Annotated in this window: 42 protein-coding genes; 38 read left to right on the forward strand and 4 right to left on the reverse strand. The window is 46.0% G+C overall.

Annotated features, from left to right (window positions below):
• The 11 genes from H065_RS28400 to hpf all read left to right on the forward strand — a co-directional run.
• On the forward strand, positions 1–198 hold a 198-nt coding region (locus H065_RS28400; RefSeq protein WP_036630656.1), incomplete at its 5' end, for a hypothetical protein.
• Between the two features lie 17 nt (positions 199–215).
• Complete coding sequence (locus tag H065_RS0123025; protein WP_017815462.1) at positions 216–2,105, forward strand: tetratricopeptide repeat-containing glycosyltransferase family 2 protein; 1,890 nt, start codon at positions 216–218, stop codon at positions 2,103–2,105.
• 17 nt (positions 2,106–2,122) lie between these two features.
• Positions 2,123–4,051: a glycosyltransferase gene (locus H065_RS0123030; protein WP_017815463.1), complete on the forward strand. Its 1,929-nt coding sequence runs from the start codon at positions 2,123–2,125 to the stop codon at positions 4,049–4,051.
• A 98-nt stretch (positions 4,052–4,149) separates the two neighbouring features.
• On the forward strand, positions 4,150–5,601 hold the full coding sequence (locus H065_RS27240; RefSeq protein ID WP_152425976.1) for an SGNH/GDSL hydrolase family protein: 1,452 nt from the start codon (positions 4,150–4,152) through the stop codon (positions 5,599–5,601).
• Positions 5,602–5,636: 35 nt separating this feature from the next.
• Complete coding sequence (locus H065_RS0123040; protein WP_017815465.1) at positions 5,637–6,419, forward strand: FkbM family methyltransferase; 783 nt, start codon at positions 5,637–5,639, stop codon at positions 6,417–6,419.
• 109 nt (positions 6,420–6,528) lie between these two features.
• Positions 6,529–6,918 carry a flagellar protein FlaG gene (locus tag H065_RS0123045; RefSeq protein WP_017815466.1) on the forward strand — a complete coding sequence of 130 codons (390 nt, stop codon included), beginning with the start codon at positions 6,529–6,531 and terminating at the stop codon, positions 6,916–6,918.
• Between the two features lie 90 nt (positions 6,919–7,008).
• Entirely contained in the window at positions 7,009–8,586 is a 1,578-nt protein-coding gene (gene fliD / locus H065_RS0123050) for a flagellar filament capping protein FliD (protein ID WP_017815467.1), read from the forward strand.
• A gap of 28 nt (positions 8,587–8,614) precedes the next feature.
• On the forward strand, positions 8,615–9,007 hold the full coding sequence (gene fliS, locus H065_RS0123055) for a flagellar export chaperone FliS (RefSeq protein WP_017815468.1): 393 nt from the start codon (positions 8,615–8,617) through the stop codon (positions 9,005–9,007).
• On the forward strand, positions 9,000–9,335 hold the full coding sequence (fliT, locus tag H065_RS0123060; RefSeq protein WP_017815469.1) for a flagellar protein FliT: 336 nt from the start codon (positions 9,000–9,002) through the stop codon (positions 9,333–9,335). The genes fliS and fliT overlap by 8 nt, the downstream gene beginning before the upstream one ends.
• 256 nt (positions 9,336–9,591) lie before the next feature.
• The gene (locus tag H065_RS0123065; RefSeq protein ID WP_017815470.1) at positions 9,592–9,789 is read left to right on the forward strand and encodes a cold-shock protein; all 198 of its coding nucleotides are present in this window, start codon (positions 9,592–9,594) and stop codon (positions 9,787–9,789) included.
• A gap of 454 nt (positions 9,790–10,243) precedes the next feature.
• A complete protein-coding gene (gene hpf, locus H065_RS0123070) occupies positions 10,244–10,816 on the forward strand; it encodes a ribosome hibernation-promoting factor, HPF/YfiA family (RefSeq protein ID WP_017815471.1) in 573 nt (190 codons plus the stop codon).
• Positions 10,817–11,181: 365 nt separating this feature from the next.
• Here the strand turns inward: hpf and H065_RS27750 are convergent, their stop codons facing one another.
• On the reverse strand, positions 11,182–11,454 hold the full coding sequence (locus tag H065_RS27750; protein ID WP_152425977.1) for a hypothetical protein: 273 nt from the start codon (positions 11,452–11,454) through the stop codon (positions 11,182–11,184).
• Positions 11,455–11,489: 35 nt separating this feature from the next.
• Here H065_RS27750 and secA point away from each other — a divergent pair, with 35 nt between their 5' ends.
• The 3 genes from secA (at position 11,490) to H065_RS0123085 (ending at position 16,435) form a co-directional block, all read left to right on the forward strand.
• The gene (gene secA, locus H065_RS0123075) at positions 11,490–13,943 is read left to right on the forward strand and encodes a preprotein translocase subunit SecA (RefSeq protein ID WP_017815472.1); all 2,454 of its coding nucleotides are present in this window, start codon (positions 11,490–11,492) and stop codon (positions 13,941–13,943) included.
• 108 nt (positions 13,944–14,051) lie between these two features.
• Positions 14,052–15,168 (forward strand): peptide chain release factor 2 gene (prfB, locus tag H065_RS0123080; RefSeq protein ID WP_152425978.1). Its coding sequence is split into 2 segments (ribosomal slippage): positions 14,052–14,123 and positions 14,125–15,168, totalling 1,116 coding nucleotides; the frame shifts between segments, so codons are not numbered across the junction.
• Between the two features lie 367 nt (positions 15,169–15,535).
• On the forward strand, positions 15,536–16,435 hold the full coding sequence (locus tag H065_RS0123085) for a YitT family protein (RefSeq protein WP_017815474.1): 900 nt from the start codon (positions 15,536–15,538) through the stop codon (positions 16,433–16,435).
• Between the two features lie 351 nt (positions 16,436–16,786).
• Here H065_RS0123085 and H065_RS0123095 read toward each other — a convergent pair whose 3' ends face one another.
• A complete protein-coding gene (locus H065_RS0123095) occupies positions 16,787–17,257 on the reverse strand; it encodes a DUF6386 family protein (RefSeq protein WP_017815476.1) in 471 nt (156 codons plus the stop codon).
• A 358-nt stretch (positions 17,258–17,615) separates the two neighbouring features.
• Between H065_RS0123095 and argC the strand changes: the two genes are divergently transcribed.
• The 18 genes from argC (at position 17,616) to H065_RS26645 (ending at position 42,233) form a co-directional block, all read left to right on the forward strand.
• Positions 17,616–18,674 (forward strand): N-acetyl-gamma-glutamyl-phosphate reductase, encoded by a 1,059-nt coding sequence (gene argC / locus H065_RS0123100; RefSeq protein WP_036630660.1) that lies wholly within the window; start codon positions 17,616–17,618, stop codon positions 18,672–18,674.
• 104 nt (positions 18,675–18,778) lie between these two features.
• Complete coding sequence (argJ, locus tag H065_RS0123105; RefSeq protein ID WP_017815478.1) at positions 18,779–20,005, forward strand: bifunctional glutamate N-acetyltransferase/amino-acid acetyltransferase ArgJ; 1,227 nt, start codon at positions 18,779–18,781, stop codon at positions 20,003–20,005.
• A gap of 21 nt (positions 20,006–20,026) precedes the next feature.
• Complete coding sequence (gene argB, locus H065_RS0123110; RefSeq protein ID WP_017815479.1) at positions 20,027–20,830, forward strand: acetylglutamate kinase; 804 nt, start codon at positions 20,027–20,029, stop codon at positions 20,828–20,830.
• 76 nt (positions 20,831–20,906) lie between these two features.
• The gene (argD, locus tag H065_RS0123115; RefSeq protein ID WP_017815480.1) at positions 20,907–22,148 is read left to right on the forward strand and encodes an acetylornithine transaminase; all 1,242 of its coding nucleotides are present in this window, start codon (positions 20,907–20,909) and stop codon (positions 22,146–22,148) included.
• A 43-nt stretch (positions 22,149–22,191) separates the two neighbouring features.
• Entirely contained in the window at positions 22,192–23,157 is a 966-nt protein-coding gene (gene argF, locus H065_RS0123120; protein ID WP_017815481.1) for an ornithine carbamoyltransferase, read from the forward strand.
• Between the two features lie 56 nt (positions 23,158–23,213).
• On the forward strand, positions 23,214–24,467 hold the full coding sequence (locus H065_RS0123125) for an argininosuccinate synthase (protein ID WP_017815482.1): 1,254 nt from the start codon (positions 23,214–23,216) through the stop codon (positions 24,465–24,467).
• Positions 24,468–24,475: 8 nt separating this feature from the next.
• Complete coding sequence (gene argH, locus H065_RS0123130; protein WP_017815483.1) at positions 24,476–25,879, forward strand: argininosuccinate lyase; 1,404 nt, start codon at positions 24,476–24,478, stop codon at positions 25,877–25,879.
• A 696-nt stretch (positions 25,880–26,575) separates the two neighbouring features.
• Entirely contained in the window at positions 26,576–28,003 is a 1,428-nt protein-coding gene (gene uxaC, locus H065_RS0123135) for a glucuronate isomerase (protein WP_017815484.1), read from the forward strand.
• 123 nt (positions 28,004–28,126) lie between these two features.
• Positions 28,127–29,518: a glycoside-pentoside-hexuronide (GPH):cation symporter gene (locus H065_RS0123140; RefSeq protein ID WP_017815485.1), complete on the forward strand. Its 1,392-nt coding sequence runs from the start codon at positions 28,127–28,129 to the stop codon at positions 29,516–29,518.
• Positions 29,519–29,712: 194 nt separating this feature from the next.
• On the forward strand, positions 29,713–30,720 hold the full coding sequence (locus tag H065_RS0123145) for a LacI family DNA-binding transcriptional regulator (RefSeq protein ID WP_017815486.1): 1,008 nt from the start codon (positions 29,713–29,715) through the stop codon (positions 30,718–30,720).
• A 302-nt stretch (positions 30,721–31,022) separates the two neighbouring features.
• Positions 31,023–32,492, forward strand: a complete 1,470-nt coding sequence (locus H065_RS0123150; protein WP_017815487.1) for a tagaturonate reductase — start codon at positions 31,023–31,025, stop codon at positions 32,490–32,492.
• A 32-nt stretch (positions 32,493–32,524) separates the two neighbouring features.
• On the forward strand, positions 32,525–34,015 hold the full coding sequence (locus tag H065_RS0123155) for a UxaA family hydrolase (RefSeq protein ID WP_017815488.1): 1,491 nt from the start codon (positions 32,525–32,527) through the stop codon (positions 34,013–34,015).
• 293 nt (positions 34,016–34,308) lie between these two features.
• Positions 34,309–35,859: an MDR family MFS transporter gene (locus H065_RS0123160; RefSeq protein ID WP_017815489.1), complete on the forward strand. Its 1,551-nt coding sequence runs from the start codon at positions 34,309–34,311 to the stop codon at positions 35,857–35,859.
• 249 nt (positions 35,860–36,108) lie between these two features.
• Positions 36,109–36,795, forward strand: coding sequence for a cell division ATP-binding protein FtsE (gene ftsE / locus H065_RS0123165; RefSeq protein WP_017815490.1), 687 nt, complete (start codon positions 36,109–36,111; stop codon positions 36,793–36,795).
• Positions 36,785–37,705, forward strand: coding sequence for a permease-like cell division protein FtsX (gene ftsX, locus H065_RS0123170; protein WP_017815491.1), 921 nt, complete (start codon positions 36,785–36,787; stop codon positions 37,703–37,705). The genes ftsE and ftsX overlap by 11 nt, the downstream gene beginning before the upstream one ends.
• 137 nt (positions 37,706–37,842) lie before the next feature.
• A complete protein-coding gene (locus tag H065_RS0123175) occupies positions 37,843–39,126 on the forward strand; it encodes a murein hydrolase activator EnvC family protein (protein WP_017815492.1) in 1,284 nt (427 codons plus the stop codon).
• A gap of 43 nt (positions 39,127–39,169) precedes the next feature.
• Complete coding sequence (locus H065_RS0123180; protein WP_017815493.1) at positions 39,170–40,627, forward strand: S41 family peptidase; 1,458 nt, start codon at positions 39,170–39,172, stop codon at positions 40,625–40,627.
• Positions 40,628–40,796: 169 nt separating this feature from the next.
• Entirely contained in the window at positions 40,797–42,233 is a 1,437-nt protein-coding gene (locus H065_RS26645) for a PDZ domain-containing protein (RefSeq protein WP_017815494.1), read from the forward strand.
• Positions 42,234–42,349: 116 nt separating this feature from the next.
• Here the strand turns inward: H065_RS26645 and H065_RS0123190 are convergent, their stop codons facing one another.
• Complete coding sequence (locus H065_RS0123190; RefSeq protein ID WP_017815495.1) at positions 42,350–43,156, reverse strand: OmpA/MotB family protein; 807 nt, start codon at positions 43,154–43,156, stop codon at positions 42,350–42,352.
• Positions 43,157–43,158: 2 nt separating this feature from the next.
• Positions 43,159–43,944, reverse strand: a complete 786-nt coding sequence (locus tag H065_RS0123195; RefSeq protein ID WP_017815496.1) for a flagellar motor protein — start codon at positions 43,942–43,944, stop codon at positions 43,159–43,161.
• Positions 43,945–44,316: 372 nt separating this feature from the next.
• Between H065_RS0123195 and uvrB the strand changes: the two genes are divergently transcribed.
• The 6 genes from uvrB to H065_RS0123225 form a co-directional block, all read left to right on the forward strand.
• Positions 44,317–46,317, forward strand: coding sequence for an excinuclease ABC subunit UvrB (gene uvrB / locus H065_RS0123200; RefSeq protein ID WP_017815497.1), 2,001 nt, complete (start codon positions 44,317–44,319; stop codon positions 46,315–46,317).
• Between the two features lie 221 nt (positions 46,318–46,538).
• On the forward strand, positions 46,539–49,400 hold the full coding sequence (gene uvrA / locus H065_RS0123205; protein ID WP_017815498.1) for an excinuclease ABC subunit UvrA: 2,862 nt from the start codon (positions 46,539–46,541) through the stop codon (positions 49,398–49,400).
• A gap of 219 nt (positions 49,401–49,619) precedes the next feature.
• Positions 49,620–50,774, forward strand: coding sequence for a S1C family serine protease (locus H065_RS0123210; RefSeq protein ID WP_017815499.1), 1,155 nt, complete (start codon positions 49,620–49,622; stop codon positions 50,772–50,774).
• Positions 50,775–50,828: 54 nt separating this feature from the next.
• Positions 50,829–52,766 (forward strand): stalk domain-containing protein, encoded by a 1,938-nt coding sequence (locus tag H065_RS0123215; RefSeq protein WP_017815500.1) that lies wholly within the window; start codon positions 50,829–50,831, stop codon positions 52,764–52,766.
• 351 nt (positions 52,767–53,117) lie between these two features.
• A complete protein-coding gene (locus H065_RS0123220) occupies positions 53,118–55,628 on the forward strand; it encodes a U32 family peptidase (RefSeq protein ID WP_017815501.1) in 2,511 nt (836 codons plus the stop codon).
• Between the two features lie 595 nt (positions 55,629–56,223).
• A partial coding sequence (locus tag H065_RS0123225) for a sugar phosphate nucleotidyltransferase (protein ID WP_017815502.1) occupies positions 56,224–56,552 on the forward strand: 329 nt, incomplete at its 3' end.

Below are 56,552 nucleotides of genomic sequence, written 5' to 3' on the forward strand. Positions count from 1 at the left end.
CCAAGCAGCACAAGCGATGTTGTCCCAAGCAAACCAGCAGCCACAAGGCGTACTGCAATTGCTTCGTTAATAGAAAAAAAAGCCGAGTCCTATATAGGGCTCGGCTTTTTTTTTCAACTGTATCCCCTAACAATAAATGTAATTATATCCGATAAAGATATCATAAGAGCTTATTGTTATGAAGCTAAATCTCTATAAGAATCAGGGGGCGAATTATGAAGTTGTCTGTAGCATTATGCATGATAGTAAAAAATGAAGAAGATGTATTGGACCGCTGCCTAAATAGTGTGCGTGGCTGTGTAGATGAAATAATTATTGTTGATACAGGATCAACAGATAGTACATTAGCGATTGCACAAAAGTATACTTCTAAAATATATAACTATGTATGGAATAATGATTTTGCATCTGCTCGTAACTATTCATTGGAGCAGACTCAAGCAGATTATATTTTAATGTTGGATGCTGATGAGTATCTGGAAGAAAACACTGATCTACAATCTGAACTAAAAGGGCAAAAAGACTTTTATTTAAGCAAAATTAGAAACTTTATGAGCGATGGCAGAACATTCAGCCATTCAGCTATACGTTTATTCAAAAATGAATCCAGATTACGCTATAAGAATCGATTGCATGAGCATTTGGATATTGATCATATAGAGGCTCAATTAACTCGTGGTGAGACCAAATTCATTATCCAACATACTGGTTATACAAATGAAGCTATGATTGGAAAAAATAAGGATAATCGTAATTTGCCTATTATGCTGGCCGAAGTAAAGGAAAATCCGACAAGTTATAACTTGTATAACCTTGCTAAACTTTATATGAATTTTGGAGAATTTGAAAAGGCAGTAAAGTATTTTCAACAAGCGTATCCTGGCAGTAAAGATAAGATGTATCAGTCAGAGCTGTTAAGAAAATTAGCAGAGAGTCTATTGCAATTAGAACGTCCAGAAGAAGCATTAACTATTATGTATGATACTGTAAAAGTATATGCTGAGGATGCTACACTGATGCATATTTTAGGCAGAGCATACAAAGCATCTGGTTATTTAAAAGATGCTGAGTCAGCATGGCTTAAATGCCTCGAAATGAACGATGAAGGTGCTTTTTCCAATGAAGGTATAACGAGTTACGTATCACAATATCATCTTGCAGAGCTCTATCAGGAGCAGGGTGAACTTGAAAAGGCATATGAATATATTTTGAAAGCCCTACAGATAAAAAAAGACTTCGCTCCTATACTAAACAAGTATTTCGAAATAGCCTATCTTATAAATAAATCCAATGATGAAGTTAAAGCAGAATTAAGTTATATGTATAAAATAACTCAAACAAGTGAATTGCAGCTGTTGATGGATGTACTGTATACCATAAGCCATCCGCTATTACAAGATTATCTGACGCTGTACAAAATTGATGTGGGATTACAGATACAAGCAGTAGCACATCAAGCGTTTGGAGAATACGAATTGGCTCGAGATAAATGGAATCTATATTCAGGATCCAAGGCAGAAAATACGAATGATATTATTACATTATCATTTTTGCTGAAAGATGAAAGTCTGTTAGCAGATCTCAAAGATATTATTAATTTAGCAGAGAAAGAATATAAATTATTAAGAAAACTCCTAACAGAGAATTCGATCAGTATTCGTAATACTTCATCTCAATTCCAGCAACTCATAATCTCTATCTTTGACAAGTTTATTTATCTGAAAGAGTTTGATACTTTTCAAACTATACTCAATAAGTTAGAGAATCAGGAACTGCCATTCAAGACCCAACTAGGTAAATTGTTGTTCTATCATGGATACAATGAAGCAGCTATTGATCTTTTAGTACCTTTGTATTCACAAAAAAAGAGAGACGTAGACGTTAATCGTTTATTAGGCGATATCTGCTTAAATTCTGGATACATGGAAGATGGACAATTGTTTTACTTTAATCTCCTAGAAATAGCTCCAGTATATTCTTCTTATGAACGCGTTATTACATTGCTGCGAAGTACAGAAGATACAACCAAAGAGAAAGCTATCGTAGAAGAAGCTCAAAAGAAATTTCCTTTATCCGACTGGCTGATGAGCGAAGTAGACAAATAATATACGAGGTGAATAGAATGCACAAACCTAAAATATTGATTGGTAGTCCTATCAAACAAAAAAGTCATATACTCAAAGAGTTTTTGAAATCATTATCTGAAATAGATAAAGAAGAATTGGAAGTAAGCTATTTATTTGTAGATGATAATGATGAAGTGAAATCAAGTCAAATGCTGAATACATTCTCATTGGAGAATAAAAATGTAATCATTTATAAGAATGAAGAAGAACTTGAGCAAAACTACTTCAGAGATGATAATACTCATTACTGGAATGATCAATTAATTTGGAAAGTCGCAAAATTGAAGAACATGATGATTCAAATTACCAAAGAGTTTAATTATGATTATCTATTTTTAATTGATTCGGATATTGTTCTTAACCCGGTTACTATCAAACATCTGGTTAGTTTAAATAAAGAAGTTGTTTCTGAAGTGTTTTGGACAAAGTGGAAGCCTGGTTTTCCAGAACTGCCACAGGTATGGTTAGTGGATGAGTACGGTATGTTTTATAAAAATCGGAATGAGCAATTAACACATGAAGAAGCGGTTAGAAGAGAAAATGAGTTTGTAAACAAAATGAGAATTCCTGGTGTCTATGAAGTAGGAGGGCTCGGAGCTTGTACTTTAATTAGTAAGTCTGCGATCGAAAAAGGAGTAAGCTTCGATAAAATCAAAAACTTGAGTTTTTGGGGAGAAGATAGACACTTCTGTGTACGAGCAGCAGCAATCGGAATAGATCTGTTTGTGGATACTCATTATCCTGCTTATCATATTTACAGAGATGAAGATCTTGGCGGTATAGTGAAATTTAAACAACAAGCCTGCAAAGCAGATATTGCAAATGTACAGATTCAGGCAAAAGAAGTTGTACGTCTGGGTATGAAAGCTTTAGGTACTTATCATTATGATAGAGGGTATTCTTTACCTTGGGAGAATTATTTTTCAATTGATATGCGTAAACAACTGAATATAGAGATCGAATCGCAACAAGCACTGCATGCTACAGCTCATACCAAAGTAAATGCATTTGTAGAAAACTTGGAATACGCATCTTATGATGAAAAAACAAATAAGCACTATATTAAATTTACTTTGCATAATTATATACTTCAAAAAGGTGAACGTAGTGAATCTCATCTAACCTGTTATTGTGAAGTAATGGAGGAAGCTAAAAACTATAAAATCATGTCTTTTGAAGTGGTAGGAGAATATAAGGTTGCTGCTAGTTATAATGAGCATAAAAAGCCGGAAAAATTAACCTTATCCATGATTATAAAAAACGAAGCTGGACGTTTTCTGGAAGAAGTTCTTCAAGAACATTCGAATTATATTGATAGTGCAGTAATCATAGATGATGGTAGTACAGATCAAAGTATCGAAATATGCAAAAAAGTTTTATCCAATGGGAAATTAGTAATCATAGAAAATCCCATTTCCAAATTTAGTAATGAAGTTACACTTAGAAAACAGCAATGGCAGGCTACTCTTGAAGAGGAACCAGATTGGATTTTAAACTTAGATGCCGATGAGATTTTTGAAAAGAAATTCAGCAAGGAAATCCACTTTTTAATTCATCAAAAAGATTTTTCTACAATTAGTTTTCCACTTTATGATATGTGGGATAAGGAACACTATCGTGATGATGAATATTGGTTTGCTCATAAAACTCAAAGACCATTTTTAATTAAGTATGATGGCAATTATGATTATGAATGGTTAGAAGCTAAGCAGCATTGTGGTCGTTTCCCTAAAAATATTCTTGATATAGGTTCTAATGCGGTTTCGTCACTTAGACTCAAGCACTTGGGGTGGAGTAGACATGAAGAAAGAATTGACAAGTATAATCGTTATCAAATGTTAGATACAGAAAAAAATGATTTTACAACTAAACATTATGCATCAATATTGGATGAAAAACCCAATTTGTTACTTTGGCAAGAATAAAAGAGTAAAGATATCAAACAAGCATAGGAACGCTGATGAAATTCATCAACTGTTTCTATGCTTTGATCTTGATCAAATATATAAATAAGGAGCATAAAATGAAAAATGATTATAAAAGTTTATACAATATTGAACGACTAGTAGTTGATCTTAAGATCGTAATAGAAGATGTGCAAAAAAGCAAAGGTCTAATTAATGAAAATGAAAAATTAATAAATACTACCAATTTGGTAGTAGACGGGGTTGTTTTATTAAATAAGCTTATTGAAAAAGAGCTGATTAATAGTCACGATGATAAAATTATAAGTCTTATTAATGATATAGCTTACAACTTAGAAGAAATGATAGTCAATTATAATAATGATGTAGAAATTGAGGCTATCTTCAATACTTATGAGAAAGTTTTAAATCCATTGTTCGAAGAATTTAAGAATGCATTTTATGAATACAGTACTCAAATAACTAAAAAGAAAAATCTAGTCATTAGTGGAATAAACTATCTATCAGTTAATATCCATAAACTTATTAATACTGATAAATATAGAGTTGTTGCTTATTTGACGAATGATAATAACTATGTAGGACAAACGATAGAAGATATGCCAATACTAATAGAAGAAAATTTAAGTGCGTTACCATATCACTATATTATAAATACTGATAATTTGCATGTTACCACTAACCATCCTACTTTTGATTTGATAGCGTATATAAATTCCAATTATGATTATGAAATATATAAAGCATATGCAGAGTTAAAGGAATTAAAAGAAGAACTGGATGGATTCATTACAGGTCTTTCTTATGCTGAAGTAGCTTTCAACACTCAGGAATTGCAACCATTAAAAGTAGCAAATGTTGCTGTGTCTAGCCAGGATATTCGTCAAGATTATAATTGGGCAAAATTAATTACTGAAAATTATGCTTCTAATAAACTGAAATTTGCGATAATTGGTCTTAGTTACTATAGCTTCGAATACGACTTATCTAAAAGCAAAAGTAAAAAACATCGATTGCCAATGTATTCTTCTTTGTTCGAAAAGGACGATTTGTTTTCTATGCATACCGATCTACCTAGCGATGTTTTAATTGAAAATTTCTCGGAAAACCTGTTCTACCTTCTTAGAGAGAAAGATGATAATTGGTGGTATAAATATATTGCTGCGGTAATGGGAGACAAAGAAATAGAACAAGGAAGGGAAATTGCTGAAAGAGATAGTAACAAAAATTATCCTGAGACAGTAGAAAATAATTTCAATATCTTAAAGGAATATATTGAAATGCTCCAGAAGCATAATATACAGCCTATTCTTGTAGTTTGTCCTACAAGTGCTCATTATTACTCGCATTTTTCTAAACGTATTGAGACAGAGTTTCTTGAGAAAATCACAGACCTAAGAAACGTTTATAATATTGATTTTATAAATTTGTTTACCTCAGATTTATTTAATGATCAAGATTTTTATGATGTTTCGCATTTAAATGAAGCTGGAGCTAAAAAATTCACGAAATATGTATTAAATTATATTCAGGCTAATGAAGTGAATTAAGAAAATAAAACGTTAAGATAAAGGGGATTATGAGAATGAGAGGTACTTATATTGGGAATGGGAAAATGTTGGTATCACCTATATTTGGTGGGAAGCTTATAATACCTTCTCAAGATCTTAGTCTGAGTCCGGATTTAATAATTAGTGGAAGTTTGGAAGTAGCATTAACTAAATTTTTGGTGCAAAATGTAAAGCCAGAAAATGTAGTAGTTGATGTTGGTGCTAATATAGGCTATTTTTCTATACTGTTTGGCTACTTGGTAGGCTCCAATGGTAAAGTATATTCATTTGAAGCAAATAGAGAAATATATAAATATTTATTCGATAATTTATCTATAAATTATTTACATGACCGAACTTCTATATATAACAGTGCTGTTTATTCCAAAGCAACTTCGCTGTCTTTTTATGTATCGACAAAATTTATGGGGAATAGCTCTATCAATCCCCACAGTGATGAATATAAGAAAAATTATAATGATGAATTTGAAAAAGTAGAAGTAGATGCTATTGACTTGGACAGCATGTTTGATGATTTACAACAAATTGATTTTCTCAAAATAGATATAGAGGGTGGAGAGTATCAAGCCTTTATAGGAATGGAAAAGTTGATAATATCTAACAAAATAAAAGTCCTAATCTTTGAATTAAATAAAGGAATGCTTCAAAAAGACTGGGACCCTTTTGTAGAACTATTAATTGGCTTGCAAGACAATGGTAAACATTTTCATACTATTTCCGACGAAGGTGAGTTGTCTGTAGTTGATATAAGAATTCTTATTCAACAACAAGGATACCCCTATGTAGTAATGACTTAATGATTAAAAGATTGCTGTTTGGATTTAAAGTTTATTTATATTTTCTCTAAACCTAACTTCTGTATTAACCGATATAAATAATAAATAGCTTAGCGAAGGGTGGAATATCATGAATATCCAGTTTTCCTTCTCATCCAATAATACTTATACAGCTGCTCCGGCCCCAGCTCATCAGTCTTCTTCCGATTCCAAAACGGTTGAAGAACGTCTGGCAGCTACTACAAGTCTGAGTCAAATGCAGCAGCTTGAAAAGCAAGGAGCTGTACTGCCTGTCGGTGAAGAGGAATTGATGCGTCGATTGGATACTGCCTTTAAAACTCTTGCTGGTCCGGAAACCGCTCTTGAAGTAAGTATGCACAAAGATACTCACAGTATCATGGTAAAAGTACTAAACAAGGAAACTGGCGAAGTGATCAGAGAAGTGCCAAGAGAGAAAACTCTGGATCTGGTAGCTAACATGATGAAAATTGCCGGTATTTTGGTAGACAAAAAAGTATAAAGATAACGTATGCTTATGTACCAACGTGTCCTAGCCTCATGAAATAGCATCGAAATAAACTAAAATAAATACTATGAAGGAGGCTATTATATGTCCTACATGACATCAGCTTCATCTGTTCTGCGTGTAAGCGGCGGAGCATCTGGGATGGATACAGACAGTATTGTTAAGCAGCTTATGGCAGCTCAACGTATACCGTTGGATAAACTCAATCAAAATAAACAGGTACTGGAATGGAAACGTGATTCGTACCGCGAAATTAACAGTAAACTGGTTGACTTCCGGCAGAATAAATTATTCGAATTCAAAAAAAGTGAATCTTTAAACGCGCAAAAAGCAGTAGTAGCCGGCAATACAAGTGCAATGACAGCTACTGCAAATGCGGATGCCAGCGGAATCCCGATGAATGTTACGATTGGTCAATTAGCGACTAAAGCTACTGCTACTGGTGCTGCCCTTACTACTAATGCAGGGAATGGAAAGGTTACAACAGCGACTACTGTTGGACAATTAAGTGGTAACACAGATGATTACACGGTAAGTATTAATGGTGAAAATCTTACTTTTAAATCTACCGAGACCCTTTCTGCTGTAATATCCAAAATCAACAGTAATAGTAAAGCTGGTGCATCAGCAACATTTAATGAAGTTACAGGTCAATTTTCGATTAATGCTAAAGAATTTGGTGGCACATTAAATTTAGATAATGCAGATAGTGGCCAAAGTTTCCTGAGTTTGAGCAAAATTAGTGAAAGATATCCTAGTAATATTATTGATCCAGATGATCGAACAAAAGCTGAAGTAACAGTTAATGGAACCAGTCTTTCTTTTACAGGTGCAAAAGCTAAAGCAACCATTGATGGTACACCGCTAACCTTTAATAGCAATACAAACACGTTAAATGGGGTTACCATGAATTTTCTTGCTGTCTCAGGTTCAGCGGGAGCAACTAATATTACAACACAGACAGATACAACCAAAGTGGTTGATACCGTAAAAGCATTTGTTACTGCTTATAATGACTTGCTTAATACAATGAAAACAAAGACCGAAGAGTCCAAATACAAAGATTTTGCACCATTAACATCTGAACAAAAGAAATCGATGAGTGACGATGATATTACTGCTTGGACAACTAAAGCAAAAAGCGGAATGTTAAAAGGCGATGACATTCTGAAAACCGCTCTTCAGGATATGAGAAATGTCATTACATCAGCTCTTGGTCAGGTGCCTGGCGGTGTTAGTCTTCCAGATATGGGGATTACTACAGGTAGTTATAGCGAGGGTGGTAAGTTATATCTGGATGAAGAGAAACTCAAAAAAGCGGTCGCTAATAATCCTCAAGGTGTTATGACTACTCTAAAAGGTTCTGCTGCAGATACAAGTGGTGGGGTTTTCAATAAGCTGTATGACAAGTTAAATGAGACTGTAACTAAATTCTATGACCGAGCGGGTACATCCAAGCTGAGCACAGATGTGAATGCGGCCTTTAGTACAAAGAGTATTATGGCTAAAGAATTGACGGATTATAACACTCGAATTAATGCATTAACAAGCCGGTTAAACGATGTCGAGTCGCGCTATTACAAACAATTCAGTGCGATGGAAAGTGCTTTATCTAAGCTTAACTCCCAGTCGTCCAGTCTAGCAGGTTATCTAAAATCTTAATTTATCGGATATATAGGAGGACGCAAAAATGATTTCTTCCCCATATGAAAAATATCGTCAAAACGCAGTACAAACTTCTCCAGGTCAATTGCTGATCATGCTATATGATGGAGCTATCCGTTTTACACTTGCTGCAATTGATGGCATTAATCAAAAAGATTATGCAAAATCCAATACTAATTTCGGAAAAGCACAGGCTATCGTAAGTGAATTTCGTGCAAGTCTGGACCGTTCTTATGACGTAGCAGAAAACCTGGATCGTTTATATGAATACATGGGTTACCTGTTGATTCAAGCGAACATCAAAAAAGATGTAGCTTCGGCTGAAGAGGCTTTGGGATATCTCAAAGATTTACGTGAAACTTGGGTAGAAGCCAATAAATTGGCTCCTGCAGCTGTAAGCGAAGCGAAACATGGATAATCCAATTGCTGCATTAAGTAAGGTCACTGAACAAGTGACCCAGGGTATATTCCAATTATCTTATGAAGATATGGAAACATTCATAAGTGAGCGTGAAAGTCTTATTGCCAGCTTAAATGATTACTTTGAAGAACATCCCATTACATCAACAGATAAAGAACAAATTGAACATATATTGAGTTATGACGAGGTAATTAGCAGTCGCATGCATGAGTTGAAAAATGAAGCTGCTAATTGGCTTACACAACGCAGTGTAGCCAAATCACAACGGAGCGCCTATGAAATGAGTTATTCCGCAGATAGTATGCTGATGGATCGTAAAAAATAAAAAAGAACATCATTATCCTTTTAGGGTAATGGTGTTCTTTTTTATAACCTCTTCAAAACATTACAAGGAAAATTGTTTTAAAGGCTATAAAGCTGTTTATTTCACAAAATATGTGATATAAAAACGCTTTTAATTTATGTAATATAATTACAATAAAACCTTTTCTCTTCCAATTGACATTTTCCAACCAGAGATGGTATATTCAGAAATGTAAGCGAGATCTTACTTTATTTGATAACGAAGGGAATGTTATTGCATGCAAGGTAAAGTAAAATGGTTTAACGCAGAAAAAGGTTACGGCTTCATCGAGACAGACGAAGGCGGAGACGTATTTGTACACTTTTCCGCAATCCAGTCCGAAGGTTTTAAGACGCTTGAAGAAGGCCAATCTGTAGAATTCGACATCGTCGAAGGCGCGCGTGGACCTCAAGCAGCTAACGTTATCAAATTATAATCATCCCCTGGCACATGCCGACCTTACATAGGTAATTCCGATGGTTACATTTGAACAATTAGCTAAGACTCCGGTACATTCCGGGGTCTTTTTCTGTATATACTTCTTTAACTATTCGTGACGTCATAAATGCTGCAGGTCAAGCAAAAATCTGCCCCATATACCCGTTTTGGAGCGTATTCAATCTATGGAAAACAGGTTAAAAAGAAAGCAGAACCATCTATACCGACTGCCAATTTCCCTACAATATATGTACTCTGATGGATAGTTATAGACCTTCAATTGCATACATCATATCCATCTCATCGCAATAACGTTCTGGCTTGTAACGAGCTTAAGTAGACGCTGTAGCAGTCGGTCACTAATTTGTTATAAATTGCAGCTTCTTTCCTTTAACGCTCCTTTTACTTGCCGCTAACATCTATGTTATAATTCCCTAAAGGAGGAATGCTCTATGAATTTTGCTATTCGAGGTCAGCACTTTGAAGTCACAGATGCTATTAAAGATTATGTGGACAAAAAGCTCAACAGACTTGAAAGATATTTCGATTCACCTCCCGTATCCGACGGTATGGTTACACTGAGCTCCAATCGCGGACGCTTTACCGTTGAGGTTACGATTCCTCTCCCCGGTCTGCTGTTACGTGCGGAGGATCGCAGTGAAGATATGTACGCTTCCATCGACTCGGTTGTCGACAAGCTGGAACGTCAGATCCGCAAGCACAAAACCAAGCTAAACCGGAAGTTCCGTCAAAATGACGAAAATCTGAAAGCGTTCTTCGTAGAAGATCCAACTGCTGCTGCTCTGGCAGTAGACGAAGATGCAGACGTGGAAGTGGAAAGCGATGAGTTCGAAATCGTCCGTAACAAACGCTTCCTCCTGAAGCCGATGGACGTTGAAGAAGCGATTCTGCAAATGAATCTGATCGGGCATACGTTCTTCGTATTCTCGAACATTAACAGTCAGCAGGTCAACGTAGTCTATCGTCGTGACGATGGCAAATACGGCCTGATTGAACAAGAATAATATAAGCCTATGTAATGGAGCCTCGTCTAACTGGACGGGGCTTTTTGAATTCCCGATAATATCTGCTTGCCGCAAAATGAAACATGGCAGGAAAGCCCTGAAAAAAGTGCAATCCGGCGTAAAGTGGAGTATACTATATAGAGTGCAAAAAGCTGACGAATCCTGTCCGATGCCTTGCAGTCCCACGGCTCGGCAAGCTGGTGAAATCAAGGGATTTCGTTGAATGCTGGCTTTCACTGCACGCACACATAATGAAACATTTCTGCTTTTTATACGTATAAGTATACGCACTAGCATTTACAGTAATGAATATCATATGGATATCGTCAGGCGCGGGATATATTTATCCTGGGCCCTATTGAAATTTAGTGTGTTAAGCGTTTGTTATTTAAAACGCGATGTTTAATGAAAAGTGATTTTTGCATAGCAAAATATCTTACAATCAGCGCCAGACATTTTGGGCGCAATTTCCAATAAAATAGTCCATACAAAGCAAAATATTCCGCTTCAGCATTATATGATTTTGCTTCCGGAAATAGCTGATTTGTTGCGGCTTTTACCTGAAACTGGTACAATTTATTGCAACTGAGGTTATTGAATAATCCCCCGGAAGCGTCGTGTAATTTCCATTTATTCAATAATCCATCTCTGTTTAGCGCGAAAGGGGTTAACCATGCTAGGTATCGTTAAGAAAATCTTTGGTGACACAAATGAACGTGATGTTAAACGGATCATGAAGACGGTTGACATCATCAACAATATGGAAAAGGAATTTGAAGCACTTTCCCATGATGAACTGCAAGGGAAAACAGCAGAATTCCGCGAACGTCTGGAAAAAGGTGAAACGCTTGAACAGCTGCTTCCTGAAGCTTTCGCTACTGTACGTGAAGCTTCGAAACGTCAACTGGGCATGCGTCATTTTGATGTACAGCTGGTCGGTGGTATCGCTCTCCACGAAGGTAAGATTGCCGAGATGAGAACAGGTGAAGGTAAAACGCTGGTAGGTACACTGCCAGTCTACCTGAACGCACTCGAAGGTAAAGGCGCTCATGTCGTTACGGTCAATGACTATCTGGCCAAACGGGACAGCTTGCAAATGGGTCGCATCTACAACTATCTGGGTATGGAAGTTGGCGTCAACCTCAGCGGTATGAAGCATGAAGAGAAACAGGCGGCTTATGCCTGTGATATCACATACGGTACGAACAATGAGTTCGGATTTGACTATCTGCGTGACAACATGGTGCTCTACAAAGAACAGATGGTACAGCGTCCACTGCAATTCTGTATCATTGATGAAGTCGATTCCATCCTGATCGACGAAGCCCGTACACCATTGATCATCTCCGGTCAGGCACAGAAATCGACAGAACTGTATTTTGCAGCGGATCGTTTCGTGAAGAGTCTCAAAGCCGAAGATGACTACACAGTAGATATCAAAGTAAAATCCGTAGCACTGACTGAAGCGGGTGTTGAAAAAGCCGAGAACTTCTTTGGTGTGGAAAACCTGTATGATAACAGCAATGTAACAGTTAACCACCATGTCGTGCAGGCGCTCAAAGCCAATGCTATTATGCACCGTGACGTGGATTATGTCGTAGCTGACGGTGAAGTTCTGATCGTCGATGAATTCACCGGTCGTCTGATGGCTGGTCGTCGCTATAGCGATGGTCTGCATCAAGCGATTGAAGCCAAAGAAAACCTCGATGTGCAAAACGAAAGCATGACGCTGGCAACGATTACGTTCCAGAACTACTTCCGTATGTACAAAAAACTGGCAGGTATGACGGGTACAGCCAAAACCGAGGAAGAAGAGTTCAAAAAAATCTATGGTCTGGAAGTACTGCAGGTTCCTACTAACCGTGTTAACCAGCGTAAAGATGCTCCAGACGTTGTATACAAGAGCGTACAAAGCAAATTCCGTGCAGTAGTTGACGAAATCGTAATTCGCCACGAGAAGAATCAGCCGGTACTGGTTGGTACAGTCTCTATCGAGAACTCGGAGCTGCTGTCCGAAATGCTGAAACGCAAAGGCATCAAACACCAGGTACTGAATGCGAAATACCATGCGGAAGAAGCGGAAATCATTTCTCGTGCCGGTCAGCCGGGTACGGTAACGATCGCTACCAACATGGCAGGACGCGGTACGGATATTATCTTGGGTGAAGGCGTTGCGGAAGTAGGCGGTCTGCACATCATCGGTACAGAACGTCACGAATCCCGCCGGATCGATAACCAGCTGCGTGGTCGTGCCGGTCGTCAGGGTGATCCGGGTTCTACCCAGTTTTATCTATCTCTGGGTGATGAGCTGATGAAGCGTTTTGGTGCGGATAATGTTATGAACATGATGGAAAAACTGGGCTTTGAAGAAGATCAGCCAATCGAGAGCCGTATGATTACACGTGCCGTGGAATCTGCACAGCGCCGCGTCGAAGGCAGTAACTTTGATATGCGTAAAATCGTCCTGCAGTATGATGATGTTATGAACAAACAGCGTGAGATCATCTACAAACAGCGTCGTGAAGTACTGGAATCAGACAACATCCGCGAAGTTGTTTTGCAGATGATCAAACCTTGTATCGAGCGTGTGGTTGAGGTGCACTGTAATGATGATATTCCAGAGAACTGGGAACTTCAGGAAGTGGCTGATTATGTAAACAATAACTTCTTGCTCGAAAATGCAATCAGTGAATCCGAGCTGCATGAGCAGGAAAAAGAAGAGATGGTTAACTACCTCTTCGAACGTGTAGAACTGCGTTATCTGCAGCGTGAAAAAGAAATTGGCGAAGAAACGATCCGTGAATTCGAGAAAGTGGTTGTTCTGCGCGCGGTTGACCGTAAATGGATGGACCATATCGATGCGATGGAACAGCTTCGTCAAGGTATCCATCTTCGTGCATATGGCGGTACCGATCCGCTGCGTGAATACCAGTTTGAAGGATTTGAAATGTTCAATCAAATGGTGGCCGATATTCAGGAAGAAGTTGCCGGCTATGTGATGAGAGCGCAAATCCAGACGCAGCAGGAACGTCAGGCTGTTGTAGATACAAGCCAAGTCAGCACCAATAGCTCGGAATCGGCAGAAAAGCGTCCTTCCCGTGAAGAACGTCGCCGTAGACGTAAATAATTCAGGTAATCGAACCAAGCTGTACAAGATACCGAAAGACACTCACCATTATCGTGGGTGTCTTTTCTCGGATAAAGGAATCGCATACTAACGAAGAGGTGAATGTTCATGATCGAACCGAATGTAAAGCATGATCTGCGTGAAATGGCTCAAAAATTATCCAACCTTAGGGGGTCTCTTTGACTTAGATCTCAAAAACGAAATGATCGAAAACTTTGAAGTGAAAATGTCAGCTCCGGACTTCTGGGATGACAATGAATCGGCTCAGGCGGTCATTGCAGAGATGAATGCAGTCAAAGGATCGGTAGACCAGTATAACAAACTGCAGCAGGAATATGATGATATCAGTCTGATGGTTGAACTGGCAGACGAAGAGAATGACGAAGATCTGGCGAAGGAAGTAACTTCCGGCGTACAGGCTTTGGTCAAAAAGCTGGAAGAGTTCGAACTGCAGCTGCTGCTCAATGAACCGTACGACAAGCTTAATGCGATCCTGGAGCTTCATCCGGGTGCAGGCGGTACAGAGTCCCAGGACTGGGGTTCCATGCTGCTGCGCATGTATACACGCTGGGCGGAGAAGAGTGGATTCAAGGTAGAGGTCATGGATTATCTGCCAGGTGATGAAGCGGGAATCAAGAGCGTGACGCTGCTGATCAAGGGCTATAATGCCTACGGTTATCTGAAAGCAGAAAAAGGAGTACACCGTCTGGTGCGTATTTCTCCATTTGATTCTTCAGGCCGCCGTCATACGTCATTCGTATCCTGTGATGTGGTACCGGAGATTACGAACGATACCGAGATCGAGATCCGTACGGAAGATCTCAAAGTAGATACGTACCGTGCAAGCGGCGCCGGTGGTCAGCATATTAATACGACCGACTCTGCTGTCCGGATTACGCATTTACCATCCGGCGTTGTTGTGAGTTGTCAGACCGAACGTTCCCAGATCAAAAACCGTGAGCGTGCGATGACGATGCTGCGTTCCAAGTTGTATGAGCGCAAAATCGAGGAAGAACGTAAGCAGCTGGATGAAATCCGCGGTGAGCAATCCGAGATTGCCTGGGGTAGCCAGATTCGTTCGTATGTGTTCCACCCGTACAGCATGGTCAAAGACCACCGTACCCAGGTAGAGACCGGGAATATCGGAGCTGTGATGGACGGAGATCTGAATCCATTTATCGATGGATATCTTCGCAGCCAGCTGAAAATTGAAGTCGATCAGTAAAAGGATAAATATAGTGCAAATGGATTGATGATCAAAAGCGACCTTCATTTTTGTAGATGAAGGTCGCTTTTTTAGTTTGCATAATATGCGGATGGACAGCATAATAAGGCTGTTATACAGTTATACAGGGAGGGACTAATTACAATATAGTTGCGTGACTACTCAGTTATTCAGCCTAAGATTGCGTAGCTGCGTTGGCCCGCTCCCGGATTAAAGTATCACCTATTTGCCGTATGTTCTTTCAGAAATAAGTAATATGCACTACAATAAAACACGCGACAGGTATGTGTCTTCAATAGGAAGAGGCGATCTGTAAGGGTTGTTCGGCAACTGATGCAAATTTTATGGGGTATAGGTGAATGAATATATGATGACAACATCTTCTCAGACCAATGCACGCAGGCGGAAGCCGCCAATGATTCCACTGACAGGACCGCTGCGTAATAGCTGGGATGCGGCACTGATCGTAATTGGAGCATGTATCATGGCACTGGCATTTAATCTGTTTTTGCTGCCTAATCATATTGCTTCCGGCGGAGTAGCAGGGATCTCGATTATTGCTTCGGAGGTTATGGGGATTGAACCGGCGTATACACAGTGGGTCTTTAATATTCCACTGTTTGTGGCAGGGTATCTGCTGCTGGGGCATCAGGCGAGCATCCGGTCATTGCTGGGTACCATTGTACTGCCCATGTTTATTTATTTGACGCGCGATTTGCCAGCGCCTACCACCAATCCACTGCTGGGTGCACTGTATGGCGGGATCGGTGTGGGTATTGGTCTGGGAATTGTATTCCGCGGCCGGGGATCGACAGGCGGAATGGCGATTCTGGCGCAGATTATACACAAACTGACCGGATTTAGCATGTCTTTCTGTGTCATTTTGACAGATGGTACAGTTATTCTGCTGGCAGGCCTGCTGCTCAAGCCGGAACAGGCACTGTATGCGCTGATCGGTCTATTTGTAACGAGTAAAATGATTGATGCGGTGGAGCTGGGATTCAGTAACTCCAAAGTGGCTTATATCATCTCTGATGAGATTGAACCGATGCGTCTGGCGATTCTGAATGACCTGGATCGTGGACTCACCAAGCTGAACGCTCAGGGTGGATATACAGGCGACGACCGGACGGTATTCATGGTTGTTGTCGGGCAAAATGAAGCCAGTCGATTGAAAACTATTGTGCGAGCGGTCGATCCGGATGCGTTTGTCATTATTAGCAATGCGCATGAAGTACTGGGTAAAGGATTCAAGTTGCCTGGATGATCCTGCACAATATGTGGTGACCATCCAATGGCAGACAAGAGTAAATGGTTCAAAAGAGCAGGATGTACAGTACAGGTTACAATGAACAGGACAAATGAAATACAGGCTGAAAAGCAGTTATTTCAACGAAATACAAATAAAGATTCCATCATTGTGACAGCGATGCAATATTGTTAGCTGTTGGAATGAAATAAAAGCGTACAGACCGGTCATGAATAATCGGTTTGTACGCTTTTTTAATATATTTCTTGCAGAATAAGTAAAGTGAAAGAATCAACCATCGTTATATATATCATAGGATGAATATAAGATTTACATGATACAGAATTTTTAGATGATAGACTGCTATATTTAACCGAGCCGAATAGAATCGATCTGCGAGTTATGATGTTCTCTGGCAGGGATAAATGATATCTGGATCTTGTGATCATTGAGATGAACAGAAAGCTCATAATTGCCGGGAGGCAGCGTGATAATTTGTCCGGATACAACAGTCGGATCATCCGGCTGCAAATCTCCTCCAGTGATATCTTCCCCGGCGCCGATAAATATTTGCCCGGATGGAACATGTAGATGACAGCGCACCTGTGTATCCGTCAGTTGCTGAACAAGCTGAACGTCATAAGTACCATCTGTAGGTAGATGACATACAACTATATTTCCCTGATTTAGTTCGGCGAGTTCGTCTTCTGGAATTGTCCACCAGTCGGGCGTATCTGTGATCCGGTGATGAATCGCCTGCATATCGAATATTGCCAGAGCTGCAGTATCAGTTGAAAAAGAAAAAGAGGTATTTGTATCCGGTCTTTCGAATGTATTCATAAGGAACTCCTTCCACGATATGGATTGGATAATAATCAGGATCGAAATGAATTAAATAACGGTATGAATCGAATAAGCACATGAATATAAAGTGTTGATGAGCAACAGACGAAATGTAAAAAGTATTCGACTGATGTTGAAACGATGAATAAAGCAGAGTTACCTTTGACCCAAAGAATAATGTTCTACACGGGCAATGGCGAGCGATCTAAAATATGAAGGTAACATAATCTGTATAGTACTTCTGCTATTTTATCTGTTTGTGGTAATTGTATGCAATGACGGTTGTATTTATATTACATCGGATGTATAATAATACACATCTTATATTCGGGAATGCAAAGACGGACAGGGGGAAATGAGGGTGAATCCAGTTAAAACAAGAGTAGCTATCGTAGGTTCCACTGGCTATGGCGGAGTGGAACTGATTCGTTTTTTGCATCAACATCCGGAAGTGGAGATCACTTCGGTCATATCGGCTTCGAGCAGCGGCAAGCCGATGTCGGATCAGTTTCCTCATTTGATCGGTGTCATGGATATGGACCTGGACGGTGTAGATGCAGCGGAGACTGCACAAAAGGCAGATATCGTATTCCTGGCCACACCATCGGGCGTCAGCAGCAAGCTGGTTCCCCAGTATCTGGAGGCGGGTCTGAAAGTCATCGACCTGTCCGGTGATTATCGGATCAAGGACAGTAGCACCTACGAAGAGTGGTACAAGCATGATGCGCCGGATGCGGCCTCCCTGGAGGAAGCAGTATATGGGCTGTGCGAGCTCAAAGGCAATGATGTACACGGCAAACGTCTAATCTCCAATCCAGGTTGCTATCCGACAGCTACACTTCTGGGACTGCTGCCGGGTGTCGAAGCGGGCTGGCTGACGACGGACAGCATTATTATTGATGCCAAGTCGGGTGTGTCCGGTGCTGGACGCGGTACCAACCTGACATCGCATTATGCGGAGATGAACGAGAATTTCAAAGCCTACAAAGTTAATAAGCATCAGCATATCCCCGAGATTGAACAGGTACTTGGTGCAGCAGCCGGCAAGCCGGTAACTGTTACTTTTACCACTCATCTCGTACCGATGACACGGGGCATTATGAGCACCATGTATGGATCAACATCAGGCAATCATTCCGAAGAAGAATGGATTGAGCTGTATCGTGAGTATTACCGGGATCGTCCTTTTGTACGAATCCGTAAGCAAGGGCAGTGGCCTTCGACCAAGGAAGTGGCAGGTTCCAACTACTGCGATATCGGGTTTGCACTGGATGCACGTACCGGTCGAATCACAATTATTGCGGTCATTGATAACCTGGTCAAAGGAGCAGCCGGTCAGGCGATTCAGAATATGAACCGTATGATGGGCTGGGCCGAAAACACCGGATTGAATATGCTTCCGGTCTATCCATAACGATGGAGTAAAGGTCCAATAACTTAGCATCTTACTATTTGCATATTGAATGTATAACAATATACAGCATATACAGCACTTACGGGAAAGCGAGAGGAGTTATCATGTCACAATCATTGTTTGAGCTGGTTCCAAGTGGAACGATTGTTACTCCGCAGGGATTTCAGGCGGCAGGGCTACATTGCGGTCTAAAGAAAACAGAGCGTAATGATCTGGGTGTTATTGTATGCAGCGTACCGGCAGCGGCGGCTGCGGTGTATACGACCAATCTTTTTCAGGCAGCACCACTTCAGGTCACACGGCAGAGTCTGATGAATGGAACACTGCGTGCAGTAGTCGTAAATAGTGGCAATGCCAATGCCTGTACCGGTCAGCAGGGTGAGCAGGATGCCTATACCATGCGCTCACAGACTGCAAGCCAGCTGGGACTAGCGGAAGATGATGTGGCGGTAGCTTCTACCGGAGTCATCGGTGAACTGCTGAAAATGGACTGCGTGACCTCGGGAATTACACAGCTGCCAGTGGCAATTGGTAATCAACCGGAACATGCAGAAGAGTTCTGTCAGGCGATTCTGACAACCGATCTGGTAAAAAAGGAAATTTGTGTTGCTGTGCAGGTAAATGGTCGACAGGTACATATCGCAGGAGCCGCCAAAGGATCGGGCATGATTCATCCGAACATGGCAACGATGCTGGCATTTATGACAACCGATGCAGCGATCTCGGGAGAGCATCTGCAACAACTGTTGCGGACGACAACCGATCAGACATTTAACATGATTACCGTAGATGGTGATACCAGTACCAATGATATGCTGGTAGCGATGGCAAGCGGACTGGCTGGACATGAGGAACTGACTCCGGAACATCCGGATTGGGACGCTTTTGCAGCGGGATTCCGGCATGTATGCGAGCATCTGGCCAAATCGATAGCACGAGATGGCGAAGGGGCAACCAAGCTGGTGGAAGTTGTCGTGAACGGTGCTGTCAGTGATCTGTCTGCACGCGCGATTGCCAAGACTGTAATTGGGTCCAGCTTGGTGAAATCCGCCATGTTTGGAGCAGATGCCAACTGGGGACGGGTGATTGCAGCTGTCGGTCGTGCTGGTGAACCGGTGAATGTGGATACAGTCGATATTCGCCTCGGCGATATCGTAGTACTGACCGACTCCAGACCGGTACCTTTTGACGAAGAAGCGGCACTGAAGTATCTACAGGGCGATACCGTACAAATCGTTGTAGATCTGCATTATGGCGAAGGGCAGGCGCTGGCATGGGGCTGTGATCTGACCTATGATTATGTCCGCATCAATGCGGCCTACCGCACTTAACCGGAACAGGAGGACTCCATCATGAACGAAACAGCAGCAGACCGTACCTTTGTGATGAAGTGCGGTGGCAGTACACTGGCGGCACTGCCCGAATCTTTTTTTGAAGATCTGAGACATATTCAGGATTCGGGTATCACTCCTGTTATCGTACACGGCGGTGGACCGGCTATATCGGATAACCTGACCCGCCTGGGCATCGAGACGGAATTTGTCGGCGGGCTCCGCAAGACGACCGAGCAGGTACTGGATGTAGTGGAAATGGTTCTATCCGGCAGCATCAATAAGCAAATTGTCCGTCGTATTCAGGGCAGTCATGCCAAAGCGATCGGTATCTCCGGTGTCGATGGTGGACTGATTCAAGCGCGGCCAGTAAGCAATTCGGCAGAAGTTGGTCTGGTCGGTGATGTAACGTATGTGGAAGCCTCCATCATTCGGGCGATTGTCCAGCTTGGTTATATTCCAGTCATTGCACCGGTTGGAGCGGATGCCACCGGGCAGCGATATAATATCAATGCGGATACGGCAGCCGGAGCGGTTGCTTCGCATCTGGGTGTACCGCGAATGATCGTCGTCACCGATGTGCCGGGAATTATGCGCACGGTAGACGGCGAGAAGAAGGTACTGCCTCAGGTAACGATCAGCGAAATTGACGAGATGATTGCTACCGGTGAAATCTACGGTGGGATGATTCCCAAAGTAAAAGCAGCGATTGCTTGCATTCAGGGAGATGTACAGCAGGTCATTATTGTAGACGGCAGTGAACCACAGATACTCAGTCGAGTACTCCAGGGCGATCCCGTGGGGACACGTATTGTTCGTAAATAAACAATCATCAGCAGATGATTCCAATAGCAAACCAATTACGACAGCACCAACTACCAATTAGAGGAGCGTGATCCATATGGCTAATCCGGCAAACAACCAGCAGCAATCACAACCGAACGAGGAAAGTGCATTATTCCCGACGTATGCGCGATATCCGCTTGCTTTTGCAAAAGGACAAGGCAGCTACCTGTGGGACGTAAACGGTAAAAAGTATCTGGACTTTATGTGCGGACTGGGCGTAACCAATCTGGGTCATGCTCCGACAGCGGTAGCCGATAAGCTCAAACAGCAGCTGGATGAGTTGTGGCATACATCTAATCTGTTCGAAATTCCCAATCAGGAAAAAGCAGCACAGCTGCTGACTGCCATGACTTCCGGCGATGCTGTGTTCTTCTGTAACAGCGGCGCCGAAGCCAATGAAGCAGCGATCAAGCTGGCACGCAAATATCAGCAAAAGGTAAAAGGTGCAGAACGCTACGAAATCATTACCTTTAACCAATCATTCCATGGACGTACGCTGGCTACACTGACAGCGACCGGGCAAGACAAGGTCAAAGAAGGATTCCACCCTCTACCGGCTGGCTTTGTTACGGTACCGCTGAATGATCTGGAAGCACTCCAAACAGCTATCGGACCGCATACGGCAGCGGTAATGCTGGAAATGATCCAGGCGGAAGGCGGCGTACATCCGGCTAAAACGGAGTATGTACAGGCTGTAGCCGAATTGTGCAAGCAGCATGGACTGCTGCTCATCATCGATGAGATTCAGACGGGTATGGGGCGGACAGGGAAACTGCTTTCTTTTGAACATTACGGTATTGAACCGGATATTTTCACACTGGCGAAAGGACTGGCGAGCGGCTTCCCGGTTGGCGCGATGGTCGGCAAAGCGTATCTCAAAGAAGCGTTTACGGCAGGCAGTCATGGTTCTACCTTTGGCGGTACACCACTGGCAACTGCAGCAGTGATTGCGACGCTGGAGACGATGCAGGAACAGAATGTAGTCGAGCATGCAGCCCAAATGGGCGAGTATCTGATGCAGCAGCTGCATGACAAGCTATCCGGTCATTCCTTTGTCAAAGAAATCCGCGGCAAAGGTCTGATGATCGGGATCGAATGTACATCATCGGTGAACGAGATGATTATGGCTGGACAGGAAAAAGGACTGCTGTTCGTCAATGCAGGCCCAAATGTGATTCGTCTGCTGCCAAACCTGCTGATTACGAAGCAGGAGATTGATCAGGCGGTGCAGATTGTGAGCGATATTATTCATGAATATGCTCCGGTAGCCAGCGCATCCGGACCAAGCGGCGTATAAATAGTAAGACAGGGATCATATCCGACAAGGGGGAAAAGAGAGTATGGCAGATGCAGCACAGCAGAACCAACTGGAACTGAGTCATTTCAAAGGCAAGGATTTTGTGGAACTCAGTGATTATACGGCAGAAGAAATCAACTTTCTGATCGAACTGGCGATTGAGCTGAAGCGCAAGCAAAAAGCAGGAGAAAGCTATCGTCCGCTTGAAGGAAAAACGGTAGGACTGATTTTCGAGAAATCTTCGACACGTACGCGGGTTTCCTTTGAAGTAGGTACTTATCAGTTGGGCGGACATGCCCTGTTCCTCAGCAAAAATGATATCCAGATGGGACGCGGTGAGACCATTGCCGATACAGCGCGTGTTATGTCACGTTATCTGGATGGTATCATGATCCGTACTTTCGGGCATGAGAATGTAACGGAACTTGCAAAATATGCAGATATTCCGGTAATTAATGGACTGAGTGATCTCGGTCATCCTTGTCAGGTGCTGGCAGACTTCCAGACGATCGTAGAGCAAAAGGGCAAGCTAAAAGGGCTCAAACTGGCTTACATCGGTGATGGCAACAATATGGCACATTCCCTGATGATCGGCGGCGCACGAGTCGGCCTGGACGTGTATGTAGCGAGTCCGGAAGGGTATGAACCTGATCCTGCTGTGATCAAGCAGTGCGAGCAGCTGGCAGCCGAGAGCGGAGCGACGATCAAGGTAGTACGCGATCCGCAGGAAGCGGTTCAGGATGCGGATGTTATCTATACCGATGTATGGGCCAGCATGGGCTTCGAGGAAGAGCAGAAGATCCGTGAGCAAGCATTTGCCGACTATCAGGTAAACGAAGCACTCGTTAGCCATGCCAAGCCGGATTATATTTTCCTGCACTGCCTGCCAGCCCACCGCGGCGAAGAAGTAAGCGAAGGTGTAATCGATGGACCAAACAGCGTCATTTTCGATGAAGCGGAGAATCGTCTGCATGCACAAAAAGCCATTATGGCTGCACTGATCGGCTAAAAAAAATAAACAAATAAACCAATACAAAGTGAATCAGTAACTGGAGGAACCTACTTATGGCTAAAGATAAAATCGTACTCGCTTATTCCGGCGGTCTGGATACATCAATCATTCTGAAATGGCTCAAAGAAACCTATGATGCCGAAATTATTACCTTTACAGCCGATATCGGACAAGCGGACGAACTGGACGGTCTGGAAGAAAAAGCATTGGCTACCGGCGCCTCCAAAGTCTACATCGACGATCTGCGTGCCGAATTTGCCGAAGATTTCATTTATCCGATGTTCCAGGCAGGCGCGCTATATGAAGGACAGTACCTGCTTGGTACGAGTATTGCACGTCCGCTGATTGCCAAGCGTATGGTCGAGATTGCCCGTGCAGAGGGAGCGATCGCTATTGCTCACGGCGCCACCGGCAAAGGAAATGACCAGGTGCGCTTTGAACTGAATGCCGCTGCACTCGCACCGGAGATTCAGGTTATCGCTCCATGGCGTCTGGAGAAGTTCCGCGAAGACTTCCCGGGACGTGCAGAAATGATCGCTTATGCGGAATCCCATGGTATTCCGGTAACAGCTTCTGCGGCGAAGCCATACTCGACCGACCGCAACTTGCTGCATATCAGCTATGAGAGCGGTGTGCTGGAAGATCCGGACTTTGATGCAAGTGCAGAGAGCAACAAAGATATGTTCGTACTCAGCGTATCCCCGGAGGATGCACCGGATCAGCCGGAAATGCTGGAACTGCAATTTGAAAAAGGAAACTGTATCGCGCTGAATGGCCAGTCCATGACACCGCTGGAAGTGATGGAGAAGCTCAATGAGCTGGGCGGCAAGCACGGTATCGGTCGTGTCGATATGGTAGAGAACCGCTTTGTCGGCATGAAGAGCCGCGGCGTATATGAGACACCGGGCGGTACAATCCTGTTCACCGTGCATCGCAAAATGGAGTCACTGACGATGGACCGCGAAGTGATGAGTCTGCGCGACTCGCTGATTACCCGTTATGCGAATCTGGTCTACAATGGATTCTGGTTCGCTCCGGAGCGTCTGGCGCTTCAGGCACTCGTAACCGAGAGCCAGAAGAACATCACCGGTACTGTCAAAGTCAAACTGTACAAAGGCAATATCATCGCGGCAGGACTGAGCAGTCCAGTCAGCCTGTACAACCCGGATATTGCTACGATGGAAGCCGATCCGACCAATGCCTATGATCAGGGCGACGCGGCAGGATTTATCCAGCTGAACGCACTGCGTCTCAAGGTAAATGCAGGTGTACAGCAGGCAGCAGCACAAGCCAAACAGGGAGTGTGACCAACAGCATGAGCAAACTATGGGGCGGACGTTTTACCAAGCAAACCAACCATCTGGTGGAGGAGTACACAGCCTCTATCCATTTCGATAAAGCACTCGCAGAAGAAGATATCCAGGGCAGTCTCGCTCATGTTACCATGCTGGGCAAATGCGGCATCGTACCTGCAGAAGATGTAGAGACGATCAAAGCCGGTCTGAACAAAGTATTATCCAAGATTCAGGCGGGGGAAGTGCAATTCTCCGTCTCGGATGAAGATATCCATATGAATATTGAAAAGCATCTGATTGAGGAAATTGGCGCTGTCGGCGGCAAGCTGCATACCGGCCGCAGCCGTAATGATCAGGTAGCGACCGATATGCATCTGTATCTGCGCAAACGGGTCGTCGAGCTGGTCGGACTGCTGCATGCACTGCAGGAATCCCTGATCACCCAGGCGAAAAGCAATATGGATACAATCGTGCCGGGCTATACGCATCTGCAGCGTGCCCAGCCGATCCTGTTCCCTCATCATCTGATGGCTTATGTGTCCATGTTCGAACGGGATATTGACCGTCTCAAGGACAGCTACAAGCGTATCAACGTACTGCCGCTCGGAGCAGGTGCGCTCGCAGGTACTACATTCCCGATCGATCGTCATTTTGTTGCCGAACAGCTCGGATTTGATGCCGTCTATGAAAACAGTCTGGATGCGGTCAGTGATCGCGACTTTATCGTCGAGTTCCTGTCCGGTGCCTCGCTGATCATGACCCATCTGTCCCGCCTGAGTGAAGAACTGGTACTGTGGAGCAGCACCGAGTTCAACTTTGTGGAATTGGACGATGCCTTCTGCACAGGCAGCAGCATTATGCCGCAGAAGAAAAATCCGGATGTTGCCGAGCTGGTACGCGGCAAAACCGGACGGGTCTATGGCAATCTGATCGGTCTGCTGACCGTGCTCAAGTCCCTGCCGCTCGCTTACAACAAGGATATGCAGGAAGACAAAGAAGGCATGTTCGATACCGTAGCAACGCTGGAAGGTGCTCTGCAGCTGTTCGCACCGATGATCGCGACGATGAAGGTCAATACCAGCCGGATGCGTGAAGCGGTCAACAAGGACTTTTCCAATGCGACCGATATTGCGGATTTCCTCGTAGGTAAAGGTCTGCCTTTCCGTCAGGCCCATGAAGTTATCGGCAAAACGGTGCTGTACTGCATCCAGGAAGGCAAGTACTTGCTTGATCTGACACTGGACGAATTCCAGAACTTCTCACCACTGTTCGATGATACGATCTATCAGGTGCTGCAGCCGGAGACGGTTGTTAACGCCCGTAATGTATATGGCGGTACAGCAACTGTACAGGTAGAGCAGGCGATCGAACGTGCCGGAGGCAAACTCCAGCATACCGCGCAATGGCTGGAGCAGCATAGCTGATTGGAAGCGGCACAGCCGGTGATCTGATTATGAACAGTACGAATGGATAGTACGAATAGAAAGTACTATCAGTTCAAATGAAGACAATCATATACGCAGCAGAGTTACCACTCCTCCTATCTAACCGATAGGTGAGCAGTAACTTCCAAAGCAGCAGTCTCTTCGAGATTGCTGCTTTTTTTCTTCCCGATCATAAACGAATGATAGAAGTTCCCTGCAGGATCCTATGCAAAAAGTCATAATTGGCTGCTCGAAAATAAGAAATTTATATGACATCCCTAGCGAAGAATAAGACTATATATCTCCAATAAGATGAATTTTAAAAAGCAAATCGATGATCATTGTCTTCTGCAATGGAAATAAACAAAAGTCTATTAGTAAAACAACATCCACCTATTCTCTGTCTAGAGCAGCATTTTGCAATGTAATGAAAAGAAACACGAATGAAAGCAAGTGGGAGTAGGATATACAGAAATTAACAAATCAGAGAGTAGCAACTGACCATTTTATCTGTGATATCTGTTACAGTAACAGCCAGTACATTTTCAAATAACTGTAACAAGAAAAAACAGCAAATTGTATTGCGTATTCCCCAAAAACAGCTACAATGAAGTTGTGAATGTTAACGTTAACAATTTGAATTCAGACAGGCGATCATGGGAAGCACCAGCATACATTGCGAAGGGAATGACGAACATGGCTAAAACGTTTTTGGATGAGAATTTTCTATTGAACAGCGAGACTGCAATTCAACTGTATCATCAGACAGCTAAAGATATGCCAATTATTGACTATCATTGCCATTTGAGCCCTCAAGAGATTTTGGAAAATAAAACATTTAAAAATATTACCGAGGCTTGGTTGTACGGCGATCACTACAAATGGCGGGTCATGCGCGCCAATGGAATCGAAGAACGTTATATCACCGGAGATGCCGAAGATTATGATAAATTCCTGGCATGGGCACGTACGGTACCGCAGTTGATCGGCAACCCGCTGTATCACTGGACCCATCTGGAGTTGCAGCGTTTCTTCGGCGTACATGAACTGCTGAATGAACAGTCTGCTCCGGCAATCTGGGAAAAGGTAAACCAGCAGCTACAAGGACCGGGATTTGGAGCACGTGATCTGATCACCAAATCCAAAGTGACTGTGGTCTGTACTACAGATGATCCTGTCGATTCGCTGGAGTACCACGCTCAAATTCGCGAAATCAGCGGATTCGAGACAGCCGTACTGCCAAGTTTCCGCCCGGACAAGGCGCTGGAAGTCAACCGCGCGACTTTCAAGCCATGGCTGGAGAAACTGAGCGAAGTACATGGTTCCGATATACGTAGCTATGATGAATTCCTCGCTGCCCTGGAGAAAAGAGTACGCTTCTTCCATGAAGCCGGCGGACGCGTCTCCGATCATGCGATTGATAAAGTGATGTACGCAGATACAACAAAGGAAGAAGTCAGCGAGATCTTCACTCGTCTATTGGAACAGGGACAAGTGAGTCCAGAAGAAGAAGCCAAGCATAAGAGCTATACACTGGTCTTCCTGAGCAGCCTGTATGCGGAATTGGGCTGGGCAATGCAGCTGCATATTCACGCCCTGCGCAACAACAATTCAGTTGCTTTTTCCAAACTGGGACCGGACACCGGGTATGATTCCATCAATGATGGGGTAATTGCCCAGCCGCTGGTCTCCCTGCTGGATGCGATGGAGAATGCTGGCGGATTGCCGAAAACAATCCTCTATTCCCTGAATCCGAATGACTATCATGTACTGGCAAGTGCAGCGGGTAGCTTCCAGGGTGGAGGCGTTCCAGGTAAAATCCAGTTCGGTACTTCATGGTGGTACAACGATCATCGTGATGGCATCCGCGAACAGATGCGCATTCTCGGTAATCTGGGTGTACTGTCCCGCTTTGTCGGTATGCTGACCGATTCCCGCAGCTTCCTCTCATATACCCGGCATGAATATTTCCGCCGTCTGCTCTGTGATCTGCTGGGCAGCTGGGTGGAGAACGGCGAAGCGCCGAATGATCCACAGCTGCTGAGCAGCCTGGTAGAGGGAATTTGTTACAACAATGCCGAACAGTATTTTAACTTTCCTGCAGTGGTCAGCAGTCACTCTTGATTTAGAAGTCCGGACATTTCTTGCCGGATGCCAGCATATCCGCTGGTATCCGGGGAGAATCCGGCAAGTTCCATTTAATAATGTGAAATATTTCACTAATATCAATTAAAGGAAGTGTTACAGATGGGAGCAGCAGCATTAAAGCCTGTACAGGTCGAAGAACAGGCTACTACAGCCAAGATTAGTCTCAAGGAAAAAATATCCTACGGTATGGGCGACTTTGGAAACGGATTCATGTTCGACCTTGGGCAGCTGTATCTATTGAAATTCTTTACGGATGTTGCTGGTATACCGGCGATTGCAGCCGGTGGTATCTTTGCAGCTAGTAAACTGTTTGCGGCATTCTGTGATCCAATTGTCGGCTCTAGTATTGATTATCGCAAAAATATCGGACCGCGTGGCAAATTCAGACCTTATCTGATTATGGGCAGCATCGCACTGGCGATTCTGACGATACTTACCTTTATTTCACCTAATCTGTCGACTTCGGGCAAGCTGATCTATGCCTATGCTTCTTATATGATCTGGGGTATCGGCTATTCCTTTGTCAATATTCCTTATGGTTCACTGGGCGCAGCCATTACGCAGGATACGGTAGAGCGAGCCTCGCTGTCTTCTTTCCGCCAGGCCGGTTCGCTGGGTGCACTGTTCGTAACGAGTGTTATCGTCATGCCGATTATCGTGCATTTTGCCAATCCCAAAGTAGGGTATCCTGTTGTTATGGGGATTATGTCGCTGATTGGGGTAATCGCTTTCTTCTTCTGTTATAAAGGAACCAAAGAACGGGCTGTGAATCTGGCACCGCCAAGAGAAAAATTAACACCATGGCTAATCATTAAAACATTTATCAGCAACAAGCCTCTGCTGGTACTGGTACTGATGACCGTATTTACCATTTCGGCCTACAATATCAAATCTGCGATGCTGGTATACTTTGCACAGTATAATCTGGGTAACGTGGAATTGATGGCATACATGAACTTTATTATTATTGGTTCTTCCTTTATTGGGGTGCTGTTCCTGCCCAAGCTGGTCAAAAAGTTCGGCAAACGCAATACTGCAATGATTGGTCTGGGTGTCAGCGTCGTAGCAGATACGATTAACTTCCTTGCACCATCCAATGTAGTTTTGTTCACAATTCTGGCGAGTATTGCCTTTATCGGGATCAGTATTCCAAACGGGATTACATGGGCATTTGTATCGGATATTATCGATTATGGAGAATGGGAATCCGGTGAACGCAAAGACGGTATCACCTACTCATTGTTCAACTTCTCCCGCAAGCTGGCCCAATCGTTGGCAGGTACTTTGTCCGGTATTGGACTTGGACTGGTTGGTTATATTCCGAATGTAGCACAAAGCGCAGGCACACTGCTTGGGATCAAAGGTCTCCTCTGTCTGTATCCGGCGATCGCACTCGCTATTGCCATGCTGATTATCGGATTCATGTACAAACTTACCGACAGCAAGCACGAAGAGATCGTTGCCGAGCTGAAACTGCGCAATCAGCAGTAGAGCATCATACCAGGCATTTATAATGCAGCGAGAAAAAGCATAGCGCAGCAAGGCGGTTCTTATTATGGTCAATATGCATAGTATGGTATTCTTAGGGGAAAGCAGACGACACTTAAGCGTCTGATCTGTTCGGTATCGTCATTACAGGATGCAGCCGGATCGATACTCAAGTTACGGAAAAGGAAGGTATGCATATGGCGGCTACAATCAAGGACATTGCCAGACTCGCCAATGTCTCTCATACAACAGTATCTCGTGCACTCAATAACAGCCCGTTGATCAAGGAAGTAACCAAGCGCAAAATTATGGAGATCGCGCGTGAAGTGAACTATATTCCCAATTACAATGCCAAAAGTCTCGTGCTTCAGCGTTCCCATACGATCGGACTGTTTTTTACAAGTATCTCAACCGGTACAAGCAGCAGCTTTTTTGCGGCAACCATCCGGGGAGTGAATTCGGTGGTCGGTATCGGCTACAATTTGTTCGTACGCGGGATTGATGATTACGAGGATTTCTCTACGATTCACCGTAAGCGGTTTGATGGCATTATCCTGATGAGTCAGAGTGATGCAGATAACGAGTTTATCGAACATGTGCTGGAGCAGAATATTCCGCTGGTTGTGCTGAATCGACTGATTCCGGGAGGACACTTTGTCAATATCGTCTCCAATGACCGGGAGGGTTCCCGTGAAGCCGGACGATATCTGATTGAGCAGGGTCATGAGCGAATCGCTATTATTGAAGGTATCAAAGGATTCAAGTCTACCGAGCAGCGCCGGGCAGGATTCCTCGAAGCCATCGAGCAGAGCGGCAAAACGGTTCCGCAAGAGTATCAGATTGCCGGAGATTATACGACCGAGAGTGGTCACCAGGCAATGCGTCAGCTATTGCAGCTGCAAACGCCGCCAACAGCCGTATTCTGTTCCAACGATGATATGGCTATCGGAGCGATGAATGCTGCCTATGCACTGGGATACAAAGTGCCTGAAGATGTGTCGGTTATCGGATTCGATGATATCAACTTCGCCCGCTACACCAATCCTGCATTAACCACCGTCAAGCGGCCGGTTGAACAGATCAGCGCGCATGGCGCCGAGAAAATCATGGAACGGATCGAAGAAGATGCCAACCGGGAAGAACTGATTTTCCTGGAGACCGAACTGATGGAGCGGCAATCTGCAGCTGCCCGATCCGGCAGCTGAACCTATCAACCGAATTCTGCTCCAGTATCTGGTTCATAGAAAGCAACTACAGCAGTGCATTCACTGCTTACCACTTTCTATGAACCGGGGGAAGCAGCAAATTTCTTTTCTTTAAAAGTGTGATTTAATTCATTTTGTTAACGTGTGCATAAATTTAGAATAAAAGTATGAATAAACGGCTTGTTGAATCTGTATCTGCTCTGATCCTCCTCGATTCTGGCAGTCTCATCCGAGATTCGGCAAGCCTTGCTTTTTATAAGGAATACATGTGGGCAATGAACCAATTAACGGAGGCGATAATTATGCAACGACTGAATCGGAATACTCATCCGGCAGAGCGATATCCGGAGAAAGTACTGCAATTTGGAGAAGGCAACTTCTTACGGGCTTTTGCAGACTGGCAGATTGATCAGATGAACCGCAAAGCGGATTTTAATGGAGGCGTAGTCATTGTACAGCCGCTGGCGAACGGAATGGCAGAGCAGCTGAATGAGCAGGATGGGCTGTATACCGTTTATCTGGAAGGCATACAAAATGGACAGGCACTGCAGGAACATCAGGTGATGGAATGTGTCACACGGGGCATTGACCCGTATGCGCGTTATGAAACGTACGAAGAGCTGGCGTATCAACCGGAACTGCGTTTTATCGTCTCCAATACGACGGAGGCCGGTATCGCTTTTCAGCCGGAAGATCGACTGGAAGACCGTCCGCAGAGCAGCTATCCCGGCAAACTGACTGCGCTGCTGTATCGTCGGTATCTTCATTTCGGTGGGGATCGTTCCAAAGGGTTCATCATTATCCCGTGTGAGCTGATTGATCGCAATGGTGAAGTACTAAAAGATATCGTGCTTCAGTACAGCAAGTTATGGGGACTGGAGAGCGAATTTATCAGCTGGCTGGAAGAAGCCAATACATTCTGCTGTAGTCTGGTGGACCGGATCGTACCGGGTTATCCAAAGCAGCGTATGCCGCAAATTACCGCAGAACTCGGTTATGAAGATTCTTTTGTCGTAGTAGGTGAACCATTTCACTTGTGGGTGATCGAAGGACCTGCCTGGATTGCACAGGAGTTCCCGGCTGAAGCTGCGGGACTGCAGGTGAAGATCGTCGAAGATATGGCGCCTTACCGGACGCGCAAAGTGCGTATTCTGAATGGCGCACACACAGCGCTTACGCCGGTAGCCTATCTATATGGACTGGAGACAGTAGGACAGGCGGTAGACGACGAGATGGTGGGCAGCTTTGTCCGTGAACTGATCGATGAAGAGATTATCCCGACACTGGATCTGCCTGCCGAAGAACTGACTGCTTTTGCTGCAGCGGTGCTGGAACGATTCCGCAATCCGTATGTAGAGCATTATGTAATGAGCATCGCCCTGAATTCCATTTCCAAATTCAAAACACGGGATTTGCCTACATTGACTGCTTTTGTCGAAGAGCACGATAGACTGCCGGAAAGACTGACCTTCTCCCTGGCAGCCCTGATCGCCTTTTACCGTGGAGAGCGTGAAGGTGAGCCGATTCAATTGGCAGATAACAGTGCTGTTCTGGATTACTTCCGCCAGATCTGGTCACTATATCAGGATACCCCAGAAGATATGAAGCAGCTGGTAAGCAGTGTATTCGGACAGACTTCCTTTTGGGGGATGAATCTGAACGAAATACCGGGACTGACCGAGCAGACTAGTCGTTATCTGTACCAGATTCGTACAGAAGGTATCCGCCAGGCGCTGCGTGAGCTGATGACCCATGGTACATTGGCCGTCTAAATGCATATCCAAACAACAGGGAGGCTGTTACCGTGCTTGAGATGATACAGATTAATGAACAGGATAATGTAGTCGTGGCTCTGCGCGATTACCAACGTGGCGAGACCATTCCGGCAGGGGAGCGTCAGATTGTCCTGCAGGAAGATGTAGCCCGCGGACACAAGATTGCAATCGAAACGATCGAACCCGATCACAATATTATTAAATACGGTTATCCGATCGGTCATGCTCTGCAGCGTATTCCGGCAGGCAGCCATGTGCATACACATAATGCCAAGACCAACCTGACGGGTGTGGAGGAATATCGGTATGAACCGCGTACGTTTCCGATTCCCTACCGTATGGAAAATCGTACTTTTCAGGGTTATCGCCGGGTGAATGGAGAAGTAGGCATTCGCAATGAACTATGGATTGTGCCGACAGTCGGCTGTGTCAATGGGATCGCCGAGATGATCCTCAAACAGTTCCAGGCAGAACTGGATGATCTGGCTCCTTTTGAGAATGCACTGGTGCTCAAACACAGCTACGGCTGTTCCCAGCTGGGTGACGATCATCTGCATACCCAGACGATTCTGGCTGATGCGGTCAGACATCCGAATGCCGGCGGTGTGCTTGTACTTGGTCTGGGCTGCGAGAATAATATAATGGAAGACTTCAAAAAGGCGATTGGTGATTATGATGAGTCGAGAGTCAAGTTTCTCGTCTCCCAGACCGTATCGGATGAAGTGGAAGCAGGTGTGGAGCTACTTCGGCAAATTTACCAGAGTGCTTCGCAAGACCGACGTGAAGAGATTCCACTGTCCGAACTCCGAATCGGTCTGAAATGCGGCGGCTCCGATGGATTATCCGGTATTACCGCGAATCCGCTACTCGGCAAACTGTCGGATTATATGGCAGCCCAGGGCGGAACAACGGTACTGACCGAAGTGCCCGAGATGTTCGGCGCCGAGAAGATTCTGATGGAGCGTGCAGCCGATGAACAGGTATTCGGTAAAATTGTGCATCTGATCAATGACTTCAAACAGTATTTCCTGGATTACAAACAGCCGGTGTACGAGAATCCATCGCCAGGCAACAAAGCCGGAGGGATCACTACGCTGGAGGACAAGTCACTAGGTTGTACCCAGAAATCGGGTATGTCCACTGTACAGGATGTACTGCAGTACGGAGAACGGCTGCAAAAACGCGGGCTCAATTTGCTCAGTGCGCCAGGGAATGATCTGGTCGCTTCCTCGGCACTCGGAGCTGCGGGATGTCAGCTGGTGATTTTCACGACAGGCAGAGGCACACCATTTGGTTCGTTTGTGCCTACGATGAAGGTGTCCACCAATTCGCCGCTGTACGCCAACAAACCGCACTGGATCGACTACAATGCGGGGGTGCTGGTAGAAGAGACAACAATGGAAGATTGTCTGGCTGATTTTATCGATTACATTATCGAGGTAGCCAGCGGACGCTGGGTAAATAACGAGAAGAATAACTTCCGCGAGATTGCCATTTTCAAAAATGGGGTTACTTTGTAGCGTGTTGGTAAAAGAAGCATAATAATGATAAGACCTTGTACTGTGGGAACCTGATAAGCCGGAAGACATACGTCAATATTTCGAAAAACAAAAACAGTAAGAAAAGAAATCAAAAAAGAGAGGCTTTCTCTAGAGAGCGTCTCTTTTTTTGCGGGAATTGAGAATGAAGATTAGTATCTAAATATATTTTATGACCGATGGGTCATTTTATTAAAATTGTGTTAATATCAACATATGTATGATTAGATGTGATCACAAGACAATGGTGAAAGCAAAATAAGGAGTGTGTAACTATGGCTCAAAGGGCGGTAGCTCAAAAAAGCACGCTAAAAACCGGCTGGGTTGTAGCAGGACTGCTGCTGGGGATATTTATCGCATCAATCGACAACACGATTGTAGCGACTGCGATTGCGACGATTGTCGGCGATCTGGGCGGGTTTGATCAGTTTGTCTGGGTGACTTCTGCGTATCTGGTGGCTTCGCTGGCAGGGACACCGATTTTCGGTAAATTATCCGATATGTATGGTCGTCGTCGTTTTTTTATTTTTGGACTGGTGATGTTCATGATCGGTTCGATCTTGTGTGGCACTGCGCACTCGATTGTGGAGCTCAGTATTTACCGGGCGATTCAGGGAATTGGGGGCGGCGCACTCGTACCAATTGCGTTTACGATCGTATTTGATACGTTTCCTCCGGAAAAACGGGGCAAAATGACAGGTTTACTGGGAGCGGTATTTGGAATGTCCAGCTTGTTTGGTCCGCTGCTTGGTGCTTATATTACCGAGTATTTCAGCTGGCGGTGGGTGTTCTATATTAACGTACCTCTGGGCATTGTATCTTTGCTGCTGATCGTTATCTTTTACAAGGAATCCTTGGAACGTTCGCGTCAGAAGATTGACTGGGCAGGTGCGGGTCTGCTCGTTGGTGCAGTTGTATCCCTGATGTTTGCGCTGGAGCTGGGCGGCGGTACATACGCATGGGATTCGGTAGTGATTATCGGTTTGTTCATCTGCTTCGTTGTGCTCGCAGCCGCCTTTGTACTGGTGGAGCAGCGCGCGGCAGAGCCCATTATTTCGTTCCCGATGTTTCGCAAGCAGCTGTTTGCAGGCAGTGTAGCGGCATCCTTCTTCTATGGAGCTGCTTTTATTACGGTTACGCTTTATATTCCCATCTATGTACAGGGAGTCACCGGAGGAACAGCGGTGAACTCCGGTCTGACACTGATGCCGATGACAATCGGTTCGGTGATAGCTGCGATGATGGGCGGTTTTCTGGTCAATAAGATGCCTTTTCGCCGGATTATGCTGTTTTCGGCGGTTGTATTTGCGTTTGGTATGTACCTGCTGAGCCAGCTGACTGCAGATACGCCTACCTGGCTGCTGGTGACTGATCTGGCGATAACCGGATTTGGTATCGGATTTTCCTTTTCGGTGCTGGGAATCAGCGGGATTCAGGAATTTGATTTCCGGCAACGGGGAGCAGCCAATTCGACGCTTTCGTTTGTCCGCTCATTGGGCATGTCGATCGGCGTGACGGTGTTTGGGCTAGTACAGCGCAGTCTGCTCAGCGGCAGAATCAACGAACAGCTGGGCGCAGGTGGAGCGCAGCCGGCTGGTATGGATATCTCTGCTATTGATCCGAGAGCACTCTTGTCGGAAGAGATGCAGTCCCGGATACCGGAAGTTATCCTGGAAGCAATCCGTCAGGCATTGACGGTATCGGTTGCCGGGACGTTTGGATGGGCGATTATTCCAGCCATTGGCGCACTGATTGCTGTAGCATTGATGGGTGGGAGTCGCGCAATATCTTCCGATTCCTCTGCGCCCAAACCGAATACCAAATAGGGCTGAGCCCGTGAGCAGTCTGGGAAGACAGCAAAATGTCCGGTTTCATTGTCAAAATGAAATCGGGCTTTTTTTGATTCTGTGGATATTTTCGCGTTATTATAGTACTCAAGAGGTAACGAATTTGTTACAATAGAGATTGTTGAATTGTTCATAAATTTGGTCAAAACCTTATGATTATTGCGTTTCCCGTTACCTATGAAGCGAATGTTATTGTCATAATTGAACCTGTGCTTAGGAAGTGATGAATTGATAGAGATGCAAGACGTATGGAAAACGTACCCGAATGGTGCGCATGCCCTGCAGGGTGTTTCCGTAAAAATTGACCGTAATGAATTCGTATACGTGGTTGGACCTTCCGGAGCCGGTAAGTCAACCTTTATGAAATTGATGTACCGTGAAGAACAGCCGACCAAAGGACAGATTTCGGTAAACGGCTTTAATCTGAGCAAGCTCAAGCAGCGCAAGATTCCGCTGCTGCGCCGGAACATAGGCGTCATTTTCCAGGACTTCCGTCTGCTGCCCAAGCTGACCGCCTACGAAAATGTCGCTTTTGCCATGGAAGTTATTGAAGCGCCGAGACGGCAAATCAAGAAACGGGTCATGGAAGTACTGGACCTTGTCGGTCTGCAAAGCAAAGCCAATCGTTACCCGGACCATCTGTCCGGCGGGGAACAGCAGCGTATCGCGATTGCCAGAGCGATCGTGAATAATCCTTCGGTGATTATCGCGGATGAGCCGACAGGCAACCTTGATCCGGAGACATCCTACGGGATTATGCAGCTGCTGGACGAAATTAATTTCCGGGGGACTACGATCATTATGGCTACACATAATAGAGATATCGTCAATTCCATGCGCCGACGCGTACTGGCGATTGAGAACGGTATGATTGTCAGAGACCAGATCAGAGGGGAGTACGGTTATGAATTTTAGTACCTTCTTGCGGCACATGCGGGAAGGTTTCAGAAGCGTATTCCGCAACGGATGGATGTCGATAGCCTCTATCACCTCGATTATTGTGTCTCTATTTATACTGGGCGTATTTATACTGCTCGTTTTTAATGTTAATAATCTGGCAGATCAGGCTGATAGCCAGGTTGAAGTCAATGTATTCCTGGAACTGAATGTGAATCAGGATCTGCGTGAACAGCTGCAGGACGAAATCAGCAAGATGCCGGAAGTCAGTAATATCAAGTATATTCCCAAGGATCAGGGGCTGGAAGAACTGCGTAAGAATCTTGGCGAGGGTGGCGAGAACTTCCTAGAAGGCTACGCCAAAGATAACAACCCATTGCCGGATGCTTTCCGTGTGCAGGTAATTGAAGCGACAACGGTACCATTTGTTGCCCAAAAGATCGAAGCGCTTAATACGGAACATGTGGAGAAGCCGATTCTCAAGGTGCGTTATGGTGGAGAGACGGTACAGACTCTGTTCAAAGTAACCGCACTGATCCGTAATATCGGATTGATTCTGGTTGCTGCTCTTGCACTGATGGCGATGTTCCTGATTGCCAATACGATTCGCGTTACCATCCTGGCACGCCGCCGGGAGATCAGTATTATGAAGCTAGTAGGTGCGACCAATCAGTTTATCCGGTGGCCATTCTTTATCGAAGGGGCTCTGCTGGGCGGGATTGGATCGATTGTGACGATTATTATTTTATTTGTCGGGTACCATCAGCTGGTTGTCGCTTCGGTGACTTCACTCAATATGGCTTCCATGGTCACACTAATCCCGCTGCAGCAAATCTGGCTGTGGCTCGGTGGATTGCTGCTTGTACTGGGCATTGTGATCGGTGTATGGGGAAGTACGGTATCGATTCGCCGCTTCCTGAAAGTTTAATTCTATAATTTACCAGAAAATGTTTGAAAACTATCAAGGTATCCATTCAGGTTGCCGATAATAGAGTTGACGTAATTGCTGAATGCCGGAATCGACTATTTCAAAAACCTATAAATGTTAAAAGGATGGGAAAACAATTGAAAAAAGTCGCATCAGTCATGGCCATCATGTTATTGGCCGCTGCAGTGGTACAACCTGGACACGGACATGCCGCCAAATCTTCAAGCGAGATTCAAAAAGAACTGAACGCCGTTGAGCAAAAAGCGCACAAGGCTGAGCTGCAGCAGAAGAAAGCGCAGGCTCAAAAGCAAAAATCGGCAGCGCTGAAGAAAAGTGCACAAAAGAGCCTGAGTAACGTACTGCAGGCGATTAATGAAGTGAACAGCCAGCTATCGCGGGTGTCCAACAATATTACGAAGACCGAATCGGGCCTTCGTCAGTCCAAAAAAGACCTGGCTGAAGCCAAAGAACGTATCAAGGCACGTGAAGGTATGATTGATACGCGTGTAAGAATGATGTATACGGATGGCAGAGTATCCTATCTGGATGTACTGATGTCTTCCACCAGTTTCTCCGATTTTGTCGAGCGCGCAGATTCGCTGCGTATGATTGTAGACCAGGATCAGGATATCTTGGCACAGCATGAGAAAGACAAACAATTTGTTATTGTGACTCAGAATAAATTAAAAGCACAGTACGCCTATGCCAAAAGCCTGTATTCCGAAAAAGCAGCACGCAAAGGTGAACTGGATGCCAAAGAAAATGAAAAACAACGTCTGATCGCCAAATATGACCTGCAGATCGAGAATGCCGAGGAAGCAACGGCAGCGCAGGAGCAGGCATTATGGGATCTTGCAGACAAACGTGCAGCTCTGTATCGTGAGAAAACAGCAGCTGAAGCACAGGAACGTGCAGCAGCCGAAGCACGCGCAGCGGCAGAAGCAGCAGCGGCTGCAGCTGCGGCGGCAGCATCCGGTGGAGGAAGTTCTTCCGGCGGCGGTGGCGGTAATAGTTATCAGGCCAGCGGAAGTGGATTGCTGGGTGTGCCTGTTATTGGCGCTCGTCTGTCTTCTCCTTTTGGATACCGGACTAACCCGGTTACGGGTATCTACAAACTGCATGCAGGTGTGGATTTTGCAGCACCGCAGGGTACGCCTATTATTGCATCGGATGGTGGTACGGTCGTGGTTGCCGGAGCGATGAGCGGTTATGGTAATGCTGTTATTATCGATCATGGTAATGGTATTCAGACATTGTATGGTCATATCCGTAACGGAGGCGTTATGGTATCGGTAGGCCAGAGTGTCAGCAAAGGTCAGAAGATTGCCGAAGTAGGTTCAACCGGTAACTCAACCGGACCACACTGTCACTTTGAAGTACGGGTAAATGGTACAGCAGTTGATCCAATGGGTTATCTGTAAGCCGGCAAGCGGCTGTTTTAATGGAGAGAGGCGGTAATACACGATGAGAAAACGCACGGTGGCACTGCTCGTTATTGCCATGATGGTGCTCAGCAGCGTACTGACGCTGGCTGTAGTCAATCTACCGTCTTTTGTGCAAAGAGCTTCAATGGGACAAGGTGTAATCGGTGCGCTGAGCGGCGGTGGACTCACTGACCAGGAACAGAGCAAGCTGAGTACGGTAGCCAGTCTGATTGAAAATAATTATTACCAGAACGTCGATGAAAATAAACTGGTGGATGGAGCGATCAACGGGATGCTTGAAGCGCTCGGCGATCCATACTCCAGTTATATGGATACCGATACAGCCGGACAATTCTCCGAATCAATTGCAGGTTCTTTTACGGGTATTGGTGCGGAAGTGTCTGAAGATAACGGCAACGTCGTTATTGTGTCTCCGATCAAGGGTTCACCGGCAGAAAAAGCCGGATTGCGTGCCAAGGATGTCATTGTCTCCGTGAATGGAGAAAATCTGTCCGGTAAAGAGCTGAATGCGGCGGTTGCCAAGATCCGCGGGGAAAAAGGCTCTACCGCCAAGCTGGAAGTTAAACGTGCCGGCAGCAGTGATACGATGACATTTGATATCGTGCGTGATGATATCGCAATGGAGACCGTATACGCTCGTATGACCAAAGACAAGATTGGCGTAATCGAGATTACCCAGTTCTCCCTCAATACAGCGCAGCGCTTCGAAGAGGAGCTGCAGAAGCTGGACGCGCAGGGAATGAAGGGACTTGTCATCGATGTACGTAACAATCCGGGCGGCGTACTCTCTGTTGTCGAAGAGATGGCCGAACAATTTGTACCGAAAGGCAAGGCGCTGGTACAGGTCGAGGACAAAAATGGACAGCGCCAGGTTACCAATTCGGACGGTCAGGGAGTAAACTATCCGATCGCGGTCGTAACCAATGGCGGCAGCGCCAGCGCTTCCGAGATTCTGGCGGGTGCTCTCAAGCAGTCCGCTGGTGCTACCCTCTATGGGGAGACTACCTACGGTAAAGGTACCGTACAGACCAGCATGGATAATCTGTTCAACGATGGCAGTCTGATCAAGATTACGATTGCCAAGTGGCTGACACCTAACGGCGACTGGATTCACAAAAAAGGAATCAAGCCCGATGTAAAAGTGGCACCACCCGATTATTACACCGTGACACCGATCAACAAAGATAAAACACTCAAATATGATATGAACAATAATGATGTGAAAAGTGCGCAGATTATGCTCGCCGGACTGGATTATAAAGTCGATCGCAAAGACGGTTATTTCGACCGCAGCACGGAAGCCGCTGTACAAGCTCTCCAAAAAGCCCACAAGCTGACGGTTAACGGCACAATCGATGCCAAAACAGCTGCTACACTCGAAGCCGAGCTGATCAAGCATATCCAGGACCCGCAGTATGATGTACAACTAAATAAAGCCATCGCTGGCGTTAAGCAGAAGCTGAGCGCAACAAAGTAAAGTTCACGGAGTATAATGCTATAACAGCATGAGACTGCCGGAATCGTATCCGAGTGATAAGACGATGGATTGTAAAAAGAAGGCTGTCACAGCCTTCTTTTTTTATGTACAATAAAGAATGTTGGACAGCAAGTGGGCATGCATGGAAAGCAAAGGAGTGTGAAGCGTGATGGCAGTGTTGGGAGAAGCACTCCGTATCACTGGTGGAGCTATAGGGCAGCTGCTTTCGCAGCCGTTTTATTATATATTTCTGATTGGATTGCTGCTGCATTACCGGCGGCAGGGACTATTGGAACGCAAACTGTTTAATATACGTGTACATATTTATGCCGGCAGGGTACTCCGTACCGTCCTTACCGGACTGGTTATTGGGTGTATCGTGTCAGCAGTGATGCTTGGAATTGGCATACATATCGAAAAAGAAATCGTCTGGTGTCTGGGCATTATCATCGTACTGCTATCACTGATTCGTCTGCGTCTGGCACATCTGATGGATGCACTGGCTGTACTGATGGTAGCTCATGTAGGGCTGCTGCTTTCCCCATCGTGGCAGCCGGAAGGCTGGATTGGACAGACGGCAGAGGCAATTCGTCATGCAGATCTGCCAGGGCTGCTGGTGATTGCCGTGCTACTGCAAATAGCTGAAGCAGTTCTATTCCGCTTGCAGGGGCCTACTTTGTCTTCACCGGTAGTTATCGAAGGCAAGCGTGGCAAGCCGGTAGGTGCCTATGCGATGGAAGCCTTTTGGCCGGTGCCGTTATGGTTGCTGATGCCAGCAGCAGGTGGATTTATTCTGCCATGGACTCCGCTGCATAGCGGTGAATTCTGGAGTGGAGGAGCAGCTGTCACGGCTCTGCCGGTCATGATTGGCTGCAGCATCTTAACCCAGAGCAGGCTGCCCGCAGACAAAGCGCGCATCGTCTCCAAACGGCTGCTACTAGGCAGTCTGATACTGCTGGTGCTGGCTGCCGGCGCACTCTGGTGGCCACCGCTAGCCGTGCTTATCATCTGTATCGCCCTTATCTGGCGTGAGGTTGTCATCTATCTCAGCAGACGCGAGGAACTGGAGAGCATTCCTCTCTATACCGAGACACTGCGTGGACTGCGAATCCTCGATGTGATCCCGGGTAGCCCGGCGCATGAACTGGGCATTCGGGCCGCCGAGACGGTGTACAAAGTAAACGGAGTGCCTGTACATCATCCGCAGTCTCTGCATGGAGCACTGCGAATGAACCCGGCTTTTTGCAAGCTGGAAATTCTCAATATTCATGGGGAAAGCAAGTTTTTGCAGCGAGCGATTTATGCGGGGGATCATCATCAGCTGGGCATGATTTTTGCTCCGGATGATCAAGCGCCGGTTTCTCCGGATATTCAGCAGTTGTCGGCTTTTCATTTGCTGGTTCATCCGCGTACAAAGCGTTTGTCTTCGGGAAATGTAGCATCATCCGCGATTCTGCCAATAGCCCAGGAGTCAACCGTAGCTTCGTCAAAAGATACCATTCAAGCTGCAGCCGAGCCAGATGCAGCAGCTAATTCAGCGGCATTGTCTAATGATAGCTCCGGCCTTCCCAAACGAAGACGCCGTGCGGATGATAGCAAGCGTTAGAACCATTTCTAAGTAGAATCATCAATAAAAGCACACGGATCATCCGGGAATCAACCGGTTTCCGTGTGCTTTTGTTATGTCTGGTTATTGAAGATAGGATTATCAGGCAAAGCGGTTTATTCCTGCAGCTGGCGCAGTACGATAATTTCAACACGCCGATTTTTTTGTCGACCGACTGCAGTCGAGTTATCAGCGGCAGGACGGGTAGCCCCATAACCGGCATACTGAAAATTCGCCTGATCCAGTTTCTTGGTATCAATAAAATAACGCAGTACCGATAAGGCTCTTGCGCCCGATAGCTCCCAGTTATCCTGATACCGGGAAGCATAGACGATCGGTAGATTATCCGTATGGCCTTCGATACTGATCGTTGTATTAATCGATTGGAACAAGCTGGCGAGTCGTGCGAGTGTCCCGAGTGAACGTGCTTTGAGATCGGCTTGTCCTTCGTCGAACAGGAACTGGTCACTCAGCGTAATCGAGATACCCTGTGGTTTGTCGACGACCGATACTTGATTCTGCAAATTGTTGGTATTTACATAGTTTTCGATTACCTGCATCAGATTAGACAATTCCTGCTCCTGCTTGCGAAAGGCCTCTTCGCGGCTGGTCAGCTGTTCCTGTCCTTTATCGCCGCCCTGTTCTCCGGCCTGATTCTGATCGGAGTCGGTTCCTCCGTTGTTCACATTCTGACCGGCTGTACCGGTAACACCTTTGCCACCGTCGAGCACCGAGTTAGGACTCTGGAAAGTGAGCTGCAGCGACTCGGTAAGTACTTTATATTTGTCCGAATCAATCTGGCTGACCGAATACATTACAATAAAGAAAATCAGCAGCAGTGTAATCAAATCGGCATAAGTAATCAACCAGCGATCCTTGTGATCATGTCCGGTATTTTTATTTCGGCGAGAATAACGTCGCATCGTTATTCCTCCCTCATTCGTGGTTCATTATCGGAATAACCATCGGTATCTGTCAGGAATGTCTCCAGCTTGCGTCGTACTAGCTGGGGATTTTCGCCATTCTGTATCGAAAGAATGCCTTCGAGCAGCATCTCCATGGTCTGTGTCTCCAGTTCACTGCGCGCCCGAATCTTGGAGGCGAGCGGGAGGAAGATCAGGTTGGCGCTTGCTACACCATATAGAGTCGCTGTAAAAGCAACAGCAATCGAGCTACCTAGCCCGGTGGGCTCGCTGAGACTGCCCAGTACCTGGATCAGACCCATAACCGTACCGATAATCCCCATGGTAGGCGCATAACCGCCTGCAGAGTCGAAGATTTTGGCATGCTGTTCATATTGCTGCTCGACTTTGGCCATCTCCAGTTCAAGAATCTGCCGGATGACGTCCCGATCGGTTCCGTCTACTACCTGCTGCAGACCTTCGCGCAGAAAAGCATTTTCATGCGAGACGGCCTGCGGCTCCAGAGCAAGTACACCGGCGCGCCGGGCATGCATGGACATATTGACTACATCTTCAATCAGCTGTTCGTTATCCGAACGAACCGGAACGAGTACGGTTCGGATTGCTTGCGGCAGCTTTTTTAGATGAGATGCCGGAAAACTAATGGCAACAGCTGCCGCGGTTCCGCCGAAAACAATCAGTGCTGCGGCTCCCTGAAGCAATCCTCCAGCGTCGCCGCCTTCCCATAAAAACCCCCCAATCAATGCAGCGATCCCTGCAATAATACCGATAATTGTTGTTAAATCCATGTATCCATCTCCTGTTCTGCGTCTGGGAAGTAGTTATCTGTTAACTGCTTGCCGGCTCTCTGGCTTAAGAAAGCAAGCATCCTTAATATGAAAAAAACGTCTGAAAAATTTGTCGTTTACAGACGTGTTTCAATTGCATAAGTAAAATTTGGAGAGTATAATAGAAGGGAACAAACATTCCTATTCGAGGAACTAGGTTGTTAAATTATGTTATATAAGTATTAACCAATAATGAGATTCGTCTATTCAGGATGTGCCATTACAGCCAACGTTGGGTAAAGTATTATGTGTCCGGCACTCTGATGAACGGTCTCTTTTGTTATTATCGGGCAAGCGTAATATATATTTTAGACGATAGGGTGATGCAGGGCAATGAACGATATTGTTGTCAGCTCCAAAAAATTCGAGATAGAGTCGGAATTCACTCCGCAGGGTGACCAGCCTGCCGCGATTGAAGAGCTCGTACAGGGCGTACAGCAGGGTCAGAAGTTCCAGACATTGCTGGGCGCGACCGGTACAGGAAAGACCTTTACTATTGCACAGACCATTTCCAAGCTCCAGCGTCCTACACTGGTTATTGCACATAACAAGACGTTGGCAGCTCAGCTAGCGAGCGAGTTCAAGGAATTTTTCCCAAATAACTCGGTCGACTATTTTGTCAGCTATTATGATTATTATCAGCCGGAAGCATATATCCCGTCTTCCGACACGTATATTGAGAAAGACTCCAGTATCAATGAAGAGATCGACAAGCTGCGTCACTCGGCGACCAGTTCACTGTTTGAACGCCGTGATGTCATCATCGTAGCCAGCGTATCCTGCATTTATGGTCTCGGTTCGCCACAGGAATATGGTGGCATGCTGCTGTCCCTGCGTGTAGGTATGGAAAAGTCGCGTAATGAGATTCTGTCCCGTCTGGTTGATATCCAGTATCAACGCAATGATATTAACTTTGTACGCGGTACATTCCGTGTACGCGGCGATGTAATCGAGATTTTCCCGGCATCCAAAAGTGAACATGCCGTACGTGTCGAACTGTTCGGTGACGAGATTGAACGGATTACCGAGATTGATGTGCTGACCGGCGAGCTGGTTGGCGAACGCGATCATATCGCGATCTTCCCGGCTTCTCACTTTGTGACCAAGGAAGAGACGATGAAAGTCGCACTCAAAAATATCGAGCGTGAGCTGGAAGACCGCCTGGCTGTACTCAACGAGCAAGGCAAGCTGTTAGAAGCACAGCGACTGGAACAGCGTACCCGCTACGATATCGAGATGATGAAGGAAGTCGGTTTTTGTTCCGGTATTGAGAACTACTCCGGACCGCTGACTTTCCGTGAACGCGGAGATACCCCATTTACACTGCTGGACTATTTCCCGGATGATATGCTGATTGTGGTCGATGAGTCGCATGTGACCCTGCCGCAGATTCGGGCGATGTACAATGGTGACCAAGCGCGCAAAAATGTGCTGGTGGATCACGGCTTCCGTCTTCCATCTGCACTGGATAACCGTCCATTGAAATTTGAAGAATTTGAGGACAAGATCAATCAGATTATTTTCGTATCGGCTACGCCAGGACCTTATGAGCTGGAGCATTGCGAGACAACGACCCAGCAGATTATACGTCCTACCGGCCTGCTGGATCCGATTATCGAAGTTCGTCCAACCAAAGGACAGATTGATGATCTGATCAGTGAGATTCATCTGCGCATCGAGCGGGAGGAGCGGGTACTCGTTACCACGCTGACCAAGAAGATGTCCGAAGATCTGACCGATTACCTCAAGGAAGTCGGAATCAAGGTCAGGTATATGCACTCCGATATCAAGACGCTGGAACGGATGTCCATTCTGAGGGATTTGCGGTTGGGTACATTCCATGTGCTAGTCGGAATCAACCTGCTGCGGGAAGGACTGGATCTGCCGGAAGTATCTCTGGTTACTATTCTGGATGCCGACAAAGAAGGCTTCCTGCGTTCCGAGCGTTCACTGATCCAGACGATTGGACGGGCAGCGCGTAACTCCGAGGGACGGGTTATTATGTACGGTGACAAAGTAACCGACTCCATGGCCAGCGCCATGCGGGAGACCGAACGTCGTCGTACGATCCAGATTGCTTATAATGAAGAACATGGTATCACCCCGCAGACTATTCGCAAAAAAGTACGTGATGTGATCGAAGCAACCAAAGTTGCCGAAGGCAAAGCGGACTATATGGCGGAAGCGGGCAAAGCCAAGATGTCCAAGCGCGACCGGATGGCGCTGATTCAGCGTCTGGAGAACGAAATGAAGTCTGCCGCCAAGGAACTTCAGTTCGAGCGTGCCGCCGAGCTGCGTGATGCGGTATTGGAACTGCGGGCAGAGATTAGTTAATCCCGATAGTTTCGGAACGTTGACAGTTGGACTTATACAGCATGAACATGATACACCATCCAAGGTTGTTGGGTGACTCCGGATACAGAACCGGAATCCCCGGCAACCTTTATCATAGTTGGGCCGTTTATACGCACAGCTCTTACATTTGGCAGCTACACTACAAATGAGGAGCAGCGTTGTGATTATTCCGGAAGCACCGGATTTGGAGGTTGGATTATTTGTCGAATAAATATATTGAAGTCAAGGGCGCGAGAGCGCATAATCTCAAAAATATTGATATCAGCATCCCTCGTGACCGTTTTGTAGTATTGACCGGTCTGAGCGGCTCAGGGAAGTCTTCGCTGGCATTTGATACCATTTATGCAGAAGGACAGCGTCGTTATGTCGAGTCTCTGTCTGCTTACGCACGTCAATTTCTGGGACAAATGGACAAGCCGGATGTGGATTCGATTGAAGGCCTGTCTCCAGCAATCTCGATTGACCAGAAGACGACGAGTCGTAATCCTCGTTCTACAGTCGGTACCGTAACCGAGATTTATGATTATCTGCGCCTTTTATTTGCACGTGTGGGTCATCCGCATTGCCCGAATCACGGCGTCGAGATTACTTCGCAGACGGTAGAGCAGATGGTAGACCGGATTATGGAATATCCGGAACGTACTCGTCTGCAGATTCTTGCGCCAGTCATCTCCGGCCGCAAGGGTGAACACAAAAGCGTTTTTTCGGAAATCTCCAAACAGGGTTTTGTCCGTGTACGTGTAAACGGAGAACTGCGTGATCTGTCCGAAGATATTCAGCTGGAGAAAAATAAAAAGCATACGATTGAAGTCGTTGTCGACCGGATCGTAGTCAAGGAAGACGTAGCCGTACGTCTGGCCGATTCGATCGAAATGGCGCTCAAAATGTCCGGAGGTCAGCTACTGGTTGATATCATCGGTCAGGAGGAGCTGCGTTTCAGTTCCAATTTTGCTTGTCCAATCTGTGGATTCAGTATTGAAGAGCTTGCACCGCGGATGTTCTCGTTTAACAGTCCATTTGGTGCCTGCCCGGAGTGTGATGGTCTGGGTATCCGTATGGTCGTTGACCGGGATCTGCTGATGCCCGACCGTAGCAAAACGATCGATGAAGGTGCTTTTCAGGCATGGAGCGGTGGATTGTCCAACTATTATCCACAGTTCCTCAAATCGGTCTGTCAGCATTACAAGATTCCGACCGATGTACCGATCTCCGAACTGAAAGAAGAACAGATCAATCTGATTCTGAACGGCTCGGATGGACAAAAGATTCGTTTCCGCTACGAAAGCGACTTTGGACGAGTCAAGGAAGCCCATGTTGTTTTTGAAGGTATTATTCCCAATCTGGAGCGCCGCTACAAGGATACTTCATCCGAAAGCATGCGTGAATATATCGAAGGTTATATGAGTGCCAAGCCTTGTCCGGTATGTAAAGGCAAACGTCTCAAAAAAGAAATTCTGGCAGTAACTGTGGACAAGCATAATATCGCTGATATTACAGATTTGCCTATTGGTGAAGCCAAGCAATTTTTTGAGCATATCCACCTGAGTGAAAAAGAACAGAGTATCGCGCGTCTGATCCTCAAGGAAATCTGCAGCCGGCTTGGATTCCTGGTGAATGTTGGTCTGGAGTATCTGAACATGTCACGTGCAGCAGGTACATTGTCCGGCGGAGAAGCCCAGCGCATTCGTCTGGCGACCCAGATCGGTTCCAGTCTTACCGGCGTACTGTATATTCTGGATGAGCCGAGTATCGGTCTGCATCAGCGTGATAATGATCGTCTGATCCAGACACTCGAGCATATGCGCGATCTGGGAAACACACTTATTGTCGTAGAGCATGATGAAGACACGATGATGGCAGCGGATCATATTATCGATATTGGTCCGGGCGCTGGTATTCATGGTGGTCAGGTGATTGCCCAGGGAACACCGGCAGAGATTATGGAAGACCCCAACTCATTGACAGGACAATATTTGAGCGGACGCAAATTCGTTCCTGTGCCACTTCAGCGCCGCAAAACGGATGATCGCTGGTTGGAGATTCGCGGTGCCAAGGAGAACAATCTCAAGAACATCAATGTCAAAATTCCAATCGGTGTCTTTACCGCAGTAACAGGAGTATCCGGTTCCGGTAAATCGACACTGGTCAACGAGATTCTCTACAAAACACTGGCACGTGATCTGAACAAGGCACGCGTCATCCCGGGACAGTATCGCGAGATTCGTGGTCTGGAACATATCGAGAAAGTAATCGACATCGATCAATCGCCAATCGGTCGTACTCCTCGTTCCAACCCGGCGACCTATACCGGCGTATTCGATGATATCCGCGATTTGTTCGCACAGACGAACGAAGCCAAGGTACGTGGTTACAAAAAGGGCCGCTTCAGCTTCAATATCAAAGGCGGCCGCTGTGAAGCCTGCCGCGGCGACGGTATTATCAAAATCGAGATGCACTTCCTGCCCGATGTATACGTTCCATGCGAAATATGCAAAGGCCAGCGCTATAACCGTGAGACACTCGAAGTAAAATACAAAAACCGCAATATTGCCGATGTACTGGATATGACGGTTGAAGATGCAGTGGAGTTCTTTCAGAATATCCCGCGTATTCACCGCAAAATGCAGACCCTGCTCGATGTGGGTCTTGGCTATGTGAAGCTGGGTCAACCGGCAACTACATTGTCCGGTGGTGAAGCGCAGCGTGTGAAGCTGGCTTCCGAACTGCATCGCCGCAGTACCGGCAAAACGATGTACATCCTGGATGAGCCGACGACCGGTCTGCATGTGGATGATATTGACCGTCTGCTGGTTGTGCTGCATCGTCTGGTTGATTCCGGCGAATCCGTCCTGGTTATCGAGCATAATCTGGATGTTATCAAGACAGCCGATTATCTGATCGATCTGGGACCGGAGGGCGGCAGCGGTGGTGGTACGATTCTCGCTTCCGGTACTCCGGAAGATATCACCAAGGTAAAAGGGTCATATACCGGACACTATCTCAAACCTGTACTTGAACGCGACACAGCGCGCAGTCGTGAGCTGGAGAGCAGTCAGGTCTAATCTTTTTCTGCTTTACTTGTTCTGTTCGGGCAGGCTGTTGAAGGCAAACAAGCTTTATTTGTATTTAACAGCCTGCCTATTTTTACATAAAGATAGGCTTCTAGGTAATTGTGCCTGAATACAGGAATATGGTACTCTGGATTCAGACTCATTTTACTGTAATTACCAGTTAAATGGTGGACACGCAAGCAACTATAGAAAGGCTGGATGAATTTGAAAATGTTTTCCTCGAAAATACCTGCAATTGTACTACTGGCTTCGGCTTTTACCGTGTCTGCCCCATATGCGACAATGGCTTCCGCAGCAGATTGGACTTCCCATTATACATACCAGGCACCGCAATTGGGTGCTTCTTCTACCCATCCCGGATACAGCAAGATTATCGCCAAAGTTTCTCCTTCTGTCGTTGGCATCGTTGGTGTACCTACACCGGAAGCAATCGCAGAAGAAAGTGGCAGCGATGATAGTGGAGACGGAGGTTATGGTCAGGACAAAGAAGGCATTGCTTTTGGTTCTGGCGTTATTATTGCTTCCAACGGATGGATTGTGACCAATGCCCACGTGATCGACAGCATGGAGGAAGGCGCCAAGGTCATTACGTCCGAGGCTAATGGACAGAGCAAGACCTATCTGGTCAAAGAAATCTACAGCGACACCGTAAGCGATCTGGCGCTGATCAAGATTAATGCAACTGGCCTCAAAACAGCTTCATTCGTCTCCGGTAACCAGAAGCCCGAAGTAGGAGAGCAGGTGATTGCGATCGGTACGCCGCTGTCTCTCTCTCTTCGCAACTCGGCTACCTCGGGTATTATTAGTGGTGTAAACCGGGCCGTAGATGCTTCTTACAGCCTGCTCCAGACAGATGCAGCGATCAACCCGGGTAACAGCGGCGGTCCGCTTGTAAATATGGACGGCAAGGTGATCGGCATTAATACGATGAAATACGAAGCACTGGGCGTCGATAATCTGGGCTTTACCATTCCCGCAGATACAGTAGAATATATTATTGACCAATTGTATGAATATGGTGAAGTGCGCCGTGCTTATATCGGAGTACAGCTGCAGGAGAGCGAAGACGCGCTGATCGGCATGCCGACGAATGATGCGATGACCGTTACCAAAGTACAATCCGCAGCTGCCAAAAAAGCAGGCATCAAAGAAGGCGATGTGCTCTACAGCATCAATGGTAAAAGAGTCCACACAACAGTTGAATTAAATGAACTGCTCAAAGCTTATGCTCCCGGCCAGACCGTCAAATTGATGATGCAATCCGGAGGAGATATTGTAAGTCGTACGCTGAAGCTGGCTCAGGCGCAGCCTGAAGATCTGATCGACAGCAGCCAGACAGAAGAGGAAGCATCTCCTGAACAGTAGTATGCGATTTACCGGAGAGATTATCTACTTTGACTATAGAAATGAGGAAATGGAATGAATAAATGGGTGCGTATCGCTGCCACCGGCCTGCTGGCCTCCATGATTACACTCACTACGGCGTATGCCGGAGTACATACAGCAGCTGCAGCTGAACTGCTGGAACTCAAAATCAAAAAAGGCAGTACTGCCGCCACAATTAACGGGGAAAAAGAAACCATTGTCAAACCCTATGAAGCAGCCGGTGTCACTATGGTGCAGCTGGGGTTATTCTCCCGGGCATTCCGCGCAGATGTACAGCTTCATGAGAATAACATCGTCCAAGTAACCTCGGGCAAACATGTGATCTCCATGAAAATCGGCAGCAAATCGGCGACCGTTAACGGTAAAAAAGTTACACTGGACGCAGCTCCGGTAATGAAATCCAATACGCTGATGGTTCCTCTGCGTTCACTCGTACAGGGGATCGGCGGCAAAATGAAAGTCGTATCCGGCCAGATTATCATTACACTGCCTGCATCTGCTGCACAGAAAGGCGATAGCAGTAGCGCAAGTGAACACGCGGATAAAAAACTGGTAGGTAGCAGCCAGTACCAATGGACAATCAATTATCCGGAAGACCTGGTCTATATGGAAGGTTCGAGCAGCGGCACAGTCAATTTTATGGATAAGAAAAGTACGTATCTGCTGCAGATATCGGTACAACCGGATACAGTGAGTTCTTCGGTGTATGGACACTCCGATCCTGAGGATCTGCTGGATTATCTGGTTGGATATAATCAAGAATTGGGAGAGACTGTGTTAGATCAGCAGGTCGTGAACAGTCCGGCTGGAGATTATGCCAGAGTAATCAGTCGCTCCGAAGAAGGTTATTTGTCCGAGAACAGACTATATTCGGGTAATGGCAATTTGTATTATGTGATGTATGTTGATTCCGAAGCGTACAGCTACAAAGACTTTGATGGAGCAGCAGATCTGCTGGATTCGTTCCGGATGTCCTTTGATAGCGGCAATAAAACGACAGAGGATATCGCTTCTACCGAATCTGGTGAAGAGCCGGTAGCCAGCGATAATATGCTGTCCAACGAAGAGTATGGTATCTCGGCGTCCTTGCCATCCAATTGGTCGCTTAGCAGTGATACGGTGGAGGCAGGAACAGCAGATGGCGGCTATACCGGAATCTATGCTTACAGTGCCCCGGCTGGCGCAACAGTTCAGGATTGGGCCAAGCAGATTCAGACCTGGTTTGGCGACAACTTTACACCAGACCACTATCGCTATGTAAGTACAACAGAGCGCCAGATCGGCGATCAGACCGCATTGGTTAATCAGGTACAGTATACGTATGACGGAGATATCTGGTATACCGAATACCAGATTCTGTTCCAGCGCGATGGATACCGCTATTACATGGAATATGGTGGGATGGCTGATTCGCCAACCTTGACTTCCGATCTGGAATCTATTCTGGCGACCGTTTCGCTGGATTTTGAGGCGCTGCAGGAGAATTTCGGCAAGCTGCCGGTAGACTATTATTCTGAAGATCGCAGCAAAACAGTGACCCGTACTTCCCAAAATTATGGCTACAGCCTGCAGGTACCGCGTTACTGGGGAGGGAATAGTAATAACTATGAGTCGACAAGTGTAAGCTTCCAGCATAGCGGCGGTAGTTTCAATATTGCTATCGATTATGCCAGCTCTCTGGAGAAAGCAGTAGCCAAATGGAAAGCGAGTCTTTCCAAAACGGGCTCTGCAACGAACGCCAACGGTCAATTGTCCGAAGGCACGGCAACAACGTTTGCCGGTGTACCAGCCTATACGTTTACAGTATCCTATCCGGATGCTTCAACACCGTATCAGGCGAGCTATACCATCTTTAACAAAGGCAAACGTACCTACATTCTGTCCAGTGAACTCAATACAGCCAATAATACACCGTTCCATCAGGCTGAAATCTCCAAAGTGATGAATTCGTTTCAATGGTTAAGCAAATAAGCTTATTATCTCGAATGAACGATAATACAACGCTTATCTGTTCCTTATAATATTCATAATACCGTTCTATCAAAGCTACTTCTGTCTGAATGTCAGAGTGCAGGTTGATAGAACGGTATTTTTTTGATTTTTCAATAATTTTTATACAAATTTGAATGATACTGTAGATACCCTGCTCCATGTCTGTTACACTGAATTAGAATCGTTTTAAATTGAGGTGCAGGAAGTCGGCGAGCAATATTGGCTGATTCAGCACTGTCGTATGTCGAATATCATAACATCAGGATGAATTTTCATCCGCGAATAGAGTATTGCCTGGGCATCAGGCAATCCGGGAGGATAACAATCTACATGAATACAGCATTACGAAGAGAAGACGTGGAGCTTCTGGCGCCGGCAGGCGACTGGGACTGCATGCGGGCGGCGGTAGCTAATGGAGCAGACGCAGTCTTTTTTGGCGTGGAGAAATTTAACGCGCGTGCGCGGGCGAATAATTTCCGTATGGATGAATTGCCGGAGATCATGGCGTTTTTGCATAGCTATGGAGTCAAAGGCTTTTTGACGTTTAATATACTGGTTTTCGAGAACGAACTGGAAGATGCCAAGGAACTGATCGATGCCTGCGTGGATGCAGGTGTAGATGCGGTAATCGTACAGGATCTGGGTCTGGTCAAAATGATCCGCGAGATCTCGCCGGACTTCCCGATTCATGGCTCTACCCAGATGACCATCACTTCACCAGAAGCGGTAGAATTCACCAAGCCGTTTAATATGGAACGTGTCGTACTGGGCCGCGAGAACAACCTCAAGCAGATACAGAAAATCGGCGAACAGGCTCGTCTGCCAATGGAAGTATTCGTACACGGCGCATTATGTGTATCGTACTCCGGACAATGCCTGACTTCAGAAATGTGGGGCGGACGCTCAGCCAACCGTGGCGAATGTGCACAGGCCTGCCGTCTGCCGTATGATCTGATCGTCGATGGCGAGCAGAAAATTATGGGCGACGTGACTTACCTGCTGTCCCCAAAAGATCTGGCAGCCATTGATATTATGCCGGAGCTGATCGAAGCAGGCGTAACTTCCTTCAAAATCGAAGGTCGCCTGAAAAGCCCAACCTATGTAGCCAATGTAGTTAGCAAATATCGCAAAGCGATTGATCGTTATTTTGAAGGGGACAGCACACCGATCAGCCGCGAAGATATTCGCGAGCTGGAACAAAGCTTTTCCCGCGGATTTACCCATGGCTTCCTCGATGGAACCAACAACAAGAAGCTGGTAGACGGTACTTTCCCGAAAAGCCGCGGCGTATACCTCGGTCGCGTCGAGAAAATTCTGCGTGATGGCGTTGTCTGTCGCCTGGAAGCTCCGGTGAAACGTGGCGACGGTATCGTATTCGATGCCGGAGACCCAACGCAAAAAGAAGAAGGCGGACGGATCTACGATCTGCGTCGTCAGGGCGTCAAGCTCGAAGGCGAAGCGGGAGAAAGCTGGATTGTGGATATCGTACCGGGTCGCAGTGACGTTAACCTCAAAAAAGTACATGTTGGGGATAAGATCTGGAAAACCAACGATCCCGCACTGGATAAGCGCATGAGACAGACCTACGAGACAGACAAGCCGTACCGCGTATTCCCGGTACATGTCAAAGCGATCGGCCATGCCGGCCAGCCGCTGGTCACTTACTGGACCGATGTGCAAAAAGGCGTAACGATCCGTGTGGATTCCGAAATGGAACTGGAAATCGCAGCCAAGCGTCCGATGACTGCTGAACTGCTGGAAGAACAATTTGGTCGTCTGGGCGGTACCATTTTCCAACTGGATGAACTGGAAGTACAGCTGCACGGCGAGATCATTATCCCGATGCGTGAGCTGAACGCGATTCGCCGTCAGGCAGTCGAACAGCTGGAAGGCGAACGTCCGAAGCCGCCGGTCTATATCAAGCGTGATATTGCAACGTACGAAGATATTGCTCCAGCTACAGCGCCAGTTCAGGGAACCGAAGCGATGCTGACTGCACTGTGCCGTACGCTGGAACAAGTCGAAGCGGTTGTGAAGACCGATGTAGAGATGATCTACGCGGACTTTGAGTTTATTAAGCAGTTCCCGGCAGCTGTAGCCGCTGTACGCGCATCCGGCAAAAAGATTGCGCTGGCAACGCCGCGTATTCATATGCCTGGCGAAAATGGCTACCATGCCAACATTATGCGTCTGCAACCGGATGCGGTACTGGTGCGTAATACAGGCGCATTGTACTATTATCTGGCACGTCGCCAGAGTCATCCACAGGAGAACCATCCACAGCTGATCGGAGACTTCTCTCTGAATATCGCGAACCACAAAGCGGTAAGTCTGTTCCTGGAATCCGGTGTGGATATGGTCACCCCATCGTATGACCTGAATATCCAGCAGATGGTAGACTTGCTGGGACGCAGTCAGACTTCCCAGATGGAAGTGGTTATCCACCAGCATCTGCCGATGTTCCATACCGAACACTGCGTATACTGTACGTTCCTGAGCGAAGGTACCGACTTTACCAACTGCGGACGTCCATGTGAAGACAGCCGCGTCTCCCTGCAGGACCGGATCGGTATGTCTCATCCGGTACGTGTTGATGAAGGCTGCCGCAATACGGTATACAACGCGATCGAGCAGTCCGGTGCGGAATATCTGAAGGATTTCCTGGAGCTGGGTGTCCCTAGTTACCGTGTGGAATTCCTGGAAGAGACGCCGGAGCAGGTTCTGGAAGTTATCGAACTGTACAGCAAAGCGCTGCGCGGCGAGATCAGCGGTACCCAGGTATGGCGCAGTCTCAAAGCAACCAACCAGCTGGGCGTTACACGCGGTCAACTGGTGAAATAATCAGACATTGATGTGGATAGATAAGAGCGGTGTACAGAAGCTGTATATCTGCGAAAAAGTTATCCGCAAATCATCCACATTATCTACAGGAGGGTGCCATTCATGGCATCCTCTTTTTGATTTATCCCCAGTATAGTGATGCATTCCATCATTTTTACGTCATATCATACATTGAATCCAATAATTATCCTCAGCCTATCCACAAAGTAACTTCAACCGCACTGAAAAAGTAATACATGCAGCATGAGAAGCAAGAAGAATAAATGTCCATTTCATCGATGTATCAAAAGACTGTGAATGAATAAAGTAGAGAATTAAAGACCATATTAGACAGTTATAGAAGAAAATTTGTCTTTTTCACAGGTTATCCACATATGTAACTGCTTCCATCTGTAGAAAGCAATCTGTTGGGTAAAAACTTGTGAAATTGGGTAAGATATCAGAGTGAGATTGACGAGTTGCCGGCTTACATAGCACTGCCACCAACCTATTAGCGTGCAGGCGGCTAAGCGGCTGTACACTACTTAGGATTCTACAGTGAAAGCAGATTCTGCTGTAGACCCTATCCAATACATTCGAGACGGAGGAAGAAATAATGAAAATACGTAAAGCGATCATTCCAGCTGCAGGACTTGGAACCCGTTTCCTGCCAGCTACCAAAGCCATGCCCAAAGAAATGCTGCCGATTGTAGACAAACCAACGATCCAGTACATTATCGAAGAAGCGGTTGCTTCCGGTATCGAGGATATTATTATTGTTACTGGTAAAGGCAAGCGTGCGATCGAAGACCACTTTGACTATTCCTTTGAACTGGAACAGAACTTGGAGGAGAAAGAAAAGTGGAAGCTGCTGGATGCGGTTCGTGAACCATCCGAGATGGCTGACATTCACTATATCCGCCAGAAAGAACCCAAAGGACTGGG

This window comes from Paenibacillus shenyangensis (assembly GCF_000346635.1).
In the GTDB taxonomy this organism is placed as follows: Bacteria; Bacillota; Bacilli; order Paenibacillales; family Paenibacillaceae; genus Saccharibacillus; species Saccharibacillus dauci.

Coding starts and splice junctions, on each gene's coding strand:
- H065_RS0123025 (WP_017815462.1), top strand. CDS start 216: ATGAAGTTGTCTGTAGCATTATGCATGATAGTAAAAAATGAAGAAGAT.
- H065_RS0123030 (WP_017815463.1), top strand. CDS start 2,123: ATGCACAAACCTAAAATATTGATTGGTAGTCCTATCAAACAAAAAAGT.
- H065_RS27240 (WP_152425976.1), top strand. CDS start 4,150: ATGAAAAATGATTATAAAAGTTTATACAATATTGAACGACTAGTAGTT.
- H065_RS0123040 (WP_017815465.1), top strand. CDS start 5,637: ATGAGAGGTACTTATATTGGGAATGGGAAAATGTTGGTATCACCTATA.
- H065_RS0123045 (WP_017815466.1), top strand. CDS start 6,529: ATGAATATCCAGTTTTCCTTCTCATCCAATAATACTTATACAGCTGCT.
- fliD (WP_017815467.1), top strand. CDS start 7,009: ATGTCCTACATGACATCAGCTTCATCTGTTCTGCGTGTAAGCGGCGGA.
- fliS (WP_017815468.1), top strand. CDS start 8,615: ATGATTTCTTCCCCATATGAAAAATATCGTCAAAACGCAGTACAAACT.
- fliT (WP_017815469.1), top strand. CDS start 9,000: ATGGATAATCCAATTGCTGCATTAAGTAAGGTCACTGAACAAGTGACC.
- H065_RS0123065 (WP_017815470.1), top strand. CDS start 9,592: ATGCAAGGTAAAGTAAAATGGTTTAACGCAGAAAAAGGTTACGGCTTC.
- hpf (WP_017815471.1), top strand. CDS start 10,244: ATGAATTTTGCTATTCGAGGTCAGCACTTTGAAGTCACAGATGCTATT.
- secA (WP_017815472.1), top strand. CDS start 11,490: ATGCTAGGTATCGTTAAGAAAATCTTTGGTGACACAAATGAACGTGAT.
- H065_RS0123085 (WP_017815474.1), top strand. CDS start 15,536: ATGATGACAACATCTTCTCAGACCAATGCACGCAGGCGGAAGCCGCCA.
- H065_RS0123095 (WP_017815476.1), bottom strand. CDS start 17,257: ATGAATACATTCGAAAGACCGGATACAAATACCTCTTTTTCTTTTTCA.
- argC (WP_036630660.1), top strand. CDS start 17,616: ATGAGGGTGAATCCAGTTAAAACAAGAGTAGCTATCGTAGGTTCCACT.
- argJ (WP_017815478.1), top strand. CDS start 18,779: ATGTCACAATCATTGTTTGAGCTGGTTCCAAGTGGAACGATTGTTACT.
- argB (WP_017815479.1), top strand. CDS start 20,027: ATGAACGAAACAGCAGCAGACCGTACCTTTGTGATGAAGTGCGGTGGC.
- argD (WP_017815480.1), top strand. CDS start 20,907: ATGGCTAATCCGGCAAACAACCAGCAGCAATCACAACCGAACGAGGAA.
- argF (WP_017815481.1), top strand. CDS start 22,192: ATGGCAGATGCAGCACAGCAGAACCAACTGGAACTGAGTCATTTCAAA.
- H065_RS0123125 (WP_017815482.1), top strand. CDS start 23,214: ATGGCTAAAGATAAAATCGTACTCGCTTATTCCGGCGGTCTGGATACA.
- argH (WP_017815483.1), top strand. CDS start 24,476: ATGAGCAAACTATGGGGCGGACGTTTTACCAAGCAAACCAACCATCTG.
- uxaC (WP_017815484.1), top strand. CDS start 26,576: ATGGCTAAAACGTTTTTGGATGAGAATTTTCTATTGAACAGCGAGACT.
- H065_RS0123140 (WP_017815485.1), top strand. CDS start 28,127: ATGGGAGCAGCAGCATTAAAGCCTGTACAGGTCGAAGAACAGGCTACT.
- H065_RS0123145 (WP_017815486.1), top strand. CDS start 29,713: ATGGCGGCTACAATCAAGGACATTGCCAGACTCGCCAATGTCTCTCAT.
- H065_RS0123150 (WP_017815487.1), top strand. CDS start 31,023: ATGCAACGACTGAATCGGAATACTCATCCGGCAGAGCGATATCCGGAG.
- H065_RS0123160 (WP_017815489.1), top strand. CDS start 34,309: ATGGCTCAAAGGGCGGTAGCTCAAAAAAGCACGCTAAAAACCGGCTGG.
- ftsX (WP_017815491.1), top strand. CDS start 36,785: ATGAATTTTAGTACCTTCTTGCGGCACATGCGGGAAGGTTTCAGAAGC.
- H065_RS0123180 (WP_017815493.1), top strand. CDS start 39,170: ATGAGAAAACGCACGGTGGCACTGCTCGTTATTGCCATGATGGTGCTC.
- H065_RS26645 (WP_017815494.1), top strand. CDS start 40,797: ATGGCAGTGTTGGGAGAAGCACTCCGTATCACTGGTGGAGCTATAGGG.
- H065_RS0123190 (WP_017815495.1), bottom strand. CDS start 43,156: ATGCGACGTTATTCTCGCCGAAATAAAAATACCGGACATGATCACAAG.
- H065_RS0123195 (WP_017815496.1), bottom strand. CDS start 43,944: ATGGATTTAACAACAATTATCGGTATTATTGCAGGGATCGCTGCATTG.
- uvrB (WP_017815497.1), top strand. CDS start 44,317: ATGAACGATATTGTTGTCAGCTCCAAAAAATTCGAGATAGAGTCGGAA.
- H065_RS0123210 (WP_017815499.1), top strand. CDS start 49,620: ATGTTTTCCTCGAAAATACCTGCAATTGTACTACTGGCTTCGGCTTTT.
- H065_RS0123215 (WP_017815500.1), top strand. CDS start 50,829: ATGAATAAATGGGTGCGTATCGCTGCCACCGGCCTGCTGGCCTCCATG.
- H065_RS0123220 (WP_017815501.1), top strand. CDS start 53,118: ATGAATACAGCATTACGAAGAGAAGACGTGGAGCTTCTGGCGCCGGCA.